Origin of the sequence: Denitrobacterium detoxificans, from assembly GCF_015062615.1 — a bacterium.
GTDB classification, from domain to species: domain Bacteria; phylum Actinomycetota; class Coriobacteriia; order Coriobacteriales; family Eggerthellaceae; genus Denitrobacterium; species Denitrobacterium detoxificans_A.
This window is the reverse complement of the sequence record NZ_SUUH01000001.1, coordinates 510,723-568,393: the sequence shown is the minus strand read 5'-3', so window position 1 is coordinate 568,393 and position 57,671 is coordinate 510,723. Positions and strand designations below refer to the sequence as shown.

The 57,671-nt window shown below is 59.8% G+C and carries 41 protein-coding genes and 1 tRNA gene (2 of these 42 cut by a window edge); 29 read left to right on the top strand and 13 right to left on the bottom strand.

Annotation, left to right across the window (positions count from 1 at the left end):
* Positions 1-790, top strand: the 3' portion of a protein-coding gene (locus E7002_RS02415) for an ammonia-forming cytochrome c nitrite reductase subunit c552 (protein WP_303727325.1). 386 nt of this gene lie to the left of the window's left edge; the window shows 790 of its 1,176 coding nt (coding positions 387-1,176); the start codon falls outside the window, past its left edge; the stop codon is at positions 788-790.
* 119 nt (positions 791-909) lie between these two features.
* Here E7002_RS02415 and E7002_RS02410 read toward each other — a convergent pair whose 3' ends face one another.
* Positions 910-2,589: an L-lactate permease gene (locus E7002_RS02410; RefSeq protein WP_303727324.1), complete on the bottom strand. Its 1,680-nt coding sequence runs from the start codon at positions 2,587-2,589 to the stop codon at positions 910-912.
* A 522-nt stretch (positions 2,590-3,111) separates the two neighbouring features.
* Between E7002_RS02410 and E7002_RS02400 the strand changes: the two genes are divergently transcribed.
* The 6 genes from E7002_RS02400 to fdhD all read left to right on the top strand — a co-directional run bounded on the left by E7002_RS02400 (position 3,112) and on the right by fdhD (position 10,908).
* Complete coding sequence (locus E7002_RS02400) at positions 3,112-6,273, top strand: molybdopterin-dependent oxidoreductase (protein ID WP_369692486.1); 3,162 nt, start codon at positions 3,112-3,114, stop codon at positions 6,271-6,273.
* Between the two features lie 14 nt (positions 6,274-6,287).
* On the top strand, positions 6,288-7,178 hold the full coding sequence (locus E7002_RS02395; protein WP_303727321.1) for a 4Fe-4S dicluster domain-containing protein: 891 nt from the start codon (positions 6,288-6,290) through the stop codon (positions 7,176-7,178).
* Positions 7,178-7,870, top strand: coding sequence for a formate dehydrogenase subunit gamma (locus tag E7002_RS02390; protein ID WP_303727320.1), 693 nt, complete (start codon positions 7,178-7,180; stop codon positions 7,868-7,870). Before E7002_RS02395 ends, E7002_RS02390 begins: the two co-directional genes overlap by 1 nt.
* 3 nt (positions 7,871-7,873) lie before the next feature.
* Positions 7,874-8,782 carry a formate dehydrogenase accessory protein FdhE gene (locus tag E7002_RS02385; RefSeq protein WP_303727319.1) on the top strand — a complete coding sequence of 303 codons (909 nt, stop codon included), beginning with the start codon at positions 7,874-7,876 and terminating at the stop codon, positions 8,780-8,782.
* 3 nt (positions 8,783-8,785) lie between these two features.
* The gene (locus E7002_RS02380; RefSeq protein WP_303727318.1) at positions 8,786-10,000 is read left to right on the top strand and encodes a glycosyltransferase family 4 protein; all 1,215 of its coding nucleotides are present in this window, start codon (positions 8,786-8,788) and stop codon (positions 9,998-10,000) included.
* A gap of 86 nt (positions 10,001-10,086) precedes the next feature.
* Entirely contained in the window at positions 10,087-10,908 is an 822-nt protein-coding gene (gene fdhD, locus E7002_RS02375; protein ID WP_303727317.1) for a formate dehydrogenase accessory sulfurtransferase FdhD, read from the top strand.
* A gap of 96 nt (positions 10,909-11,004) precedes the next feature.
* Here fdhD and E7002_RS02370 read toward each other — a convergent pair whose 3' ends face one another.
* Positions 11,005-12,510 (bottom strand): LuxR C-terminal-related transcriptional regulator, encoded by a 1,506-nt coding sequence (locus E7002_RS02370; RefSeq protein WP_303727316.1) that lies wholly within the window; start codon positions 12,508-12,510, stop codon positions 11,005-11,007.
* 224 nt (positions 12,511-12,734) lie between these two features.
* On the opposite strand from E7002_RS02370, the gene E7002_RS02365 reads away from it, so the two are divergent.
* Together E7002_RS02365 and E7002_RS02360 are read left to right on the top strand one after the other, a co-directional pair.
* The gene (locus E7002_RS02365) at positions 12,735-14,411 is read left to right on the top strand and encodes an FAD-binding protein (protein WP_303727315.1); all 1,677 of its coding nucleotides are present in this window, start codon (positions 12,735-12,737) and stop codon (positions 14,409-14,411) included.
* 206 nt (positions 14,412-14,617) lie between these two features.
* Positions 14,618-15,367, top strand: a complete 750-nt coding sequence (locus E7002_RS02360) for a phage tail tip lysozyme (protein ID WP_303727314.1) — start codon at positions 14,618-14,620, stop codon at positions 15,365-15,367.
* A gap of 99 nt (positions 15,368-15,466) precedes the next feature.
* Here E7002_RS02360 and E7002_RS02355 read toward each other — a convergent pair whose 3' ends face one another.
* Complete coding sequence (locus E7002_RS02355; protein ID WP_256210007.1) at positions 15,467-15,598, bottom strand: hypothetical protein; 132 nt, start codon at positions 15,596-15,598, stop codon at positions 15,467-15,469.
* Between the two features lie 135 nt (positions 15,599-15,733).
* Positions 15,734-15,961, bottom strand: coding sequence for a hypothetical protein (locus E7002_RS02350; protein ID WP_303727313.1), 228 nt, complete (start codon positions 15,959-15,961; stop codon positions 15,734-15,736).
* A 404-nt stretch (positions 15,962-16,365) separates the two neighbouring features.
* Here E7002_RS02350 and E7002_RS02345 point away from each other — a divergent pair, with 404 nt between their 5' ends.
* The 5 genes from E7002_RS02345 (at position 16,366) to E7002_RS02325 (ending at position 22,163) form a co-directional block, all read left to right on the top strand.
* Complete coding sequence (locus tag E7002_RS02345) at positions 16,366-17,442, top strand: site-2 protease family protein (RefSeq protein WP_303727312.1); 1,077 nt, start codon at positions 16,366-16,368, stop codon at positions 17,440-17,442.
* A gap of 3 nt (positions 17,443-17,445) precedes the next feature.
* On the top strand, positions 17,446-18,510 hold the full coding sequence (gene ispG / locus E7002_RS02340) for a flavodoxin-dependent (E)-4-hydroxy-3-methylbut-2-enyl-diphosphate synthase (protein WP_303727311.1): 1,065 nt from the start codon (positions 17,446-17,448) through the stop codon (positions 18,508-18,510).
* Between the two features lie 99 nt (positions 18,511-18,609).
* Positions 18,610-20,397 carry a proline--tRNA ligase gene (locus E7002_RS02335; RefSeq protein WP_303727310.1) on the top strand — a complete coding sequence of 596 codons (1,788 nt, stop codon included), beginning with the start codon at positions 18,610-18,612 and terminating at the stop codon, positions 20,395-20,397.
* Complete coding sequence (locus tag E7002_RS02330) at positions 20,398-21,732, top strand: peptidase U32 family protein (protein ID WP_303727309.1); 1,335 nt, start codon at positions 20,398-20,400, stop codon at positions 21,730-21,732.
* Between the two features lie 113 nt (positions 21,733-21,845).
* Entirely contained in the window at positions 21,846-22,163 is a 318-nt protein-coding gene (locus tag E7002_RS02325; protein ID WP_303727308.1) for a CDP-alcohol phosphatidyltransferase, read from the top strand.
* A gap of 164 nt (positions 22,164-22,327) precedes the next feature.
* Here E7002_RS02325 and E7002_RS02320 read toward each other — a convergent pair whose 3' ends face one another.
* The gene (locus E7002_RS02320; RefSeq protein ID WP_303727307.1) at positions 22,328-22,723 is read right to left on the bottom strand and encodes a hypothetical protein; all 396 of its coding nucleotides are present in this window, start codon (positions 22,721-22,723) and stop codon (positions 22,328-22,330) included.
* Positions 22,724-22,840: 117 nt separating this feature from the next.
* On the opposite strand from E7002_RS02320, the gene E7002_RS02315 reads away from it, so the two are divergent.
* Positions 22,841-25,744: an insulinase family protein gene (locus E7002_RS02315; protein WP_303727306.1), complete on the top strand. Its 2,904-nt coding sequence runs from the start codon at positions 22,841-22,843 to the stop codon at positions 25,742-25,744.
* An 83-nt stretch (positions 25,745-25,827) separates the two neighbouring features.
* Here E7002_RS02315 and mazG read toward each other — a convergent pair whose 3' ends face one another.
* The gene (gene mazG / locus E7002_RS02310) at positions 25,828-26,757 is read right to left on the bottom strand and encodes a nucleoside triphosphate pyrophosphohydrolase (RefSeq protein ID WP_303727305.1); all 930 of its coding nucleotides are present in this window, start codon (positions 26,755-26,757) and stop codon (positions 25,828-25,830) included.
* 149 nt (positions 26,758-26,906) lie between these two features.
* Between mazG and E7002_RS02305 the strand changes: the two genes are divergently transcribed.
* Positions 26,907-26,982, top strand: a tRNA-Ala gene (locus E7002_RS02305).
* A 206-nt stretch (positions 26,983-27,188) separates the two neighbouring features.
* Here the strand turns inward: E7002_RS02305 and E7002_RS02300 are convergent.
* The 4 genes from E7002_RS02300 to E7002_RS02285 all read right to left on the bottom strand — a co-directional run bounded on the left by E7002_RS02300 (position 27,189) and on the right by E7002_RS02285 (position 32,568).
* Entirely contained in the window at positions 27,189-27,620 is a 432-nt protein-coding gene (locus E7002_RS02300; protein WP_303727304.1) for a DUF3574 domain-containing protein, read from the bottom strand.
* Between the two features lie 102 nt (positions 27,621-27,722).
* Positions 27,723-29,249 (bottom strand): PP2C family protein-serine/threonine phosphatase, encoded by a 1,527-nt coding sequence (locus tag E7002_RS02295; RefSeq protein ID WP_303727303.1) that lies wholly within the window; start codon positions 29,247-29,249, stop codon positions 27,723-27,725.
* Positions 29,250-29,315: 66 nt separating this feature from the next.
* Positions 29,316-30,380, bottom strand: a complete 1,065-nt coding sequence (locus E7002_RS02290; protein ID WP_303727302.1) for a D-alanyl-D-alanine carboxypeptidase family protein — start codon at positions 30,378-30,380, stop codon at positions 29,316-29,318.
* 88 nt (positions 30,381-30,468) lie between these two features.
* Positions 30,469-32,568: a M13-type metalloendopeptidase gene (locus tag E7002_RS02285; RefSeq protein ID WP_303727301.1), complete on the bottom strand. Its 2,100-nt coding sequence runs from the start codon at positions 32,566-32,568 to the stop codon at positions 30,469-30,471.
* 185 nt (positions 32,569-32,753) lie between these two features.
* Here E7002_RS02285 and E7002_RS02280 point away from each other — a divergent pair, with 185 nt between their 5' ends.
* On the top strand, positions 32,754-32,948 hold the full coding sequence (locus E7002_RS02280) for a hypothetical protein (protein ID WP_303727300.1): 195 nt from the start codon (positions 32,754-32,756) through the stop codon (positions 32,946-32,948).
* 258 nt (positions 32,949-33,206) lie between these two features.
* On the opposite strand, the gene E7002_RS02275 is transcribed toward E7002_RS02280, so the two are convergent.
* Complete coding sequence (locus E7002_RS02275; RefSeq protein WP_303727299.1) at positions 33,207-37,907, bottom strand: InlB B-repeat-containing protein; 4,701 nt, start codon at positions 37,905-37,907, stop codon at positions 33,207-33,209.
* 460 nt (positions 37,908-38,367) lie between these two features.
* Here E7002_RS02275 and E7002_RS02270 point away from each other — a divergent pair, with 460 nt between their 5' ends.
* From E7002_RS02270 to E7002_RS02260, 3 genes are all read left to right on the top strand, one after another.
* Positions 38,368-38,973 carry a cytochrome c3 family protein gene (locus tag E7002_RS02270; protein WP_303727298.1) on the top strand — a complete coding sequence of 202 codons (606 nt, stop codon included), beginning with the start codon at positions 38,368-38,370 and terminating at the stop codon, positions 38,971-38,973.
* A gap of 42 nt (positions 38,974-39,015) precedes the next feature.
* Entirely contained in the window at positions 39,016-40,716 is a 1,701-nt protein-coding gene (locus E7002_RS02265; protein ID WP_303727297.1) for an FAD-binding protein, read from the top strand.
* A 206-nt stretch (positions 40,717-40,922) separates the two neighbouring features.
* Positions 40,923-42,260: a LuxR C-terminal-related transcriptional regulator gene (locus tag E7002_RS02260; protein ID WP_303727296.1), complete on the top strand. Its 1,338-nt coding sequence runs from the start codon at positions 40,923-40,925 to the stop codon at positions 42,258-42,260.
* Between the two features lie 264 nt (positions 42,261-42,524).
* Here E7002_RS02260 and E7002_RS02255 read toward each other — a convergent pair whose 3' ends face one another.
* Positions 42,525-43,517: a hypothetical protein gene (locus tag E7002_RS02255; protein ID WP_303727295.1), complete on the bottom strand. Its 993-nt coding sequence runs from the start codon at positions 43,515-43,517 to the stop codon at positions 42,525-42,527.
* 556 nt (positions 43,518-44,073) lie between these two features.
* Between E7002_RS02255 and E7002_RS02250 the strand changes: the two genes are divergently transcribed.
* The 8 genes from E7002_RS02250 to E7002_RS02215 all read left to right on the top strand — a co-directional run bounded on the left by E7002_RS02250 (position 44,074) and on the right by E7002_RS02215 (position 55,633).
* The gene (locus E7002_RS02250) at positions 44,074-44,385 is read left to right on the top strand and encodes a hypothetical protein (RefSeq protein ID WP_303727294.1); all 312 of its coding nucleotides are present in this window, start codon (positions 44,074-44,076) and stop codon (positions 44,383-44,385) included.
* A 75-nt stretch (positions 44,386-44,460) separates the two neighbouring features.
* Positions 44,461-49,080: a YhgE/Pip family protein gene (locus E7002_RS02245; protein ID WP_303727293.1), complete on the top strand. Its 4,620-nt coding sequence runs from the start codon at positions 44,461-44,463 to the stop codon at positions 49,078-49,080.
* A gap of 135 nt (positions 49,081-49,215) precedes the next feature.
* Entirely contained in the window at positions 49,216-50,175 is a 960-nt protein-coding gene (locus tag E7002_RS02240; protein WP_066661059.1) for a DNA polymerase III subunit epsilon, read from the top strand.
* Positions 50,176-50,421: 246 nt separating this feature from the next.
* The gene (locus E7002_RS02235) at positions 50,422-51,936 is read left to right on the top strand and encodes a hypothetical protein (RefSeq protein WP_303727292.1); all 1,515 of its coding nucleotides are present in this window, start codon (positions 50,422-50,424) and stop codon (positions 51,934-51,936) included.
* Complete coding sequence (locus E7002_RS02230; RefSeq protein WP_303727291.1) at positions 51,923-52,741, top strand: DUF4430 domain-containing protein; 819 nt, start codon at positions 51,923-51,925, stop codon at positions 52,739-52,741. Before E7002_RS02235 ends, E7002_RS02230 begins: the two co-directional genes overlap by 14 nt.
* Positions 52,741-53,592, top strand: coding sequence for an energy-coupling factor transporter transmembrane protein EcfT (locus tag E7002_RS02225; protein WP_303727290.1), 852 nt, complete (start codon positions 52,741-52,743; stop codon positions 53,590-53,592). Before E7002_RS02230 ends, E7002_RS02225 begins: the two co-directional genes overlap by 1 nt.
* On the top strand, positions 53,577-54,956 hold the full coding sequence (locus E7002_RS02220) for an ABC transporter ATP-binding protein (RefSeq protein WP_303727289.1): 1,380 nt from the start codon (positions 53,577-53,579) through the stop codon (positions 54,954-54,956). Before E7002_RS02225 ends, E7002_RS02220 begins: the two co-directional genes overlap by 16 nt.
* The gene (locus E7002_RS02215) at positions 54,956-55,633 is read left to right on the top strand and encodes an ECF transporter S component (protein ID WP_303727288.1); all 678 of its coding nucleotides are present in this window, start codon (positions 54,956-54,958) and stop codon (positions 55,631-55,633) included. The genes E7002_RS02220 and E7002_RS02215 overlap by 1 nt, the downstream gene beginning before the upstream one ends.
* Positions 55,634-55,665: 32 nt before the next feature.
* Here E7002_RS02215 and E7002_RS02210 read toward each other — a convergent pair whose 3' ends face one another.
* Entirely contained in the window at positions 55,666-57,096 is a 1,431-nt protein-coding gene (locus tag E7002_RS02210; RefSeq protein ID WP_303727287.1) for a LuxR C-terminal-related transcriptional regulator, read from the bottom strand.
* Between the two features lie 204 nt (positions 57,097-57,300).
* Here E7002_RS02210 and E7002_RS02205 point away from each other — a divergent pair, with 204 nt between their 5' ends.
* Positions 57,301-57,671, top strand: partial view of an FAD-binding protein gene (locus E7002_RS02205; protein ID WP_303727286.1) — the 5' end (the start) only. It continues 1,468 nt past the right edge of the window; only the first 371 of its 1,839 coding nucleotides appear in the window; its start codon is at positions 57,301-57,303; its stop codon lies beyond the right edge, outside the window.

The window sequence follows — 57,671 nt, the reverse complement described above, 5'->3', positions numbered from 1 at the left end:
TTGCGCTATGTGTCACAATGGCACGCCTTCTGCCGCCACGGTATCGCCTCAGCTTGTGTATTTTCAGGCGCTGGGCGAGGGGCTTGCCGACAAGCTCGACCCTAAGATGGCGGTATGCGCGCAATGCCATAACAGCTACGATTACCGAAGCAGCATCAAGACCGAAGAAGATTTGGAAACGTTCAAGCCGTATCGCTACGGCAATGATGTGGACGCCGTTTTCAAGAGCGCCTATGAGGATGGCGTTAACTTTGCCGAGAACGATCTTGGCCTTCCGGAGAGCTATGTGGTGCATGCCAATATCGAAGGGTACATGGGCACGACGCATTACCAGATGGGCGTAACGTGCGTAGACTGCCATATGCCCAAGACGACGGATGAGGAAACAGGCAAGTCGTATCGTAGCCATTTCAGCGCAAACAGTCCGCTTGAGAGCGAGGACTCTCTTAATTACTGCCTAACGTGCCACAAGAGCCAGGGCATCGAGAGCACGGAGGCTATGGTCGATTTTGTGCGCGCCAAGGAAAGCGCCTTCGCGTCTGATTTGGATACGCTTAAGGCGGATATCGATAGCTATGGAACCGACCTTTCGAATGCCATCGCCTCGGGGTCTATGAGCGAGGATGCCATTGCCCAGGCGAAGGAGGATTACGCACGAGCAACGTGGTATTACCAGGTAATGATCACGGGGCCGTATGAAAGTGCTGGCAGCCAGATTGCCATGGTCGATTCCAGTGGGCTGCTTGCAAAGGCTCATGCTTCTATCGATGAAGGTAGGGGTTTAATCTAGAACGTTGGCGGCTTTCCCGCAAAGCCGTAGAGGCGTCTGCCTTTGTTGCATACCCCAAACGAAAGGACCCCCGATGCTATCGCGTCGGGGGTCCTTCTGCGTTAGTGATTATCGTTACGCTACGGCAGGATGAAGCTCAGAATGCCGGACTGCAGGAACACCAGGCAGCAGAGCACTACCAGGAAGCCCACGCTCCAGGGCAGAACGCTCTTCATGATGTCGGCTTCGTGCTCGTTGGTGGCAACGGCGGCGATGGCCAGCGACTGCGGGCTGATCATCTTGCCCACGACGCCGCCCATGGTGTTGGCAGCTAGGAACAGGTCGGGCGTAACGTTCGCCAGAGCCGGGTTCGCCTGGGCTGCAGAGTACTGCAGGCTCGAGAACAGGGCGTTTGCGCTCGTATCGCTGCCCGTAACGGCGGTGCCAACCCAGCCGAGCAGGGGAGAGATGAACGCGAACGCGGGGCCTGCGCCTGCCAGGAACTCGCCGATGCTGATGGTCTGGCCGCTGAAGTTCATCACGTAAGCCAGGGACAGAACCAGCACGATGGTAAGGGCGGAGAAGCGCATGCGATAGCACGTCTTGCCCAGTTCCTGCACGGCTGCGCCCATCGACATCTGGTAGCGGCCCTTTTCGTTGAAGATCGTGTAGATGAGAGCCGAAATCATGCCAGCAACGAGCAGCATGGTGCCGGGCGTGGAGAGCAGGTTGAGAGTGAACGTGGTGCCCGGGTCCTTGCCGGCAGCGGAAAGGATGGTGCCACCCGAAATGACGGGCCAGGCGATCTTGATGTCGGTGGAGGAGAGCAGCGAGGGAATGCCCAGCTTGCAGATGCCGAACACCAGCACGACTACGATGTAGGGAACGAGCGCCATAAAGATGCGCGTGCCGTTCAGCTCGTTGGCGGTGTCTGCCGTTACGGGCGGCAGGCCGAAGTCCTTGCGCACCTCTTCGACGCCACGGGGCTTCCAGAAGCGCATGAACGCCACGAGCGCGGCCATGGACACGAGTGCGGCCACGACGTCGGTGAGCTCGTAGGCGAAGTGGTTGGAGCACCACCACTGCGTGATGGCGAAGGAGCCACCCACGACCATGGCGGGAACCCAGCATTCGCGAGCGCCGCGCTTGCCGTCGAGGATGATGACGAGCAGCAGCGGTACGAACAGTGCGAACAGGGGAGCCTGGTAGCCTACGATGGCGGCAACGTGTTGGGCGGTAGCGCTTGCAACGGAAGCATCGCCGCCGGCGACCATGTTGCCAGCCGTGGTGATGGGCGTTGCCACGGCGCCGTACGCAACGGGAGCCGTGTTGGCTAGCATGACGGCCAGGGCGGCACGCTTGGGCTTTACGCCCAGGGCCAGAATCATGGTTGCCGTAATGGCGATGGGGGCGCCGAAGCCAGCCAGGGCTTCCAGCAGGCCGCCAAAGCTGAAGGCAATGAGCATGGCCTGGATGCGGATGTCGCCGCCGCCAACCTTGTCGAAGAACCTGCGCAGGTCCTCGCTGCGGCCCGAGCGGACCGTAACCTCGTAGAACCAAACGGCAAGAAGAATGATGTATACGATGGGGAATGCGCCGAACGCAGCACCTTGCGTTGCGGAGATGAGAGCGTATCCAACGGGCATCTGGAATGCCACGACGGCTACGATGAGCGCGGCGACCAATGCCACGGCGGCCGAGATGTGCGCCTTTGCCTTCACGCCAATGAGCATGACGAAGAACGTGAGCAGGGGCACGCAGGCTACGAGGGCGGAAAGCCCCAGATTGCCTGCAACCGGATCGGTTAACGCTTGAAACATAAACTAACTTTCTCGAAAACTGCACTGCCACGCGCAGCAGAGGGGGCGTTGCGCGTGGGGTAATACTATCGTTAGCCCTTTTTTGCAACCCACTCTTTGCGGCCAGCGGTGGAAATCGTCCGATGTGCGTTACCACACATTTCCAGTTCTGTGTAAAGAATCTGGAGAGTGGAGGAATTATGTCGCTATTCGGAGAGTAAGGAAGTCGCATTACCTGCATAGGAAATGGGCGCCTGTGGGCTTGTGAAAAGCATGGATTACGCCCTCCGCGACCTATTCAATTTGTCCGCATATCATGCTCTATCAGAAGTGAAAATAATATCTATCTGGGTAATCGATAGTAGCACCCTTCGTGCTACCCCCGTTCGGGGGCGCGCGTGCGAAAAATAATACCGTTGATGCGATTCCCCTTCCCGTAACCATGCCGTATAAATCCTTTCGACACTTTTGGGCGCACTGTGCCGTGGTGCGCTTTGAGTGGAAAGAGAAGGTAAGACGAGAAGAAGCAAAGGAAGGGAAAGCATGGATCTAACGAGACGTAGCTTTTTCAAGGCCTCTGCGCTGGCGCTAGCCGGCTCCATGGCCTATGAGCTCTCGTCAGCTTCCGAAGCATTCGCCATGGATGCCGACGATAGCTGGAAACTCGTGAACACCGAGGAATACACCAACATCTGCTGCTATTGCTCTGGCGGCTGCGGTGTCATCTGCTCGGTTCGCGACGGCGAGCTCATCAACATCGAGGGTGACCCCGATCACGTCATCAACGAAGGTGGCCTGTGCCCGAAGGGCGCGACCATGTTCCAGCTCATCAAGGTCGTTGACGACAAGACCGGCGAGATCATCCCGAACCCCAACCGCGTGTACAAGCCGATGGTGCGCCGCCCGTACTCCACGGAGTGGGAAGAGATCACCTGGGAGCAGGCAATCGACGAGATTTGCCGCCACGTGAAGGATACGCGTGACCAGTACTTCATCGAGAAGGATGAAGACGGCAAGACGGTCAACCGTCTGGAGGCCATTGGCCACCTGGGCGGCTCTCAGCAGAATTCCGAGGAAGAATACCTCATCCTGAAGTTCATGCGTTCGCTTGGCCTGGTGGCGGTTGATAACCAGGCTCGAGTTTGACACAGCTCTACGGTTGCCGGTCTGGCACCTTCATTCGGCCGTGGCTCCATGACGAGTCACTGGGAAGACTTTGCTAACGCTGATGTCATCCTCACCTGCGGTTCCAACAACGCAGAGAATCATCCCGTTTCCATGAAATGGGTCAATCGCGCCCTCGATGCTGGCGCGAAGTGGATCGTCGTCGACCCGCGCTACACGCGTTCGGCCGCCCTTTCCGACTTGTACTGCCCCATCCGCTCCGGTACGGACATCGCCTTCTACGGCGGCATGATCAACTACATCCTGGAGCATGACAAGTGGCAGCACGAGTACTGCCTCAACTACACCAACATCTCTTACCTGATCAATCCCGACTTTAGCTTTGACCCCACCACGGGCGAGTTCACGGGCTGGGATGAGTCCTCGAAATCCTACGTCACCACCACGTGGGGCTATCAGACGGATTCCGAGACCGAATGGGACACCTCCGAGACCGGCACCTACAGCTGGGTTTCGAAGGACGGCGTGCCCCACTTCGACACTCCCACGCTGAAGACCCCCAAGAAGGACCCCACGCTGCAGGATCCCAACTGCGTGTACCAGGTGATGAAGGAGCATTACTCCCGCTACACCATCGACACCGTTGCCAGCATCTGCGGCATGGATGCCGAAACGCTCGAGCAGGTCTACGAGCTGTACACCAGCACGGGCGAGCCCGGCAAGGCCGGCACCATCCTGTACGCCATCGGCCAGACGCAGCATCATTACGGCGCCAACAACGCCCGCGCGATGTGCATCGTCCAGCTGCTGCTGGGCAACGTCGGCGTTCCTGGCGGTGGCCTGAACGCCCTGCGTGGCGAGCCGAACGTACAGGGCTGCACGGACATGTGCATCATGCCCGCCGACTTGCCCGGCTACCTGCATTGGCCGGACGCGGACAGCACGCCCACGCTGGCTGACTGGTGCGCTCACGAGACCTACTCCGATGGCTACTACACCAACAAGCCCAAGTTCATGGTGAGCTTCCTGAAGAGCTGGTTCGGCGAGAACGCCACGTTCGACAACGATTACGGCTACGGCTGGCTGCCCAAGGTTCACAAGCCCGGCAACTGGACGAGCATTCGCACCTTCGAGCACATGGCCGAGGGCACGATGAAGGGCTACTTCGCCCTGGGTCAGAACCCGGCTCACTCCGGTGGTAATACCAAGTCCATCCGCCAGAGCCTGGCGAACCTGGACTGGCTGGTGAATGCCGACATCGTCATGACGGAAACCGGCAGCTTCTGGGATGCGCCCGACATGGACGCCACCAAGATTGGCACGGAATGCTACTTCCTGCCCGTTGCCTCCATCGTGGAGAAGCCCGGCACCATCCTGAACTCTGGTCGTCTGCTGCAGTGGCGTCAGAAGGCCATCGAGCCGCAGGGAGATACCAAGACCGACCTGCAGATCATGAACCTGCTGCACAAGAAGATGGTCGAGCTCTACAACGAGGAAGGCGGCGTCTGCCCCGAGCCCATCACGAAAGTCAAGTGGGACTACGAGACCGACGGCGAAGCGGACTTCCGCAAGGTCGCTTGGGAGCTCAACGGCTACAACGTGGCCACCAGCGACTTCGACAAGAACCAGCCCGACCTGCTGTCCGGCTTCGCGAAGCTGGCAGCTGACGGCTCCACCGCCTGCGGCATCTGGATCTACAGCGGCTTCTACAACAACAACGATGCTCCGCTCGACCCGGCTCAGCAGCCTGTGGCACGTCGTGGCCAGGACGACCCCGGCAACATTTACCTGCATCCGAAGTGGGCATTCAGCTGGCCCGCAAACCGCCGCATCATCTACAACCGCGCGTCTGCCGACATGAACGGCCAGCCGTGGAACCCCGATAAGGTGGCCGTGAAGTGGGATAGCGCCAACAACTCCTGGATCACGAACGACGTGCCTGACTTCGCCGCCACCAAGACCGACGCCAGCGGCGCAACGGTTCAGGTCGAGCCGAACAACAAGGCGTTCTTCATGCGCTGGGAGCAGAACGCGTGTCTGTTCAGCAGCGGCATGAAGGACATGCCCTTGCCCGAGTTCTACGAGCCCTACGAGAGCCCCACGGACAACATCCTGAATGGCCGCAACGAGTCCCCGATGATTCAGTTCGCGGAGGACCCGAGCGTCAAGCGCGGCGACCGCAGCGAGTACCCGATCGTTGCCACCACGTACTCCATCACGGAGCACTGGCAGACCGGTGGCCAGACGCATTGCTGCCCCGCGCTGAACGAAGCTCAGCCGAAGCAGTTCTGCGAGATCAGCGAAGAGCTGGCAGCCGAAAAGGGCATCAAGAATGGCGACATGGTCCGCATCTGGAACAACCGTGGCGACATCAAGATGTACGCGATGGTTACCCGTCGTCTGGTTCCACTGCAGGTTAACGGCGAGACCGTGCACGAGATCGGCATGATCCACCACTGGGGCTGGGCCAACACCTTCACGGGTAGCGATTTGACCAACGACCTGACGCCCAACGTCGGTGACCCGAACAGCTTCATTCCGGAATACAAGGCGTTCCTCGTGAACATCGAGAAGGCATAAGGAGGGATACGATAATGAGCGATAAAGCTATTCTGTTCGACTCGTCCAAGTGCACTGGCTGCAAAGGCTGCCAGGTAGCTTGCAAGACGTGGAACAATCTCCCTTCCAGCCTGGAATACAACGCCGGCGAGTTCACCGGTTCGCTGCAGAACCCCATCGACCTGAACGGCACCACGCGCCGCATCGTCACCTACAACGAGGCCGACAACGGCAAGAAGTATGGCGTGAACTGGGCATTTGGTCAGCGCTCCTGCATGCATTGCAGCAACCCCAGCTGCGTTTCCGTATGCCCCAGCGGCTGCCTTTCGGTGGACGAGTCCACCGGCTTCGTCACCGTTGACGAAGACAAGTGCATCGGCTGCCAGTACTGCCGCAGCGCCTGCCCGTTCGACGTACCGCGCCACACGGGCGTGAACGTCGCGGGTGGCGGCATCGTGGTGAACAAGTGCACCGGTTGCGTGGACCGCATCAAGCAGGGCCGTCAGCCCGCTTGCGTGTCCACCTGCCAGCCTGGCGCGCTGCAGTTCGGCGACCGCGACGAGATGCTTGCGATCGCGCACGAGCGCGTCGAGGTGCTCAAGGCCAAGGGCTTCGCGGATGCCCGCGTGTATGGCGAGACCGAAGTGGGTGGCACGCACCAGATCATGGTGCTGAAGTACCCCATCTCGCAGTACGAGCTGCCCGAGAACCCCGAGCGCAACGGCCTGGTCGACGCCCTTGGCTTCATGAAGCCGCTCACGGGCGTGGGCGCCGCCGCTCTCGTTGCCGGCCTGGGCCTGTCGTTCCTCACGGGCGTTGGCTACAAGCGTCACGAGATGCGCTATGACGAGAAGGCTCACGACGTCATCGACGTCGAGACCGGCGAGGTTATCAAGCACATCGACAAGGAAGCTGGTGAGCGATAATGGCAACCAAACGTTACATCAAGCGCCATTCGCTGCAGACGCGCGTCACCCATGGCATCGTCGTGTTCAGCTGCATCTGGCTCATGATCAGTGGCCTGTTCGTGTTCGTTCCCGCGCTTGCCGCGTGGAACCCCGGCCTGGCTCAGGGCATGCGCATCAGCCACCGCGTGGTGGGCTGCATCTTCATCCTGGCTCCCATCGTGAGCGCCATTGCCGCTCCCGGCGGGTTCAAGGAGTTCCTGGCCAAGTACTTCGCCAAGTGGACCAAGGAAGACGTCGAGTTCGTCGTGAAGTTCGTGCCCTACATGCTTGGGCCGAAACGCGTTCACATGCCCGACCAGGACGAAGTAAAGAGCGGCCAGCGCATTGCCGACGGCATGCTCATCCTGGGTGGCATCCTCATGGCCATCTCCGGCGTGGTGCTGTGGCTGGGCACGAGCGTGTTCAACGCCGATGCGGGCACGCTGCAGGTCATGCGCTTCATCCACGACCTGTTCTTCCTGCTGCTCGTGATCTTCGTCGTTGCCCATATCTACCTGGGCGCTGGCGTATTCCAGCCCTATCGCGGTACCATTAAGCTGATGTTCGGCAAGGGCGAAGTCGCCGAGTCCGACGCTCTGTACCACTGGGGCTTCTGGGCCCGCAAGGAAATCGAAGACGGTAAGAACATCGTCGTTCGGGAAGAGAAGTAGTTTATGGATCTGAAGCTTGTTCACGAAGCCGCCATGGCATATGCCAACGATGCCAATGCGGCAGACCGGGCACGGCTTGAGTTCTTCGAAGGGCTCTTCGCGATTCAGCAGGAGCAGGCGGACCTCGTAGCTGCGGAATGCGGCTACGAGGCGCCCGCCGCCGAAGACGCCGGCGCCTGGTACTGGGGAGGCGAGGCCGCTCTGGTCCATGCCCCCATCTCCATCGACGCCGCGTCGTTTTCGGGTTTTGCCGCGAAGGTTGCCGCCTACATGGCCGAGCACGCGGGTTTTGCCGAGCAGGCAGCCGCGGCGCTCGCCGCGTACGACTGGGAAGCGTTCTGCCAGAAGGCCGACCTTTCCCTGGCGGGGCGTGACCCCATGGCGTTCCTGGAGGACTTCCTGGTGCGCATCGACGAGTTCGACGTTCCCGCCGAACTGCCCGCCAATGTTGCGGCGCTCGTCGTTCGCGCTGCGCTGCGTCCCTATCTGCAGGTTGCCCAGGAAGCCGTCATGGCTGCTCTGGGCGACGAGGTGAACCGTCGTGCGGGCGATGCCCCCGTGGCTTGCCCCGTGTGCGGAACGCCCGCCGGTGCCTCCATCGTTCACGATGGTGGCGCGCAGGGCGCCAGCGCCCGCGAGCAGTTCTGCTCGTCGTGCGGCTGCCAGTGGCCCTACGAGCGCATTCGCTGCGGCGTGTGCGGCCAGAAGAACCAGGGTCACCTGCACTACTTCCACATCGAGGGCGATTCGGCCCATCGTCTGCAGAAGTGCGACGATTGCGGCCAGTACGAGCGCGTGGTGTTCCAAAGCGACATCAAGACCGCTCCCTGCATGGATGTGGAAGACGTGGTCATGGCGCGCCTCGATCACGTGGCGCTCGACCCGCGCTTTCGCGTAGAGAAAGAGGCATAGCGTATGCGCATTCTGCATATCACTGCTCAAAAGCCCGATAGCACGGGCAGTGGCGTGTATCTTGCAGAACTCGTTCGCGGGTTCGCTCGCATGGGAGCGGAGCAGGCCGTTGTGGCCGGCATCGCTCCCGGCGAGCGCCCCTCTTTTCCGCAGGGCGTGCTCTTCCGCCCCGTGGTGTTCCAAACCGAAGAGCTTCCGTTCCCCGTGGTGGGTATGAGCGACGTGATGCCGTACGAGGCCACGCGCTACCGCGACCTCACGCCGCTTATGGTCACCCAGTTCAAGGACGCCTTCAACCGGGCGTTCGATGACGTGTTGGAAACCTTCCAGCCCGATTTGGTTATTTGCCATCACCTGTACCTGGCGTGCGCCGTCATGGCGCATCGCGATTGGTCGTGCCCCATTGCGGCCGTGAGCCACAGCACCGACATTCGCCAGATGCGTCAGATTCCGCTCGAGCGCGACTACATCCGCGCGGGCGTGGCGCGCCTCGATCACGTGCTTTCCCTGCACGACGCCCAGGTCAATGAAATCGTCGAGGTCTATGGCATTCCGCGCGAGCGCATCACCGTGGTGGGTACGGGCTACAATGCCCAGGTGTTTTCGCCCGGTAGCGTCGAGCGTCGCTCCGACGGCACGCTGCGCATTGCCTACGTGGGGAAGATCTGGAGGAAGAAGGGCGTATCGCAGCTGCTTAACGCCCTCAACTGCCTCGATAGGAACTGGCTTTCGGAATCCGGCGAATACGACCACGTGGAGGCTCGCTTGGTTGGCGGGTATAGCGATAAGGCGGAATACGATCACATCGTCGCGCAGTCGCATTCCTGCTCGGCCGAGGTCATCTTCGAGGGGAAGGTGTCGCAGGAACGGCTCGTCTCGCTGTACCGTTCGTCCGACGTGTTCGTGCTTCCCTCGTTCTACGAAGGCCTGCCCCTGGTGGTCATCGAGGCGCTCGCCTGCGGTTGCACGGTTGTGGTAACCGATCTTCCGGGCATTCGTCCGTGGCTCCAGGCCTCGCTCCCCGGCGCGCCCGTGCTGTACGTGAAGCCCCCACGCATGGTGGATGTTGACACGCCGTACGAGGGTGACCTTCCCGAATTCGAATACGATCTGGCGGCCGCTCTGGCCCAGGCGGCAGCAATGCCGCATGCCGCATTCGACACCACTGCCGTGTCATGGGATGGGCTGTGCGCTCGCATCCGTGACGTGTTCGCGTAAATTGACTTTCCCCTGGTCCGCTCTGCTGCAATGCGCTATTATGTGCGCAGTTTCTGCCCAGCAGTGCCTTTACTTTAGGAGCGGACATGCAGGCCATAGATGCGTCTCATGATATCAACCAGCAGGAAGACCGTGCGTGCACGAACGTGTATGCCGACGGCTCCCGCACCTCCACATCCACGCTTCTTCAGACCGAAAACGCCGTGCGCGTCTTCGTGAATGGCGAACTCACCATGCGTCTCATGTGTTCGGCCGACCATCTGATCGAACTCGTTCTGGGTCGCATGCGCACGGAGGATATGATCTCCTCGGTCGACGAGGTGGACCAGATCATGGTGTGCGAACACGCAACGCGCGTGCTTGTGTATCTGAAGGACCGCGAGGCCAACGTCAATCACGAGCACGTGGATACCGTTGCCACGTGCTGCACGTTCAACAGCAATCTGAACAGCATGTTCGTGAAGGACGAAGAGCTTGTTCCGCTCGAGCCCATTCCCTGGACGGTCGAGCAGGTGTTTGTTCTTTCGCGCAAGTTCGAGGAAGATACGCCCGCGCATCGCGCCACGTATGGCGCCCATAGCTGCTATCTGGCCCAGGGCGAAGAGATTCTTTATTGCTGCGAAGACCTAGGGCGTCATAACGCGTTCGACAAGGTGGTTGGCTGCGCTATGCGCGACGGGGTAGACCTTACGCAGTGCGTGGTGTTCACCAGCGGCCGCGTACCCACCGACATGGTGGCGAAGGCCATTCGAGCGCATATTCCCATGCTCATTTCGAAAGCCGTTCCCACCGATCTTACGGTTGAGATGGCGTGCGCCTACGACCTTACGCTCATCTGCAGCGCCCATTCCGATTCGTTCCGCGTGTTCAACGACCCCTTGGGCATTGTCTCTGCCGATCGCTCGTAACGAGCGGTTTTTTGAACAAGGGACGGAGGATTGTTCACGTTGCTGTCATGGGGTTCGCCCTTGGCCTGCGTGAACATACCTCCCTTGTTCACGCGTCTAGCGCGTTTCCTCGAGCATGTCCATGAGCTCCTGCTTCGAGCTCACTCCGAGCTTGCGGTAGATGTGCGTGGTGTGCGTCTTCACCGTGCCGGTGGTTACGAACAGGGCGTCGGCAATGTAGGGCAAGCTGCGTCCGCGCGCCAGATAGCGGTATACCTCTGCTTCGCGCTTCGTGAGCCCGTTCGCTTCACAAATGCGCGTCATGCGCTCTTCTAGGGCGTCCTTTGCGTTCGCTTCCTCTTGTGCTGGTTCCGCTGCTGGCACAGCGGGGGTGTTTTCGGGGGCCTCATGTGCGGTCGACGCGAGCGTTTCCGTTTGGGCGATAAGCATGAAGAACAGCAGGAGCATGCTTGCCCCGCAGATGACGGAGAGCGTGGGGATGTCGCCGGGTAGCATTGCGGGCAGCTGCTTTCCCATGAGGTGCCCGCAGAGCACGACGCCCGAAATGAGCGCCTGGCCCACGACGAATGCCAGCAGAGGGGAAAGGCCCTCTTCCTGGACGCTCTGGGTGATGACGACGTATACGATGACCTGCAGGAAGAATGCCGCTCCATTCGTGAACATGCCGCCTACGCCAAAGGCGCTTTCCCCGAACACCAGTATTCCCACAAGGCCCACCGCGGTAAACGACAGCGTAAGGCGGTAGAGACTGGGCACGGAAAGGGTGTCATCGGAGTAGGCAAGCGGCACGAGCGACATGGTGGCGATGAGCGCGCAAATGATGGTGGCCATGCTGAAGAGCGTGGTGGCAAGCTCGTACGATGTTCCCATGAGGAACGAGCTCACCAGGTTGCCTACGAATGAGGCAGCTATCAGGATGGCGATCTGGCGCCAGGGCAGAAGGCGGGTCTCCCACGCGCCTGCACTTACTTCGCCCGGCATTTTCCCTGCCTGCGTTGTGGTGGGGAAGACGTCGAACGTTTGGGCGTGACGGGCACCCGCATCGATCCTCCAGAGCAGCCAGGACCCTATGGGCAGCAGCACGATGATGATGTCGTCGATGGGCGAGGGGATAAGGGGCACGACCAGGTATTCCAAGTATGCGAGCAGGAATGATATAACCACCAGCGGCCGCGTGCGCTTCGTTCCCAGGCTGAATCGAGCGCCCCATGCGCAGCTGAGCAGGGTAACGCTTATACCGTCGATTGCTCCGCAAACGATCATGAGCCCCTGCAGGTTGGCGTTGAGCGCAAGCGATACGCCCACGGAAGAGGCGCAGGTGGCAAGGGCCGCTGCAAGCAGCACGCCCCGGTGCACGCGAATCGTGCGCAAGCGCGAGGCGATGAGGAGCGTTATGGCGAAGAGGACGACTACGCCTTGCGACGCGAAGAAACCATTCTCGAGGCCCACGTTCGTGGACGAATCGAATTGCGAGGGAAACATGGCGGGGCTGAGGTAGCACAGAAAGCCCCAAGCCCACAGGAAAGAGGACCCTACGCCTACGCGTAGCGTCTCTAGCGCGCCTTCCCACTGGGTTGGCGCATGCGTCCCTTTCGATTGCATGTGTTCGAATCCTCCCGCAATGCGATGGGCGCGGCTATGCGTCCGTCGCTTTGTCTTTCGCCCATAGTAGCGCATCGCCATTGCCGACGTTGGGCGAATGCGCTGAATTCACCTGCGAGTTTATGGTTTTCTACCCTTTCGGTAGATGCTTTCGCCCATTCCCTGGGGGCATGATGCGACCAGTGGGCACGGGGAGGTGCCCAACAAAGAACAAGGAGGGAAGAATGAACCAAGAGAACAGCAACGAGCAGGCGGGCGTGAGCCGTCGCGGATTCCTTACGGGCGCTCTGGCAGCGGCTGGCGTAGCCGCCATGGGTATCACGGGATGCTCCAGCCCGAAGGGCGCCAGCGAGAAGGCTGCCGAGACGACGGCCACCGCTGCGTCGGGGGCCATGCAGACCACCGATCCCAGCAAGGCCGTTTGGCCCGTCGTGGAGGAGATCGAGGTAGGTGCTGCGGGCGAAGGTCAGATTGCCTTCGTTTCCGAGACCATCACCGACTTCGTTGCGGAACATGACGTTGACGTTGTGGTGTGCGGCCTGGGCCCCGCTGGCGATGCCGCTGCGCTGGCTTGCGCGGAAGCTGGCCTGAATACGGTTGCCGTGGAAAAGCAGTCCACGGGTAATTACAATTCCGCTACCATCGGCGGCCTGAACACCAAGGTGCATCAGCATTGGGGCATGACGTACGACACCGATGCCTTCCTGGCCGACGCTATGCTCGACTGCGCATTCCAGGGCAACATGACGCTGTACAAGCATTGGATCGAGAAGTGCAGCGAGGCGGTGGATTGGTATATCGGGCATTTCGACAACCAGAATCTCGATGACTACAAGCTCACGTTCGCCGCGGGCGATTTCCCCGACTTCCGCGAGCAGTACGATAAGACCTCGCTGTCTCGTTCGTGGAACACGTCCATCAACCTGCCGTATCCTGCTGGCGAGCTGGCGAGCATCCTTGCCGGTATCTTGGAGAAGGCGGGCGTCCAGATCCGCTACAACACTCCTGCGTGCCAGCTCGTTCAGGATTCTTCGGGCAAGGTTACGGGCGTTATCGTGAAGAGCAGCGATGGGTACGAGAAGTACAACTGCGCCAAGGGCGTGGTGCTCGCAACGGGCGGTTACGAGTTCAATAAGCAGATGCTCAAGGAGCGCTGCCGTCCGCGTAGCGTGCCTGGATCCTGGCTCACCGGCGCGTTCGGCAACACGGGCGACGGCCATCAGATGGGCCTGGCCGTGGGTGCGGCGGAAGATGAGTTCCCGCAGGCCATCATGCTCGACCCCGAGCAGCTCATGCCCTACATGCGCGTGAACAAGCTGGGCAAGCGCTTCACGCCCGAGTACGAGCCCTATGGCCATTTGGCCCTGGCCATTCAGGCGCAGCCCGAGGCATACGACTACTACATCGTGGATAGCGCCTTGGCTACGAAGATCGACAAAATCTGGACGCCCAGCTCTTCTTGCTATGGCCCCAAGGAAGTGTGGGTTGCCGCCGCAACGAGCCCCAACGCCGTGCAGGCTGACACCATCGAGGAGCTGGCGAAGAAGCTCGACGTGCCGGCGGATGCCCTCGTTGCCACGGTGAAGCGTTGGAACGAGATGGCCGCTGCGGGCAAGGACGAGGACTTCAACTTCCCGGGTGACATGATGATGACGCTCGACACGCCTCCGTACTACGCCACCAAGGAATTCGCCGACGGCCTGTGCACGGCGGGTGGCCTGCTGGTGGATACCGAGTGCCGCGTGCTCGACCACGACCGCAACCCCATCGAGGGTCTGTTCGCTGCGGGCCTCACGTCGGGTGGCATGTTCTACAACACCTATCCGCATAATCTGAACTGCTTCTCGCATACGCGCAACTGCCTGATGGGCTACACCATCGGTCAGGTGCTCGGCGCCTAGCGCTTCGCCTTCCATATGCGGCCCGCCCCCTCCCAGGGCTGCATGTCGGGCCCGCTGCTCTGAACTGCACCCCAGTTCACTCTTGCAGCGGGCCCTTTTGCGTGCGTGAATAAGGGGCGCGCGTGCGTGAACAGACCTCCGTCCCTTGTTCACGTCTTTAGCGTGCCGTATCATCGTGCCAACGCCATTCGGGGGTAGGGGAGCATATGGGTTCACAGGGCAGTAAGATGCGTCGTCCGAGCGTTCGTCACGCTGCGTCGGGCGTGAATGCCGGGCGTTCCCTGACCTTGGGGCTTGTGGTGATCGCGGCTTTTCTGGTGCTTGCCGTTGCCGGCATTGCCGTTACGTGCACCCAGCAGCCCAATGACCAGCCCGCAAGCGAGACTGTCACCGATGTTCGCGATGAAAGCGAACCGCTCGAAGGCGACGATGATGATGACGCCGCCGATGAGGACGTCGTCTCCCAGTACCTCTTCGCGCAAGGCCTCGATGCTGCGCATGTTGCGGCCATCATGGGCAACATTCGCCAGGAAAGCGGCTTCGAACCCAACGCCTGCGATGGGAAATACTATGGCTTGTTCATGCTCAGCGGCGATCGCTTCAAGTCCCTGTACGCGTATGCGCAGGCCAAGGGCACAGCATGGAGTGACACGCGTACGCAGATCGAATTTGCCTACGGCGAGTTGTCGGGGAGCGGGGAGGCGGCCGATTACGCTGCCGCCTTGGATATGTACCTTGCGGGATACGACACGGCGTTCGATGCCTTTAAAGCGTACGAGAGCGTAGACGACGCGACCGAGTACTTCGCCCTTGCCTACGAACGGTGCGTAGGGGGCAGCGACTCTAGCTCCATTGCCAGCCAGCTGACCAGCGGCAAGTACACGTCGCTGCAGCAGCTTTCCAAGCGTCAGTCGTTCGCGGAAGACTACTACGAGGGCTTCAACCAAGCCGAATAATGCCCCAGCCTGGGGGTAGGCGTGCGAAGGCACGCTAAAAAGAAGGCGCCCAGCCGAGGAACGCCGGGCGCCTAGGGGGTTATTCGGTTGTTCGCGCTGCTAGAGCAGGTGCTGCATCATGGCCGCTTGCACGTTTACGCTGCGCATGCGCGCGAAGGGGCGCATGGGACCCGTGCCCTGGATACGCGGAATGGGACCCGTTTGGGCCATGTCTGGCTGTTTTGCATTCATGCTGCGATACCCACCCTCGCTTGAGAGATATGGGCACAACGGCTCTTGCTTTAGATTTCCCTTACCCGCAAATACTCGTTTGGACGATAGGAACATGGGAGCCCCTCTCCACGCTGCCAACCCCAACTACCGTACCTACGCCAGCTTGGATTGCTGCTGTTCCTGTTCTATGGCATTGAGCTGATCGATGTAGTCGATCACTTGGGTTCCCAGCGGGGTTACGACGTAGCCGCTGCGCGCGCGGTACTTCTGAATGCACCCAACCGCAACCAATGCCTGCATGAGCGGGTTCAGCTTGCCTTTGCTGACGTGGAAGAGTTCGGCGATCTCTTCCTGGCTCTCGCGGACTCGCTCACCATCCACCGTACCTACCTGTAGTTTGCTTAAGAGCTGAAGCAGGCGATAGGTGTCTGACGTGAGCAAGCCCACGAGGGTGTGTGTTGCGTTTAAGTGCTGCATTTGATTCAGATTATAGTCATTGGTACAAAAAAGTAAACTCATAAAGTACAGAAAAATAGACCAAAGCGAATAGAAGATGTTGCCAACCCGAGAAAATCAGGTGGGTTTGCTGGCCACTTGGCCTTGGCTGGCTAGGTTTATGGGAACGGAAGCGAAACGATGCGCCGGGCGCTCCGCGGCGGCAACTGCATCATCTGGATTACGGTATCGTGGGCTTTTGCGGCTGCTTGTTCGCGTGGTGGTGCGGAATTCTATAATGGCAGGGCATAGCGATTCGCCCCGTATGCGGGCTTGAAAGGATTACATGCATGGATGTCTTGCTGATGATTCTGTATTGCGCGATTGTGCTTGGCATTCTCGTCGTCATACATGAGGGTGGCCATTTCCTGGCTGCGCGCGCATTTGGGGTGCGCGTCACCGAGTTCATGGTTGGCCTGCCTGGCCCACGCGTGGGATTCATGTTCAAGGGCACGCGCTTTGGCGTGACGGCCGTTCCCCTGGGCGGCTACGCCCGCGTTTGCGGCATGGAAGCGGGCGAGGAGAGCCCCCATTTGGCGGGCACGCTTGCCTTCGTGCGCGAGCGTGGCGTCGTGAACATGGAAGACGTAGCCCAAGAGCTGGGCATTTCCGACGACGAGGCGTATCACGCGCTCGACGAGCTTTCGGAATGGGGAACCATTGCGGGCCCTCATGGGCGTGACAAGTACAACACGTATCGTACGTTGTCGTCGAAGGCGGCGTGCGATGGCGGCTCGTACAAGGAAGGCGATCCGCGTCCGGCGCTCGACGACGTGGAGGCATTCCTGAGCGAGGAGCGCAGCAAGCAGTACCGCTCCCTGCCGTTTTGGAAGCGCTGCGTCATTCTGTTGGCGGGCCCGGGTGTGAACTTGCTGTTTGCCCTGCTCGTATTCGTGATCATCTATTCGTTCGTGGGTGTTGACGCCACGAATTCCGCGGGCGAGACCGTGCATATCCAGGTAGATCCACTGCGCGCCATCATGGCGGGGCTTAGCTACATCGGCATGGTTATCATGGCCGTGGGGCAGTTGTTCAACCCCGTAACGGCCGCTCAGACGGTTTCCGATTCCACGAGCGTCGTGGGCATCGCGGTGCTCTCGAAGAGCGCGGCCGATGCGGGCCTGCTTTCGTTCTCCATGTTCACGGCGATGATTTCCGTGTCGCTGGGGATCATGAACATGCTGCCCATTCCGCCTTTGGACGGCGGGCGCTTCGTGGTGGAAATCTACCAGCGCATTCGACGTCGCAACGTGGGGCAAACTGCCATCAATCGACTGAGCATGGTGGGCATGGCCCTGTTCATGCTGCTGTTCGTGGTCATGCTCAATCAGGATATTCAACGGTTCGTATTGGGAAATTGGGGGTAATCGGTGAAACCTTGTCAGCAAACACGCCAAGTGATGGTCGGGTTGGTGCCCGTGGGCGGTGGTGCTCCGTGCGCCGTGCAGTCTATGGCATGCATGCCCGCTGACGACGTGCAGGCCAACCTCGACCAGATCCAGCGTCTGGCCGATGCGGGTTGCGAAATCGTGCGCGTTGCCATTCCGCGTCGCAATTGCCTCGACGCGTTCCAGCGAATCTGCGAGGAGTCCCCGTTGCCCGTGGTGGCCGACGTTCACTTCGATGCGCAGATTGCCATCGAGGCGGCTCGCAGGGGAGCGGCGAAGCTGCGCATCAACCCCGGCAACATTGGCGGCTTGGCGAAGACCGATGCCGTCATCGATGCCGCAGGCGAGGCGGGCATTCCCATTCGCGTGGGCGTGAACGCTGGCTCGCTCGACGACGCCCTTGCCGCGCGAGACGACCTTACGCTGCCCGAAAAGCTCGTGGAGAGCGCCGCGGGGTACGTGGAGTACTTCGAGGGCAGGGGCTTTACCGATTTGGTGGTCTCGGCGAAGGCCAGCGACGTGCCCACCACGGTGGCCGCGTATCGCCTGCTTTCCAAGCGTCTGCCCCAGGTGCCGCTGCACATTGGCGTCACCGAAGCGGGCACGCTCTTCCAGGGTTTGGTGAAATCCGCTTCTGGCCTGGGCATCCTTCTGGAAGAGGGCATTGGCGACACCATGCGCATCTCGCTTACCGACGATCCGGTGCAGGAAATTCATGCCTGCTGGTCGCTGCTCTCGGCTCTGGGCTTGCGTCGTCGCAGCCCCGAATTGGTGAGCTGCCCCACGTGCGGTCGCTGCCAGGTAGACCTCATTGGCCTGGCCAGGGAAGTCGACGAGCGTCTGCGCAATGTGGCGAATCCCATCAAGGTGGCTGTTATGGGCTGCGTCGTGAACGGTCCCGGCGAGGCGGCTGACGCCGATATCGGCGTGGCATGCGGGGCGGGGCAGGGCATCATCTTCAAAGGTGGAAGCACCTTGCGCAAGGTTCCCGAAGACCAGATCGTCGAGGCGCTCATGGCCGAAATTGCCAAGCTTCCGCAGAAGTAGACGCTTGTCGGGCTCTCACGTTCGCTCATTCGTTGAAAATACTAGGAGCGCCGTGTGTTTGCGCTAATATAGGCGCGTTGTAGACAGATAGGATTCCAGATGACTCAGATTATGCGCATGAGCGCGCTGTATGCGCCCACGCTTAAAGAAGTTCCCAACGATGCCGACATCGTCAGCCACCAGCTGCTGCTTCGTGCTGGCATGATGCGCAAGAGCGCAACGGGCCTCTATAGCTTCCTGCCGCTGGGCTGGCGCGTCATCAAGAAGATCGAGAACATCGTGCGCCAGGAAATGGACGCTATTGATGCTCAGGAAATCATGATGCCCGAACTGCAGCCTTCTGAGCTGTGGCATGAGAGCGGCCGCTGGGACGACTACGGCCCCGAACTCATGCGCATGGAAGACCGCCACGGCCATGGCCTGTGCCTGGGCCCCACGCACGAGGAGCTCATTACCGACCTGGTGCGCAACGAGCTGAAGTCCTATAAGCAGCTTCCCCTTACGCTGTACCAGATCCAGTCGAAGTTCCGCGACGAGATTCGCCCGCGCTTCGGCCTCATGCGTAGCCGCGAGTTCATCATGAAGGATGCGTACAGCTTCCATGCAAGCCAGGAATCGCTGCAGCAGACGTACGACGACATGAGCGATGCCTACGCCCGTATCTGCGAGCGCCTGGGCCTGGACTTCCGCCCCGTGCAGGCCGACTCGGGCCAGATTGGCGGTAGCGTGACGTGCGAATACCATGCTCTGGCCGACGCTGGCGAAGCCGAGCTTGCCAGCTGCACGTGCGGTTGGGCTGCGAATAGCGAAGTGGCTGCGTGCCTGCCGCATCCTACGGAATATGCGGAAACCGAACTGAAGAAGATCGAAACGCCGGGTGTGCATACCATTGCCGAGCTCGCTGCGTTCCTGAACTGCCCTGAAAGCTCTACCGTGAAGGCCATGGTGGGCAAGGACGCCGAGGGCAACCCCATTGCCCTGTTCGTGCCGGGCGACCACGAGCTGAACGAGCTCAAGGCCGAGCGTACCATCGATGGCTTTGCGCTTATGTCCGACGAGGAACTCGAGGCAACTGGCCTGCCCAAGGGTTCCATCGGCTGCGTGGGTCTGCCCCAGGGCGTGCGCATCGTTGCCGATAGCAGCCTGCAGGGTATTGCCCATTGGGTGGTTGGCGCCAACGAAGACGGCTTCCACTATGTGGGTGCCGAGCAAGGTCGCGATTTCACCGTGGACGTATGGGCCGACCTGTGCACGGTGCGCGAGGGCGATACCTGCCCCGAGTGCGGCAAGCCGGTGAGCATGTGCCGCGGCATCGAAGTGGGCCAGGTGTTCCAGCTGGGCACGAAGTACAGCCAGAACATGGGTGCCACCTACCTCGACGAAAACGGCAAGGAACAGCCGTTCATCATGGGCTGCTATGGCGTAGGCGTCTCTCGCTGCATGGCTGCCATCGTGGAACAGCATAGCGACGAATACGGCATTGCCTGGCCCGCAAGCGTTGCTCCGGCGCACGTATGCGTGCTGCCCTTGGTAGTGGGTGACGACGTGGTGCAGCCGGTGGCCGAGCGCGTTGCGCGCGAGCTGGCCGAGCTGGGCGTGGAAGTGGTCCTGGACGACCGCAAGGAACGCCCCGGTGTGAAGTTCGCCGAAGCCGACCTCATGGGTTGGCCGCTGCAGATCGTGGTGGGCAAGCGTGGCGTTGCCAACCAGGAGCTGGAGCTGAAGGTTCGCTCCACGGGCGAGAAGTCCACCATCTCCTTCGACGAGTACGCCGAGGCCCTGGCATTCGCCAAGCGCGCTAGCAAGCCCATCGCGTCGTTTTTGGAGCAGGCTGCCAACGTAAGGATGGAAGCGGCCGTTACCGCGGTTCGCTCCCATACGAAGTAGATGACGTTTTCCAGCTTGGGCGCTGCCTACGGCGCATATAAGGATTCGCAGGAGCATCCCACCCCCGAGCTTCTGGCTCCGGCGGGCGGATGGGAACAGCTTGCCTATGCCATTCGCTTCGGCGCCGATGCCGTGTACCTGGCTACCGACAAGTTCGGCCTGCGCAAGCGTGCGACCAATTTCAGTCTGGAGGATTTGCCGCAGGTCGTGGGGTATGCCCACGACCATGGCGTGCATGTGCACGTTACGGTGAACGCCCAGATGCATCGCGCCGACTTCGACGATTTGCCTCGCTATCTGCGGGCCATCGACGAAGCGGGCGCCGATGCGGTGCTGGTAAGCGATTTGGGTGCGCTTCGCATGGCGCGCCAGTATGCCCCGCATGTGCAGATTCACGTGAGCACCCAGGCAAGCGTCTCGAACGCCCAGTCGGCTCTGGTGTGGCACGAGCTGGGCGCGTCGCGCATCGTGTGCGCCCGCGAGATGAGCATGGAAGACATTGCCGCCATGCGCGAGGAGCTTCCGCGCGAGCTGGAACTGGAAGTGTTCGTGCATGGCGCCATGTGCATGGCCATTTCCGGCCGCTGCCTCATTAGCGACTACCTTACCGGTCGCAGTGCCACCGATGGCAATTGCACGCAGCCGTGCCGCTGGAAGTATTCCCTGGTGGAAGAGAAGCGCCCGGGCGAGTTCTTTCCCGTGGAGGAAGACGAGCGCGGTAGCTACATGCTGAATGCCAAGGACATGAACATGCTTGCCCATCTGGACGAGCTGCGTCGCATTGGGGTCGACTCGGTGAAGATCGAGGGTCGCAACAAGCGCGCGTTCTACGTTGCCACGGTGGTGAACGCCTATCGTCAGGTGCTCGACGGCGCCGACCCTGCGGCGTTTGCAGGCGAGCTGGAAACCGTGTCGCATCGTCCGTATGGCACGGGCTTCTACTTTGGCCCTGCGCATCAGACGCCCGAGAGCGATGCGTACATCCGCCCGTATGATTGGGCGTTTGACGTGCTTGAATGCGAACCAAAGGGTGACGTGTGGCGCGTGGTGGGCCTGTGCCGCAATCGCTTCTGGGAGGGCAGCGAGCTCGAGGTGCTTGCCCCGCACGAGCCGGTGCGCACGTGCCTGGCGTTGAACGTGTGCCATATGCCCTACGAAGAAGTCGTCATCGACGAGCGCGAGCGTCCGCAGTGGCAGCCGAGCTCCCCGCAGCCACTCGAGATGCCCGTGAACTGCGCGAATCGCACTATGGAGCTTTATGCGTTCGATATTCCGTTCCCCGTGGAGCGTCATACCATCTTCCGCATTCAGCGGGCAAGTCGTACCACCAAGTAGCTTTTGCGCAACTATTCGTTTCATTTGCTGCCCGCCTTGCTGCATGTCGCAAATGAATGCGCTCAATTGCGGTATCATTTCCCTATATTCGTCCAGGGAGAAAGGGCTGTTGTATGGGAAAGCGTGCCGAGGAAGCGTTGGATATTGCCACGATTGATGACCTGAAGACGTACCTTCGTGTGAGTCACGCGGCGTATATGCAGGTAGGGGTGTATACGTACTACCTTACCGATGTCAATTCGCATGCATGGCGCGTGCAAGACACCAACGAGCTGAACGAGAAGGCGCATTACGTCGATTGTTCCGATTTGGTTCCCACGATCGACGAGTTCCTGCACGTTCCCTTTACCGATGAGGGTGAAAGCATCGAAGACCTGTTTGCCGATGCTACGTTCTTCGCGAGCGAAGGCTCGGTCAAGGATTTCGACTAGCGGCCACCTGCCAGGCCGGAGCGCGCGGGCGCCCCAGGCGAAGCTGACGCAAATCATGAAGATGAGCAGGCGCGTGGGGCCTTTCCGCTGCCGTATGCGCATACAAGATGGGCCGGACGGTTTCGACCGCCCGGCCCATCGCCTTTTCCAGGTGGGGAAGAATGCTATTCCTCAGATGCAGGCTGCATGTTCTTCTTGAATTCGTCCCAGGTGGCCACCTTGGTCTTCTTGATATCCTTCAGCGCGGCGTCCCAGCGCTTGGCGTTTTCCGCGGCGGGGAGCGTTGCCTTGAACGCGTGCGTCATGAGCGGCTTTTCGGGTTTGCGCAGGCCCGGGATGACTACGAGCAAGGGAATCATGGGATATTCCTTGCGGCTGCAGTACGCGCATAGGATGTAGAGGTCCTCGTTGTTGGCGCGCTTCCAGCTTGCGTCGCCCAACAGCTTAGCGAGCTCGCTTTCCTCGATGATCATATCGTGTGCGGCTTCGCCCTTGTGCTCGCGCGCCCAATCGATGAGTGTGTTTGCAATCAGTTTCTGGCGGTCTGTCAGTGTTTCCATGAAAGCCCCTTTCGATTGATGCTTTCATGATAGCGCAACCATTGTGCAACGACGCGTAGGTTGTTGTGGGCATAGTGCTATAGTTGCCCTCGAATTTCGATTTAGCTAGGAGGCATAATGCTTCAAACCAACGATGAGTTGCATGGTTTTCGCGTTGAACGCGTTGAACCGCTTGCCGAAATCGATGGCGATGCCATTGTCATGCGACATGCGAAAAGCGGCGCTCGGCTGCTGTATTTGAAGAACGACGATACGAACAAGGCGTTTTCAATAGCGTTTGGCACGTCACCTGTCGACGATACCGGCGTGTTCCACATTCTGGAGCATTCAGTGCTCTGTGGTTCCGATCGCTTTCCCGTGAAGGAGCCGTTCGTAAACTTGCTGCGCACGAGCATGCAGACGTTTCTGAACGCCCTTACATTCCCCGATAAGACGATGTATCCCGTGGCTAGCACGAACGAGCAGGACCTGCTCAACCTCATGGACGTGTACCTCGATGCGGTGCTGCATCCGGCCATCTACTCCGACGGGGCTATCTTCGAGCAAGAGGGCTGGCATTACGAGCTGGAGCCGCAAGAGGATGGCACCGAGCGGCTGGCGTATAACGGCGTGGTGTTCAACGAGATGAAGGGTGCCCTTTCCGACCCGGAAAGCGTGCTGTATCACGCTGTCAACCGGGCGCTCTTCCCGGGCACGTGCTACGAGTTCGAAAGCGGTGGTACGCCACGCGCCATTCCCCAGCTTACGTACGAGCAGTTCCTGGATACGCATGCGCGCCACTATCGCCTGGACAATTCGTACATCGTGCTCTATGGCGATGTCGATATCGACCGCATGTTGGGCTTCTTGGACGAGCGCTATCTGGACTGCTGCGAGCCGCGCACGCAGCAGTCACCCAACCCGCGTGGGCATGCCAACCCGCGCGTTTCGCTCGACAACGTGGTGAAGATGACGACGTCGCCCGATAACGCCTGCGTGGGCCTTGCCTACGTGGTGGGGGAGTCGCATGATTTCGAGCGCGTGCTGGCCTGCGACATCCTGCTAGATGCTTTGATGGGTGGCAACGAATCGCCCATTAAGCGTGCGGTGCTCGACGCTGGCCTGGGCGGCGACGCCACGGGCTATCTGCTGGACGCCCAGGCGCAACCAGGTGCCATGTTCGTCCTGCGCAATGCGAAGCCGCAGGTGGCGCGGAAGTTCATGGAGGTCATCGAGACCGAGGCAAAGCGTCTGGTGGAAGAGGGCATCCCGCGCGATGTGCTGCAAGCTTCCCTTGCCCAGATGGCGTTTTCGCTGCGCGAGCGCGACCGTGGCATGGCCGATGGCGTGGCGCTTGCCATGAGTGCCCTTTCCGGTTGGCTGTACAGCGACGATGACGTTACGACGTACTTGCATTATGAAGAGCCGCTGGCGCACATGCGCGAGGGTTTGGCGGGCCGCTACTTCGAGGATCTGCTGGAAAGCCTGGTGCTACGTAACGATCACAAGGCGCTTGTGGATCTGCAGGCCACGTCCGAAGAGGGCGCTGCTTCCGAGGAGGCCAAGGAGCTTGCCGAGCGCGAGCGGGCTATGGGCGAGGAAGACCGAGCACAGGTGCATGCCGATGTCGAGGCGCTGCGTGCCCGTCAGGAAGCTCCCGATTCCCCCGAGGCGCTCTCCACGCTGCCGCAGCTGCATGTGAGCGACATTGGGCCCGCGGTTCCCGATCCGGAAACGGTACGGTGCGATGATTTGCCGCTGCCGTATCTGTATCACGACATTCCCACGCGCGGCATCAATTATCTGTACGCCTACTTCGGCATGAATGGCCTTACCTGGGAAGACATTCCTTACGCTGAGGTCATGGCGCAGCTGCTGGGCGTGTTGGGCACTGATACACGCTCTGCCGCCCAGGTGGATGTGTGGACGCGCGAGCATTTGGGCTCGCTTCGCTTCTTCGCTGAAGTGCACGTGAACAGCAAGGACCCCGAGGATATCACCCCGCGGTTCGTCGTTTCCACGAGCGCCCTTTCCGAGGAGCTCGATTCTCTTGCGTCCATTCCGCGCGAAGTGTGGGAGCGCACCGATTTCAACGACAAGGCACGCGTGCGCGATGCGCTCGTGCAGAAGCGCATCGACATGGAACAGTCGTTCATGGGCATGGGCCATACCAAGGCCGCCTCGCGCATTTCCTCGTACCTGTTCACGTCGGGTGTGCTCGATGAGCAGCTTCATGGCGTCGACTTCTATCTGTTCCTGAAAGATCTGCTCGACCACTTCGACGAGCGTTTTGATGAGCTGGTAGCTCGCCTGAATGACGTACGCGAGCGCGTCTTCACGCAGGCAAATTGCACGATTAGCTTCACGGGCACGCCGCAAGAGCTTGAGGCGTTTGCTAACGCCGCGGGTACGCTTGGCCTGCCGGTAGGCTCTCAGGAATCCATGCTGCAGATTCCTGCGCCCCAGGTGCGCCGCGAGGCATTTATCACGCCAGGCGATGTGGTGTACGTGGCCAAGGGCGCCAATTTGCGCGAGGCCGCTCCGTATGGCGGCGCCTGGTCGGTGCTCTCGAATGCGCTTTCGTTTGACTACCTGTGGAACGAGGTGCGCGTGAAGGGCGGCGCGTATGGTTGTGGGTTCCGTCGCATGCCCATTGGCTATGCACGATTCCATTCGTTCCGCGACCCACGTATCGACGAGACGCTCGAGCGCTACGATGCGGCTGCCGATTGGCTTGCCGAGTTCGACCCGTCTCCCGACGAGATGGAAGGCTACATCGTGAGCACCGTTGCGGCGCACGACGCTCCCACGAAGCCCCGCATGGTGGCGCGTCGTGGCGATGCGAGCGTATTTGCCCATCGTGCCCCCGATTTTCGCGAGCAAATGCGTGCGGAAAAGCTTGCCGTTACGCCCGAAGTGCTTCGCGGCTATGCTAATGCGCTGCGTGTGTTGGCGGATTCCTCTGCCATCTGCGTTTTTGGCAGTGCCGATATTATCGACAAGGCGAAGACGAAGTTCGATCGGTGCATCGAGCTCATGTAGGGGAGTGGGCTATAGCCCGTTAGATGGTCTCGTATGCAAGGGCCCAACCGGACGGTTCCGGTTGGGCCCTTGGCGTTGGCGGTTTACTGGGCGGATTCTGCCTTCTTTGCGGCGTTCCACAGGTCGTTGAGCGCTTGCGTGTCGTAGTCGTCGATGCGCTTGCCGCTGGCATGGGCCGCGGCTTCCATGTGCTCCCAGCGGCGCTGGAACTTGTCGCAGGTGCGTCGCAGGCACGTTTCGGCGTCGAGGTGCTCGCGACGTGCCACGTTTACCAGCGCGAATAGGATGTCTCCGAATTCGAGTTCCGCTTCGGCCGAACGTGGTTCGGCTGCCTTGAACTCGGCGATTTCCTCTTCGACCTTCGCCCAGACGTCTTCGGTGGATTCCCATTCGAAGCCCACGCTCACCGTCTTGCGCGATACTTCCTGGGCGCGCATGAGGGCGGGTTGCTCGCGCGAGGCGTCTTCCAAGAGTCCGCGGGGCGCGTTCGGGTCCAGGCCTGCTGCGCGGAGCTTCTCGGCGCGCGCGGCGTCCTTCAGCTTGCGTTCGTGACCCTTGATGACATCCCAGAGGTCCAGGACCTCGTCTGCCGTTTGGGCGGATGCGACTTCCTCCTCGCTGAGGCCGGCGGCTTCCATGGCTGCCTGCGCGCCGAAGACGTGGGGATGACGGCGGACAATCTTCTCGTTTACGTCGTGCGCTACATCATCGATGGTGAATTCACCTGCGTCTGCGGCGATTTGCGCCTGCAGCACGACTTCGAGCAGCACGTCGCCCAGCTCTTCGCGCATGTGGTCGGCGTCGTCCTCTTCGATGGCCGAGACGGCCTCGTAGGCTTCCTCGATCATGTTCTTGGCGATGCTCTGGTGCGTTTGTTTCAAATCCCAGGGGCAGCCGCCGTCGGGGTCGCGTAGCGTGGCGATGGTTTCCACGAATGCATTGAACTCGGGGTGGTTTGCTGCGGTAGCGGGGTTGGGGACGGGTTGGGGCGTGCGAGTTGCTTCTTCGGACATGGAGCCTCCTTAGGCGTTTTTAATGCTCCATATGATACGCGAGTTTGGAGTTGTGGAGGCCGGTTAGTGTGCGACACGATGACTTGTGAAGAAATTACAAACGGCGCTTGACCGATTTTTTGGGTCTGTTAATATAAGCAACGCTTCACGGGGCATTAGCTCAGCTGGGAGAGCGCATGGCTGGCAGCCATGAGGTCAGGGGTTCGATTCCCCTATGCTCCACCAAATTGCCAACAGGTCCAGAAATGGGCCTGTTTTGTTTTTCCCTCAGGTCCGTGTCGGACGGGCATAGGGGGATCGAACCCCGAGAGGGGTGCACAGCCCAGTGGGCTGTGCACAAAGGAGCGCGTAAGCGCGAAGCCGGAATGCTGCGCCGCAGGCGCAGCATGCGCATCCTCCCGTGTCACCCGCCCCCGTTGCCTTCCAGACGGCTATTTGCCGTCGTAGAACTCGGTTTCAACGCGTTGGGTGTTGATGAGCACCGAGCTCTGGTGGAACTCGTCGACGAGCTCCTTGGCCGTTGCGTGCACCGTGTCGATGTCGGTGTCGCTCAGGTAGATGATCAGCGTGTACTCCTGGTACTCCGTGCCGTCATCGCCCTTCCAGCCGCCTTCTGCCTCTTGAATCGTGTAGCCGCCGAAGTTCTTCATGAGAATGGCCTTCACGCGTTCCTTCGATTCCTCGCGGGAATACACGGGCTGGTTCGTGTCCTTATCGTTCGTGCCCAAGTAGAGCACGTATTCCGTGTCGCCTGCTGCAGCCTCAGCGCTTGCGCTTGCACCCTGCGATGCGCATCCCACAAGCGGCGCGGCTGCGATGGCGGCGGCCAACGCGCACGCGAGAACCGTTTCCCTGATCTTCATGGTGACCCCTTTCTTTTCGTTCAAGTTGCATCACGGTCTACAGCAAGCGAGCACCGATACGGGGTGACAAGGTGACATAAGAACCGTCCCCGTGTCACCTGGTTAGCTCCGTTCCTCTTGCCGTCCCTTTATGGTCAGGACGACCATGGTGATGTCGTCAAATTGGGGTGCTCCCCGGGAAAAGGTCTTGATGTCCTCGAGAATGCTGTCGAGTACCTGATCACCGGGGAACTGCCTGGTTTTCTCTAGCACTTCATTCATCCTGTTCTCACCGTATTGGGCGTTCGCCGGGTCATGGGCCTCGGTGACGCCGTCGGTGTAGAGGAAGAGGCGGTCTCCCGGCTCGAGCTCGAGTTCGCTTTGGCCGTATTCCGTGAAGTCGAACCCGGCGAGGAACAGCCCATGCGTTTCCTCTATAGGTTCGCATGGCTGGCCCTTGCGCAATAGGACCGGGTAGTTGTGTCCAGCGTTGGTGTACTGTAGCGTCATCGTGCGCGTGTCAAGGATGCCAATCCAGGCGGTTATGAACATCTCCTCGTCGTTGTTCTCGCAGAGGCGGGCGTTGGCGGCGGTCAGGATTTCCGATGTGCTGTCACGGATAAGGGCATGGTCCTTGATCACGGTGGTTCCCCGCATCATGAAAAGCGCTGCGGGCATGCCCTTGCCACTGACATCGGCGATGACGATGCAGAGGTGGTCCGAATCGATCATGAAGCAGTCGTAGAAGTCGCCGCCCACCTCCTTCGCCGTTTTCATGCTCGCTTGCAGCTCGAAGGTTTCCCCTGCAGGTGGAATCGAAGGCACCATGCTCGTCTGAATAGCCGCTGCCGTGTCGAGTTCCGTTTGCGTGGATACCAGCTTTTCGCTCGTCTCGTTAAAGATGATGCAGTACATGATGGTCAGCGACAACAGGATCATCCCGTAATTCGATGCGTTGCCGAACTCCCCGGGAGTCGAGAAATAGTTGAAGAGGGGCAAGAAGATGAAGGTCAGAGCAGCGGCTTTCTGGTTGTGGGGGCTTTTGCTTCGGATGATTAGGATGGTCGTGACAAGAGATGTCGCGAGCAGGCACACATCCTCTGCTAAGGAGATGTCCGTGGCATGGTATGTCGCATTCGTGTCGACCCAGAACGTGAGCGGGTAGACGATGTTGGACAGAATAACCAGCGTTTGGGCCGCCATCAGGATGGGGATACCCTTGTCTGCCCAGCTGGCTAGTTTGCCCTTGAGATCGAGCGTTGTTCTCACGTAGCGATAAAAAAAGTAGATCATCACGAGGTCGAGCAGTTTGCTCGTCATGGCTAATGCGAAGTATAGTGTTGCCTGCCCTAATGCGAGTCCCGTGAAGAACATGAGACCGTTGGCTAGGAAACCTGCGCTCACCAGGGCGGTCAGGACCCCGAACTCCCTCGCTCCGCCGCCCTCCTGCCTCATGCTGCCAAAGTACAGGGCCGCGCAGACGAACGCCCCAAAGATGTCGATGCCGCAGTCGTACAGGCGCTCGCCTACCATCAAGAGAGTTTCCTGGTCGAAGAAGAGCGCCCAGCTGAGCACGAAGGAAACCGCTGCCGAGGCAAGGGTGAAGAGCAATCCCGGTAATGCGCGACCGTTTTTGACCTTATTAAGCATAGCGACCTTTCCGCTTCGGGAGTCCGTTCATGTATGATGAGCGGACTGGCGCATTAAAATCCGATCCTAGTATCCATACGATACGAGTTGCCACCCGTTCTCATTGTTGCGGGCAAGCCACCACTGGTAGTCGGTGTACTCCGTGTCTGGGTTCCAGGCGGTTGGTTCGGTGCCTGTCGTAGGGGAGTGGAAGTCGGTAACGAGCTCGCAGACCTGCGTGTAGTTCTTGCCCTCGTCCAGGCTGTTCAGCCAGGCAAGATTCTCGGGCGTGTTGCATGCGTCGCCGGCGTAGCGCAGGGAATGCAGCTCGCAGCCCGCGAACGTGGCGAATTCGCATTTGGCCTGAACGGCAGCCTCTTCAAGCTCCTCGCGAGTGTAGAGGGTGGAATTTGCAAAGCTGTAGGATACTTCGGGAGCAATCTTGCCAGACTTGTATTCCTCGAAGGTGATGCCCTGCTCTGTAATTTCCCTTGCGATGTCCGCATCGTCTATGTAGCGGATGTGCCAAGGTTCATAGCCATAGCCTGTGATGTGCTCGTCGCCTTCCAGGTAGCGCAGGATGAAGCCGTGCTCAGCGAGCTTGGCGTGAATCTTCTGCCAGATTTCGGGATACTGCATCATGTCCTCGTTCTCGGTGATGTCCTGGCCGTCGACGATCAGGTACAGGTCGAGCGCGAGGCCGGTGTGGTGTTCGGAGTATCCCGGCGTGGCTACGGTCTTCTTTGCATAGTCAGCACCGTATTTTTCGGTGAAATCGGCCATGATGCGTTCCTGCTCGGCCACGCTACGTCGTGCTGAGTCAAGGTCAACGTGCACGTCTTCCTTCTCAAGGTCTGCTTTCAGCTCCAGGTAGGCGTCGTAGGCCTTCTTCTCGACTTCGACGTCGTCGCCTACCGTGTTGGTGAAATGCACGGTCTCGAGCGCGTCCTCCCAGCCGTCGGGTAGGGCATTCATCTTGTTCACGAGGGCTAGGTAGTCGATCCCCTGGGATTGTTGGGTGGTGCTCGATGCAGTTGACGAGGGTTGTGTCGACTGAGGGGAGCTCGACGTCGAGGTGGCATTGCCTCCGCATCCGGCGAGCATCGCGCACGCCGCAACGCAGAGTATTGCAAACGCTAGCTTTTGCTTCATGGCTGACCCTCCTGTTTCGCTTGTTCGGAAAGCTGGCAGGGGCTTGCTGGTTCCGCCTGCCTTGCCCCCGCAGCCCTCGCGTGTTCCCTTATGCCTTTTCGCCCCAGATGACAATGCGTTCCTCTGGCGCTAGGTACATGCCATCGCCCTCGGTAACGCCAAGCTGCTCATACGTTGCGTCGAGCATTTGGAGGCTCACGTTGACACGCAGGGCGCAAAGCGGATGAGTATCGAGAGCGGCCTGCTGCATTGCGTTCGGGGAGAGGACGCTTGCCCACATGTTCGAAATGGTTGCGAAGTATTCGTCGTAGTTGAACCCCTCGGTTTTCGAGGCGAGCTCAAGACATGCCTGCACGCCGCATAGATCGGCGGTTGCCTCCGCGGCAATCATGTCTCCGGACACCATCTGGCCTGGCGCGATTTCGATTTGCGAGTAGCGCAGGGCGAGCGTAGATGATTTCAGCACGAATTTGTCGATGTCGCCTTCCGCGTAGACGGGGCTGGGCGTTCCGTATGCGTCAAGCTGCGAGCCCATGTAGTCGAAGCCGTGGCTGATTTCGTGCGCGATGGTCCAGCCGGCGGTGCCTATCAGCTCGGATTCAGTCATGTCATCGGAATAGATGAGGCTCGTTATGAAGCCGGGGAAGATGTTGATGGAGTTGCTTGTGGAATCGTAGAATGCGTTATTTGTGGTGGGGCTGATCGCGAACCATGGCGATGCCGCCACGGCGGGCTGCCCAATGAGCTTGTTGTCGCATTCTTCGCGGTATTGCTTGCATGCCAGGTAGTTGGAGAAAAGCGTTCCTCCCTGGTCGGTGGGGGTGAGGCTAAGCCCGCTGTAATCGTAGTATCCGCCCGTGGGCTCCAGCACGTTCAGGGTCATGTTGTCGAGTTTCTCAATGACGCGCTGCTTGGATTCCTCGCTCATCCACGAGGTGTTATTGGCGAGGTCCTTGTATTCGTTCACGAGTTTTTGCGCAAGGTCATTGAGGCGCGTTTTCGCCTGGGCGCCCAACGTATTCTCGACGTATGCCGAGGCAGCGACGTTGGCAAGCGTGTCGATGCTCGTGCATGCGTTGTAGGCGAAGGCGTCGGCATCGGGTACGGCTGCTCCGTACTGCGCGAGTACTTCGTTCATGGTGCTTGGATCGCGGTAGGGGCGTGTTTCCTTGAGAATCGCTCCCTTGGCCACTGTCTTGATGGCGTCGAGGTTATCGGCGGTCCACATGTCATCGAAGGCCGTAAGCCATTTTTTCGTGACGACGTACGTTTCGGATCCGCTTTTGCCCATCTTGTCGACTACGGCGCGCATCGGGAAGTTTTGCGAAAGGGCGCACATCTCGTCGAGCGTGCAATAGCTATCGCGTGCCGCGTCCGCCATTGCGCCATAATCGGCCATGACGTACGTGCTGGGGCTGTCGACGTACTTGCCATGGGCCTTTTCGAAGGCGACGATCGTCGAAGCTGCCGCTCCCGCGTCCTGCCGTTCCATTCCCGCGCTCATGAAGTCGATTGTGGGGTATATGGCGAGCGTTTGCATGGCGCTATCCAGGCTCTGCTGCGTTTGCTGGTCGTCGGATTCCTGGTAGTACATGCCGCCATTGGTGAGAACGTCGCATAGAACGAGGTTCGGGTTAATGGCGACGATGTTCGTGGTGCGCGTGTCGTTGGTGGAAATGTTTGCCTGGATGAACGGGTCGAAGGGGAAGTCGCTGCTCGTGATGAGCGCGTTCATTTCCTCGATTGAGGTAACTGCATCAATGCGGTCGAGGTAGGGTTGGATTTCCGAGATTCCCGCAGCCTGCAGCGCTTCCGTGTCGGCGGCCTGGTTGTAGAGGATGCGCAGTTGCTCGATGTCGTGGCTGGTCTTGGTTTCGTCCTTGACCAGGGAAGTGATTGCGGACTGCAGCTCGCTCGCGTGGTCCGTTATTGCCGAGCCGGGGGTTTCCTGGTGGCTTGAAAGGTATTCGTAGGCGTAGTGTGTGTACACGTCGTCCTTCGCGCTGGGCCGCTCGCTTGGCAGGTTGCCCTGCAGGTTCGTGGTGACCCAGGGCTTTCCAGCAAGGTTACTATCGGTTGATGCGCTGGTGTCCGTGCTTGTTGAGCTGGTGGTGCCGTTGCATGCCGCGAGCGTCGTGGCCATTGCCAGAACGAGGACAAGCGCAGTTGCCTTTTCGAGTAGTTTCATGGTCCCCTCCTTGCCGTTGTCTGACGGCGTGCTGCCTGTTCGGTGAGCAGCGATTCCGCTCCCTGTTGCGGATGCGTAAATGGTAGCATCGCGGGCCTATTTCATGGTTGCTGGCGCGGCAAGCGTTGCGTATGCGTTGATGGGCTTATAATGCGAGCATGAACGACGGAAGCAACAGAGCCCGTATGAGCGGTATTCCCGAAGGCGCCATGTACGATCTTCTGCGAGGCAGGGGAGGCTCTGGTGCTGGCGGCGGTGGCGGTTGCGGCGGCTGCTTGATGCGAGCCATGTTGATTATTTTGACCCTGTCCGGATTTGTTTTCGTCGTTGCTATGGTCGTGCTCTTCGTGATCATGGTTGGCGGGGTGCTTTTTCGTTAGCAATATTCGAATCGCTGCGTTTGCAAGCGGACGTCGGGGTCGTAGGGGCATGCCGGCGTCCGCCTGTCGTTTCTGTGCGCATGTCAGCGCTCGCTTTTATTGGCAAGCCCGTATTGCCTTCCGGAAACGAGAATGGACGCGGGAGCTTACGTCTCCGCGTCCATTCTTCGTTTGAGCTATTCCCTCATGGGGCGTGTGCTTCTATGTCCTTTCCGCGATCACGCTCCGTGGATTCTCATGCCCTCTTCAAGGGGCTACTTACAGGCCGTACCAGGCAGTGCCCTCGTCGTGCCAGCCCAGCTTCACGAGGTTCTTGTGCTCCTCGAGGCTGGTGGTGTAGTTGTGCGAGCCCGACTGGGCGTTGGGGTTGTACTCGCGGTAGAGCTTGACGGTCTTGGCGTCGTCGGAGTACCAGCCGATGCCCTCGTACTTCCAGCCGAGCGAGACCAGCCAGTCGCGCTCCTCGGCGCTCATGGTGTAGTGGTGGTCGCCGCCGTTGGGGTTGTACAGCCGGTGCACGGGCGTGTTGCTCGTGACGGGTGCCGTCCAGCCGGTGCCCTCGTACTGCCAGCCAAGCTTCACCAGGCCATCGCGCTCCTCGTCGCTGGCCGTGTAGAAGTGCTCGCCGCCGTTGGGGTTGTACAAGCGGTGCATGGCGACGGAAGTGGGATTCGTTTCGGTCCACTTCGCGTAGAGCGTCACGCCTTCCGTTACGGGGTCGTCGAAGTTGTAGGGGGTCGTGCAGGCCGCATCGGTGTACCAGCCGCCAAATTCGTAGCCCTCAGCTGTTGGGTCGCTCGGCTTCGTAGCCTTATCTCCGTACTTTACGACTTGGGTCTCGGGCGCTGTGCCGTGGCCGTTGGCGTTGAACGTCACCTCGTAGTCCCAATTGGCGTACAGGGCCAGGTTGCTGGTAACGCTATCTTCCCCGAAGGCCCACAGGGCTCCGTTCGTGGTCCAGCCGGCAAGCGCCTGACCGTCCTTGTGGGGAGCCTTTGCGTCGGCATCAGATTGACTGATGAGTCCGCCGTATTCGACTTCCTGCGTTCCCAGCTGCGTATCGCCGTCGTAGTACGTCACGGTGTAGGTGCGAGGCACTACCTGCGCGTACAGGTAGGTGTTCTCGCTGACTGCCGTGTCGAAGTCGAAGGATTCGGCTTTCGAGAAGTCGGGGGTAGTGGTTCCGTCACCCTTGAACCAGCAGGACTTATCGCCTTCGAGGAGTGCGTACTGCGCTTGCGTGCTGTCGTCGGCAAGGGCGTATACGTCCTCCGTCGGGTTATACGCCGTGGTTCCGTCTTCGATGTCGTAGCTGGCCACATCGGGGTCGATATCGACCGTGGGACTATATACCAGCGTGTAGGTTATGGTGCGCAGCGTGGGAGGGTTGGTCTTGTCTACCCACTTGGCGTAGAGTGTCGTGTCTGCGGTGAGCGCCGTGTTGGACAGACAGGGCTTCGTCAATTCCGCGTCGGTGAACCAACCGGCGAATTCAGTGGTATTCGCAAGATCCCCTGAAAGCGTTGGCGTCTTTCCATCGAGTCCGTCAATCGCGTGTCCGTATTGTATTTCCTCGTTAGACGGAAGGCCGACGTTTGGATTGCCCGAAAGCGTGCCAGCATCGTACGTTATGCTTACGCGTTCCTGAGCGAAGCTGCCCATGACGGCAAGGTCGGAAGCGGGCATCGTGACCTTGTAGACGTTGGTATCGCCTTGACGTTCCGGAATAAAGGCTTCGCCGACGGACGCATCCGTATCGGAAACGGCCAGAACCGGAATTGCCCAGATCTCGCTCATGCCGAACTTATCTGCCGGAGCTACCGTCATTTCGACGGTCTCTCCATAGGCTGCCTCCGTGTAGAAGTACAGGTAGTTTTCGTCATCGAGATATCGTTCGTCGGTAGCGGGATCCCCAAAGTAGATGCAGCTGCCGGTTGCGGGCGTGATCATCTGCTGCGTTCCGCCATCTGCGTCGGGTGCCGTCTTGTTCACGACGGCCACGGTGGCAATCGTGTACTTGACGGGGGTCCACTTGGCGTACAGCGTCATGCTCGCGCTAACGGGCTCGCTGAAGTCGTAGGGATTATTGCCCTCTTCGTCCGTGCACCAACCCTCGAACGTGTAACCCGTGAGCGTGGGTGCCGTCGGGACCTTTACCGATGCGGTCGCGTCGGACGTGAAGGTCTGTGCGTCCGGCTGCCCCTGGGCTGCCGCGGGTGCGTTATCCGGTTCGTTCATGTCGAACGTCACCGTGTACACGTTGCGATACTCGACGTGGTTCGAGTTATTCTTGCACACGCGTTTTTCTATGCCGGGGTCATTGGAGGGAGTCCACTCGCCCCAGTTGTGGCCGGCCGGCTGAATGATGACATCGTCCTCAGCGGCTTCGGTGGTGCCTTCCGCGTCCAGGAAGTACTTGCCGCAGTCTGCGCACCTATAGTGCTCGATCCATCCGTACGCGTCTCCGCCCGTGCAATCCGTCGGGGCCTTCGCGTCGTAGTGCGTCAGATTGTGCTCGGTGGCAATGACGGTAAGCCATTCGTAGTCGCCGTCGCTCGTTAGCGGAACTACCTGGTCACCGTCGTTGTTCACGACAAACGGGCGCACATGGTATTCGCCCGGCTGCGTGAACTGGACGTCGCCGGTGCCCTCATTGACGCTGATTCCCTCGGATTCCAGTTCGTAGCTTTCCCAGCGTACCTGCGTATCGATCTTCTTGCCGGTCTTGTTGGTTACCACGTAGTTCATCGTGTCATTCAGATTGATGGGCGTGCGGTAGAAGCCAGTATAGCTTCCCGATGCCGAAATCTGCGGATTGTCGAGTCCGGTATTTACGATGTCTATTCTCACGACGGGGGTGAGAGCCGGGTTGCTGTTGGTGGGTACGTTGTTCAGCTCCGTCAGGTCCTGGCCTGGGTCGGCGCTTTCGCCTGTCACCTGGCGTATGCCATCGTTGATTACCCACCTAATATAGACGCTTTGGCTTTCTGCATTCGCCTTGGGCGCGAGCGTACGCGTTTCGCTGTCATAGACAAACTTTCCTGCTTCACTCTCGCTTACCAGGGTCTTGTCATCGTAGACGACGCCTTTCTCATCGCAGAGTTTCCATCCGCCCCAGTCCGACGTGAATCCGTAGAAGGGCACGTTGAACCTGTTGTAGCCTTCTACGGTTATGGAATCGAGGTCAAGCGTGTTCTTGTCGTACAGAATGTAGTTCGCTTTCGGCGTCTTGACCGAGGCGAGGTCATACAGCGGGTACGTTGAGGATACGTGCGAACTTGTTTTGTCGTCTTTAACCTCGATTTTACCTGGGGATTCGTAGAGGTAGTTTTGCCTGGAAAGCTCGGGAACGTTGATGCCGTAGTAGGCGCTAGCCGCTTCGGTCACGCTGCTCCAGTTGATTTCCTGGTTCTTCCTCCAGTCCGTTGCGGTGCTATGGGTGGTATACGTGCGGTCATCTGCGGTGTCGTAGCTATCAACCTGGTTGTTGTTGACGATGCGATGATACAGATCATCCGTTGCCGCGCATCCGTAGGACGGCTTTCCCGTTTCGTTCGTGTCGAACTTGATGACCAAGGACTGCTTATCGTAGTCACTGGCGTTGATTCCGCCGATGCCGCCAAAGGCAGAGGAGGAATAGTAATCGCCGCTCATGGCGAAAATCGCAACCTTGTAGCTCAGAGCGGCTGGCTGCTGGTAAGTTTGGGTGTATGTGGTGGTTGACGCTTCCTGTTCGATTGTCGTTCCTGTATGCGGGGGAAGTGCAATTGTGGTCTCAACGGCCTTGCTTACTTCCTTTGATTCGCTATGTCCCTGTTCGGCACCGATTGCTCCGCCCATTTTCCAAGCGGTGCCCCAGTTGAGTCCCATCGAGGCGGACTCCGATGAAGTGCTGGTTGACGCGCCTGCGCCAAAGGTGTCGTCTGCCCAAAAACTCGTATCCGAGCTGGACTCGGTTGCGGCTAGGCCGATGTTGGCGCCGATGTTTTCCGATAACTCGAAGGATGTAAGGCCAGATAGGGTAGTGGTGGTTGTTTGCGTGACGGCATCTCCCAGCACTGCGGAGTGCATGATGTCTTGTGACGAGCCATTGGTGACCGTGGACTTGTTTGCAGATCCAGGGGTGATGACGCCCGTGGGGGTCGGTCCGCTGACATATTGAAGTCCGGTTGCGGCTACGGGTACCGGCTCGAAGTCATAGAACACGATTCCGAAAGATACATAGTCGAAATTTGCCGAGGAGCCTTTGCAATTGACGGCAGTTACGACGTTTGCGAAGCCAGACGTTGAGTCGGTCGAATCGAGCCCCTCCAATCTTGTCTCGCCGGCTTCGTCTGCGTCGAGAAATTCTTGAGCCGAGAGCGCGCCTGTGGTGCTTTGGCATTCGTAAAGCGCCTGGCCCATCAAATTGCGCGCGTCGTTTAGGCTCGAGATTCTCTTAATGCCTGAAACGGTGAATTGGTCGTAGCCGGTTTTGCCTGAATGGGATGGGTTCGTTTGCTCAAGCTTGCTCTTGAGGCTATAGCAGCTCCAGGTTTCCTCGGCGTATTTGGTTTCGCCTTGACTCATGTTGAAGTAGGAGTCGAAGCCAGCCTGGGACATATTCCCTCCGATGGGCTGTTCCCCGTAGAGGTCGACAAGTTGGCTTGCCTGGTCGCGGAAAACGCTGGCCGCAATCCCGCTCCACTGGGGTAGCAGGTTCGTCTTTACGATGTTTTGCAGATTGTTTGCGTTGAGGCTGAGCGTTGTCTTTTCGGGGTCGGCGCCCAGGCTCGTGTAGTTGAAGGTGTCGTTGAGCGTAAACGACTTGATTTGCGTCTTGGTGTCGTCGGTGAACTTCTGAGCTGTGGCTCTCATTTCGCCGTACGATATGTCATCGCCCCATGCGGCAAATGTTGGCGTCACCGTTAGGGCGAGGACGCACAACACGCAGATGAATGCCCTCAATCGCTTCTTCATGGCTGCCCCTCTCTTTTGACCCGTTACCCCAGCGCTCTGGCCAAGTGCGGCCATGCTTGGATGCTGCCGCCGCGATGCGCCGGAGAGCGCAAATGCCCCCATTGTCTCTGAATGATACTCGCGGGGTTTTAAATGCGGAGAGGGGAGAGGTGGAATGTTACTTTACCGATGACATTGTTGGAGCAACCTCGCGAAAGTGCCTGGAGCGCCCCATTTTGGTTGCTGGTTCGGGTTTGTGATGGGCTGCGTCGTGTGACGGGGTGTGCTGTGGGGCGTTCGCTTTCTGTGCCGCACGGCTTCGCGCATTACCTGCTTCCTTTCACGTTTACCCTCTAGGGTAATTACCACGCCAGCTACCTGCGCAAACGCAAGAATTACCCCACGGGGGTACTATGCGGGTGAGCGGGGGAGTAGCAACATCTGTCGCACCGTTAAGTCAGCAAGAGTGGAAGGAGAGCTGATGGCGGAAAAGGACACGTCTGCGCAACAGGAGCAGACGACCGACGGTGCGCTGGAGGGTCAGCCGTCGATGGCTTCGAAACGCAACAAGTGGGTTATCCCCGGCGTGATCGTTGCCGTAATCATCGTGTTGGGAATCGGGTTCGGCGTGTGGCATGAGTCGCCCACGTTCTGCAACGCGATTTGCCACGATCCCATGGATCCCTACGTCGAAAGCGTGACGTCGGGTCATACGGGCATGGCTGCCTACGATCATGTGCAGGCGGGCAAGAATTGCCTGAGCTGTCACCAGCCGAAGCTTACCGAACAGGTGAGCGAGGTCATGATCTGGACGAGCGATGCGTTCACCACCGACGAAGAGGGCTGGCTTGCTCCTTCGAAGGATTTTGCGAGCGAAGAGTTCTGCGCGCGCAGCGGTTGCCACGACATGAGCGAAGTGGTCAACAGCACCTGGGGCTTCGAGGGCAATGCCGAGCAGTACAATCCTCATTCGAGCCATCAGGACCAGGCTCTGGAGTGCGGCGACTGCCACAAGGCGCACAGCACGAGTGTTCTGGTTTGCAACGATTGCCATGCGCTGAACGCGCCTGAAGGCTGGGAGGGTTAAATGAGCTCGCTATCTCGACGTAGTTTTTTCAAGGGTGCGGGTGTGGCTGCTCTTGGTGTGGCCGCTTCCAGCGCACTTACCGGCTGTGGTAACAGCCAGACGGTTTCCGAGAACGCCGCTAACCTGAGCGCGGGCGAGTCGGGCACGCCTTCGTGGCTGGGCCAGGCTCCCGTTATCAACGAAGCCGATATCACCGAGACCATCGACACCGAGGTTCTGGTCATCGGTTGCCGCACGGGCGGTCTGCCGGCCGTTATCTCCGCCGCGGAAAACGGTGCGAAGGTTCTTGGCATCGACCGCGTTGCCAAGGTTTCGAACCCGCGTGAGGACATCGGCTCCATCGATTCCAAGCTGCAGCTCGCGTCTTTCGATGAGTTTCCGCAGTTCCGCATCGACAAGATGGAAGCCATGGAAGACATCGTGCGCTATGCCAACGGCTTTGCGCGCTACGACCTCATCAAACTCTGGGCCGATGAATCCGGTGCCTGCGTAGACTGGCTGACCGATATCGTCGAGCGCGACGGCCGTATGGTCATGAGGTTCGAAGGCGGCCTTCCGCCCGAGTCTGAGGCGCGCGACAAGGCGTATGCCACGGGCCACAGCCCCGAAAAGACCGAACTTGTGGCCGACGACAAGGACTTCTCGTTCGGCGTGTCCCTGAAGGAATACGCGGAAGAGCAGGGTGCCGAGTTCCGCTGGAGCACCGAGTTCATCAAGCTCGAGCAGGACGAGAACGACCGCGTGGTGGGCGCCATCGCTCGCGACGTGAACGATCGCCATTACATCCGCATCAACGCTCCCAAGGGCGTCATTATCGCCACGGGCGGTTATGGCAACAACCTGGAAATGATGCAGGCGCGTCAGCCTTGGAACCAGGACCTGCGCATTCCCGTGCCCGCTCGTGGTGGCAACCCCACGGGCGACGGCATCAAGGCCGCGCTGTGGGTTGGCGGCAAGATGGACCCGATGGGCGCCGCCGTCACGTTCAACCGCGCATGCTGCCGCCCCACCGAGACGGCTGGCATGGGCAATCAGGACACGGCTTCCAATGCCAATGGCGCGAACTGGTTCTGGTTCGGTGAGCAGCCGTTCCTGAAGATCAACCTGAACGGCAAGCGTTTCTGCAACGAGTCCGGTCCGTACGACTACATGCTGCACTCTGCATGGATGCAGCCGCATCACACCTACGTTGACATCTGGGATTCCGATTATGTCGAGAAGGTTCGCCAGATCAACGAGGTCGGTTGCTGCCGCCTGTATCCCTTCGACAACGGCGCTCCTTCCAACATGCCGATTCAGGCCATGGAGGGCATGTTCGAGAAGTCCATCGAGGCTGGCTTCATTCAGCGCGCCGACACGATGGAAGAGCTCGCCGAGATGCTGAACCTGCCCGTCGAGGAGACGGTTGCCACGTGGAAGCATTACAACGAGATGGCGTACGCGGGCAAGGACACCGACTACAACAAGGAGTCCTACCGTATGCTTCCGCTCGACCAGCCGCCGTATTACGGCGTGCGCACGGGTGCGTGGTTCCTGGCGACGATCGACGGCGTCATCATCGACACGAACATGCATCCCGTTCGCGAGGACGATTCGCCGATTGAGGGTCTGTACATGACCGGCGACGCTTCGGGCGGCATGTTCGCCGTGAGCTACCCGAACCTGTTCACGGGCTTGGCATGTGGACGCACGATGACGTTTGGCCGTCGCGCAGGCATGCTTGCCGCCACGGGTCAGGCGTAAGCTGATTCTATTCGGGTCGGTTCCCATGTGGGGGCCGACCCGATTTTGTGTGCTATGGTCACATGCATACGTATGAGGGTGTGGAGTTCAGTATGTCGTCTGAAAGCAAAGAGAGAGTGGGGGCGGCTCTGTTTGATGCCGCCTTTTGGCGCATTACGGCTGCTTTGACGTGCCTCGTTTTTTCCGTTGGGCTTATGAACCAGGTCGTGTTTCCTCTTTTCGACCCGACCTTCATGTTCGCACGCGATATTTCCGTTACGGCGAATGCGCTGTTCATGGTTGTTGTTGCCCTGCTTGCGGTATTCAAGCCGCGCGTGTTGAGGCTCGAGCGCGTGGCGGAAGTGGCGGTTGCCGCCTGCCTGATCATCGGCGCGATTGCTCTGCTGCCAGCGCTTGCGATGTCCAATGCCCCGTTGCTCGTTGTTTCGTCGTGCTTGTTTGCGATGGGGCGCGCAGGGGTAACGATTATGGTGGGGCTTGCGGCGACGGGCTTTAGCGCCCGAAAGGCGTCGGCGTGCATCGGGATTGCCTTTACGATTCGCCTTGCCCTCGAGCTGCTGGTTTGGCAGGCTCCGGTTGTTGCGGGCGTGACGCTCTTCCTGGTTCTGCCTCTTGTGGCGTTTGTCTTGACGATGGGCGTCGCCCGCCCTCTGCTTTTGGAGATTGCCCAGTCCGAGGCACCTGCAGACGTCGCAATTACCCAGCCGACAACCTTCCTGCCGCTTGCGAGCCAGTTCTTCATCTGCCTGATGCTCTTTTCGATGGCCTTTGGGTTCGCCTTGCGCTTTGGCGAGGTTGGCGGCGTTCCCATTGCCAACATGATTGGGGTTTTCCCCGTTGCCCTGCTGACCGTTTACTCGCTGGTCTGCAAGAGGAGCTTTAGTGCCGATCTTGTCGTGCAGATCTCGGTCTTGCTTGTTGCTGCGGGCTTCTTCCTGGCCACCGCTTCTCCCACGACTTCGTACGTGACCGCCAATGCGTTGCTTTCTACGGGTAATACGCTGTTCGAGATGGTTGCTTGGCTTGTTCTGATTATGCTTGCGGGCCGCAACCGCAAGAACGCCCTTGCGGTGTTTGCCTGGGGACGTGGTCTGGGTGGTTTCGGCACGCTTGTCGGCGCCGCCATCGGAATGCTGAGTAACATGTTCGTCGACGTCAACCCTGGGCTGTTCGTTTTCGTCCCATGCGCTCTTATGCTCGTGGTCGTAGGGTATGCGCTTATTGGCATGCGTTCGTTTAGTTTTTCGAGTGCCATCGAGGGCGTTACCGAGACCCCGAGTCGCTCCGAAATGGCTGTCGTGAGCGACGCTTCCGCCTCCGAGATTCCGCTTTCCCAGAAGTGCCGCGGGGTGGCGGAGGAGTATGGGTTGTCTCCCCGCGAGCTTGAGGTGCTCGAGCTGCTGGCCGAGGGCCGCGACCGCGCCTACATCGAGGAGGAGCTCGTGATTTCGCGCAACACCGTAAAGGCGCACGTCAAGCATATCTACGCCAAGCTCGATATTCACTCCCACCAGGATCTTATTGCGCTCGTTCATGGCGACTAGCGCTCCCTTTGCGCGAGAGCCTCGTTGTATCGCGATAGCTCGCGCGGGTCGGTTTGCCGAACTGGCGGGTGTTTCCGGGGTCCGTTGTCGCGCTGCCGTTAGTGCGTGCGGCGTCGTTGGCCTTTGTCTGCGCGAAGTTGCCAAGCCGGGCGCGATGCGTTTCTTGCTCATCTTGCGGCCGCCGCGCTGGCTAGTGCGTTCGTGCTGTGGCTAGGTTGTGCGCTGTGTCGTTTGCAAACGCATTTGCATGGCTTCAACCTCGACTTATTCGCCCTGTTCCTCGTTGTTGACCCTTGGGAAGATGTCCCAGTTGAAAAGCGTGTCCCTGAGCGATCGGCGTTGGGCGATGTGCTCGCGTTTCGGGGTTGGCATGCGCTTGCCGAGCGCTCGTGCGACTTGATACGCGAGCTCGTCGAACGCGCCCTCTTGGTTTACTTGCAAGCGCGTTGCCGTGATCATGCGGATGTTCTTGTGCTGCAGCATGTTGCGGCGCACGGCGTCTTGCTCTTGCTTTTCCATCTCTGTGTGAAAGCGTGCGCTGTCGTATTCCATCCCGACGCGTTTGCCTTGCCAATACAGGTCGCAGTCGAAGTAGCGTTTCCCAACGGCGAGCTGCTCCTTCAGCGAGAGTTCGATGCGCTTGTTGAGCTGGGGGAGCGGTATGCCGTAGCCGCCAAATCGCGGAGGCATGCACAAGAGCATGCAGAGCGCCGTTTCCCGCGGTGACGCCGCATTGTCCACGGTCCACTTGAGGAATTGAACCGTCTTCGCTCTTGTGTTTGGCTTGAATAAACGTTCGGCATATGCCTCTATTTTGTCCACGCTCGTAATGGGTGGCCTTTTGCAAAAACCCAATTCGTCAATGCTGTCTATAGCGTAATTGCCGCACATTTCCATTGCGAGCTTTACCGCTTTTGCGGTTTTCGTTTTCGATGCTAGCTGGATGAGGCATAGCTCGGGGGAGGCGATGAAGAAGTTCTCTTCTAGCTGGTAGAACGATCGCTCGGGAAGTTGCCTGTCGCAAACATGTTCTATTGCGTTGGCTAGATGCTTTCTTTGCTTGAATGTGACCATGATATCGAGTTTGTTCAAGGCTAGGTCAGGATGTTCTTTCTCGAATTGCATTAATAGTTTTTGACTTGGGCTACTGTATGCAAGCGAATGGACGCGTGCGGGAACGAGAACGATAGGGGCGAGGTGTCCAAGTTTTCTCCAGATCCAAAAGGCGGAATTGTGGCTAATGAAAAGACGTTCCATGGGCTTGTCTCCTTGCTTCATGCAAACTGAGCAGAATTCGGCGTTTCGATGTAAGAAATGCTGTCGTTTACACGTGAATACGGTGCCATTTGAGGACCTGGTGCCTTTACGCAGGCATCTGGAGGTGCGATAAATGCCATTTGCCCAGGTAGACACTTGGCAAGACTGCGAGGGCGGCGGGCATGACGTGTAAACGGCGACATTTTTTCATTTTCATCTTCGATATTTGCTCATTTTGCTTTTGGCGTCTTGTTTTTGCTTTGGCGCGGCTTCGTTATTCGGTGCCTTGGCATTGTTCTTTTTGCTGTGCGTGCCGAACGCTTTGCATTTTGGTTGGGGTGCGAGCTGGTTTCGCATTTTGGAGGTTCGCGGTTCCAGTACGATAGGTATTTGGTCGCGCCAATCGTGCGGAATCGTCGCCTGAATGATGCGCAATCGGTGCGTGATGGAGGCGTTACTGCCGTGGAAGCTGCTTTGCATGTTGACGTTTTGAAATGCTACCAGAAGTGTGGTATTTGCTACAATTGAGGCAGCTAGCCTAGCGAAGGGGGTTCCGATGGGTTGTTCATTGTTTGAGCATCAGTTGGAAAGTGCCATGAGGGATGCTATTGGCGAAACGGGGATTCGCGTCATCAAAGGCGTCGACAAGATTGCCTCCAGGCAAGGGGGCGAAAATGTCATCCACAACTACCAGCTCTTGGGTAAGCGCGCCCTCATCGTGCTTGGTGCGGTGTTCGTGGGCGTGCAGGTTGTTACTTCCGTTGCCGGGCTCGTGATCTCTCGTCGAAGCGAAGAGCGTCGCATCGAGCGTGTGGTGCGTCGCGTGCTTGAAGAAGAGCGCCAGCAAGCCGAATCTGAGGCTGAATAAACGCACTCTTCTCGCGTGCCTGGTTTGGGGCGCTGGTAGGGGCGCTGACTTGGTTGTGGGGATCGATGTGTCGTTGTGAGAACCTCGTTTGAAATACTGAAGCGAGACGTACGTGCGCTTGTAAAGAACCCTATCGCCTTGCTGGTGGTAGGCGCCCTCCTTGTGCTGCCCGGCCTGTATGCGTGGTATTGCATCGTGGCAAATTGGGACCCGTATTCGCACACGGGCAATATCCCCATTGCCATCGTGAACGAAGACGAGGGCGCGACTCATGACCTGGCGGGCGACATCAACATTGGCCAGCAGGTCGTGGGCGAGCTCGAGGATAACGACAGCATTGATTGGCGGTTCTACGACAGTAAGGAAGAAGCGCTCGAAGACACCGAATATGGCTTGGTGTACGCCACGATAGTGCTCCCGAGTGATTTAAGCGAAAACCTCGTCGGAATCTTCGACGGCTCGGATGAAAAGCCCACGATTTACTATTACCCCAATGAAAAGTACAGCGCCGTCGCTACTAAGGTAAGCGACTCCGCTGCGCAGAAGCTGGTGCTCAAAATCAACCAGGGGTTTTCCTCTACGGTGAATAAGAAGATCTTGTCGTCAGCGCAGGACCTGTCGAGCAAGGTCAGCGCCCGGGTTGATGAGACGCACCAATCGGTCGTGCAGGAAATACAGTCCATCGAGGCTGACTTGAATGCGGCAATCGCCTCGCTCGACGATGCGTCGTCCACCATTGCGGGTTGGCGCAAGGCGGCGCAGGAAGCGCGGGACTCTCTCGAGACAACGTCCGAGCTGCTGCCGGATGTAGCCTCTTCGCTCGACGATACGGGCGCCCGGTTGAACGACCTGCGCTCGGGTTTGGGCAATTACGAGACCCGTCTTTCCACTAACGTCCTGTCGTCCGCCGCGAGCGTGTCTTCCATGTCGAGCCAGGCGGTTACGTCGCTTGACAACGCGAAGGAAGACCTGTCTCGCGTGAGCGAGGACCTGCAGCGCATCATCGACGTTGCATCGGGCACGGGCGACGAGGAGCTCAAGAACGCGGCCGAGGGCCTTTCGATTGCCGTCGACCTCATAGGCGGCGCCGTGGATGGGGCGGACGCGCGCGTTACGGAAATCGACGGCACCGTCCAGCAGACGATGGATGGCGTGACGGACGCCACCAACCGCATACACGGTGATGCCATGCCCAAGCTCGACCAGGGTGCCACCGATCTCTACTTGTCGCTGACGAACCTATCCATTGCCCTACGGCAATTCGAGCCGCAGATAATTGGCCTCTCCAACGTGATGTCCGAAACGGATGCCGCGCTGAGCACGGCCGAGACGTCGATCTCCGACGCAAAAATGCTGCTGGGGACCATTCGGGGCAACCTGGATGGCACCATGCAGGACATAGGCGCCATTGGCACGGCGCTCGAGTTGGAAGAGCTCACAGAGCTTCTTGGCGTCGACGCCGAAAACGCGGGTACGTTCATCTCGACACCCGTGCAGATGTCCACCGTCAAGCTTTATCCCGTTTCGAACTACGGCACGGCGGTTGCCCCGTTTTACACCAACCTGGCCTTGTGGATAGGGTGCTTCATTTTGGTGTCGCTTATGAAGGTCGAAGTCATGGGCTTCTCGGAGGCAACGGCACGGCAGCGCTACTTCGGGCGTTGGATGCTGTTTGTCATTCTGTCGCTTCTGCAGTCGCAGGCGATTTGCGGCGTCGACATCCTGCTGGGCATCGATTGCGGCAACCCGGTGCTGTTCATGCTGTCTGGCGCGGTGTGCTCGTTCGCGTACATGAACCTCATTTATGCGTTGGTAAAGACGTTTCGCAACATCGGCAAAACGCTGTGCATCTTCTTGCTGGTCATGCAGGTACCGGGTTCGTCGGGCATGTATCCCATCCAGATGATGCCCGTCTTCTTCCAGTTCATTCACCCGGCGCTTCCGTTCACGTACGGCATCGACGCCATGCGCGAGGCACTTTCGGGGCTGTACGGATCGGCATACGTCCTCGACTTGCTTGCCCTGCTCCTCATCGTACCGGGCTCTCTCTTTATTGGACTGGGCCTCCGTTCCCTCATGGCCAACCTGCTCGTCATGTTCGACGACGAGATGCGCAAGACGGGCTTCTTCGCGAGCGAGGATTACGAAGGTCGCATGAAGCGCCACGGCATGCGCGGACTTATGCGCGCGCTCATGGCCCACGACGAATACGCGGAGGACGTGGAGAATCGCGCCCGCCGATTCTATCGCCGGTACCCGCGCATTCGCAGGCTGGGCGTTACGGCGCTCTGGGCGATTCCTCTTGTCGTGCTTTTGGCCATGCTGCCGCTGAACGTTGTATTTGGCCTGAGCGCCGATACGAAACTTGCGGTGCTTGTGGGCATGCTCGTGTTCCTGTTCGTCGTGCAAATGGGCCTTATCGTGCAGGAGTATACGCACTCCATGGTGAAGGAGGAGATGCATCTGCTTGGCCAGGACGCCCAGTTCGATCGCGAGCTCGAGCTGCCTGCAGCGGGCGAGCGCACGGGCGTCGTTTCCGCGGCCGAGAAGGTACGGGCGAAGTCCTCACGGCGTGGCCCCACGCGCGACATTTTCATCACGGACCTGCGCCTTGGATCCAAGAGCGTCATTGGCATCGTGGTAACCGTCTTGCTGGTGCTCACTCCCTCCATCTACGCGTGGTTCAACATTGCCAGCAGCTGGGACCCGTATGGGGCAACGGGCGGGCTGAAGGTTGCCGTGGCCAACGAAGACGAAGGTTACAAGGGCGATTTGCTACCCATAACCATCAACGTGGGCGATACCGTGGTTTCGCAGTTGCGCGGCAATGCGAGCTTCGACTGGGTCTTCGTGGACGACGAGGAAGCGGCGAAGGCGGGCGTCGAGAGCAGCGAGTACTATGCCGCCATCGTGATACCCTCCGACTTCAGTGCCAACTTGCTTACGTACCTTACGGAGGACAGCGCGTATCCCAGCGTGCTCTACTACACCAACGAGAAGGAGAACCCCATTGCGCCCATCATCACGCAGAAGGGCGCCGACTCCATACAGGAAAGCATCCGCGTCAGCTTCACTGAGCGCGTCGACCAGGTTTCGCTCGGTGTGGCTTACGACATCCTGAGCTACGTGAAGAACCCCAGGATGAGCGATTACGTCTCCAAGATGAGCCGCCACCTGGATGACGCGACCGCCGACGCGAAGAGCGCGGCAAAGCAATTGGTGACCCTATCTGGCATTATGCGTACGACGTCGAGCATTGTCGACCTGTTGGGCACCACGCTCGACGGCCTGCAAGAATCCGCCGGCACGGCGAAGGGCGCGCTTGCCGATGCGGAATCGGGCGCGAAGAATGCGTCGGAGTCGCTCGAGGAGCAGATTGGCATCGTTCGCGATACGCTTAACGGGAATACGGTGAACGTAGACAAGGTGACCGCCGCCGTGGATGTTGCGTTTGACCCGCTAACGGTTGCCGCTGACGCGGTGCCGGGCCTTATTCAGGAGCGCATCGACCAATTCCAGGAGCTCATGAACAAGAGCGGCGTAAGCGAGGCGGAAAAGCAGCAAACCCAGATGCTCATCGAGAGCCTGAAGGTCGCGAAGGAGCATGCCGAGTCAACTGCCCGCTCCGTGGCCGAGGCGCAGCAGAAGACCAACGTTATCATCGACAACGCCCAGGTGGATGTCGAGGAGGCGAAGCGACTCTTCAACGAGGAAATTGCCCCGGCGGATGATGGCTTGCGCTCGTCCGTTTCCGATGCTGCAACGTCTGCGAAGAGCATCGTTTCCGACCTCGATGGGGCGGTTTCCGGCCTAAGCGAAAGCACGGGAGGCTTGTCGAACCAGCTTGGAACGCTGGCAGATGGCCTTGATGGCGCGTCGGCCAAGCTGGATTCCGCGGCAACGCGCGTGGGCGATGCCAAGCAGCGCGTGGCCGATGCGCTTGCCTCGGGCGATGTGAAACAGGTCGAGGAGATCATCCTGGGCAACGATGCCGAGACGCTCGCGGCGAGCCTTGCCCGCCCCGTCCAGCTCGAGCGCGAGGCGATATACCCCGTTTTCAACTACGGCTCGGCCATGGCGTCGTTCTACACGGTTCTGTCGCTGTGGGTGGGCGCTCTCGTCATGATTTCCACCATGCGCGTGCACATCGTGGAGGAGCGCCTGGAGGAGCTGCGGAAACGCTATGGGAAGGTGCGCCCGCGGCATGAGTTCTTCGGGCGCTATGGCATCTTCTGCGTCATTGGCCTGCTGCAGAGCTCGCTCGTGTTGCTGGGCGATCTAACGCTGCTGCATATTCAGTGCGCCAACCCGGTTGAGTTCTTCCTTCTGGGGCTGTTCGTGGGGCAGATGTTCTGCCTGATCGTCTACACCATCACCGAGCTCTTCGGCGACGTGGGCAAAGCCGTGTGCGTCATTCTGCTCATTATGCAGGTGGCGGCTTCGGGCGGCACGTTCCCCGTGGAGATGTTCGATCCCATTCTCATCGACGTCGCGTCGTACCTGCCCTTTACCTACGCCATGACGCTGCTGCAGGAATGCGTTGCAGGCCCGTTGCTGGTGAATGTGGTCATTGGCGTTGCCGCCCTGTTATTCATGGCGGGCGCCATGCTCGTGCTGGGGCTTCCGTTGCGCCGTCCGTTCAGGAAGACGAACGCGTTCTTCGAGGAGCAGCTCGAGAAGACGGGATTCATGTAACGCCGCGTTTGCGGTGCCTTCCCTGGTCGCGGGCGCTTTGCTCTGCGTGGAGGTTTCCTTGGCCCTGCGATGGGTCCGCGTCCGGATGTTACAATGCGGAATCGAAACACGTAATGCCATAGGCAAGGAGTCCGCATGAACGTAAACGAGGCGCTCGAGCACGCCAATTCATTCTTTATCGCCGATTTCATCTATGCCGCAGGCGATGGCGCCATGCGGTCCGAGCGCATGAAGAACGAAGAGGCCATCCAGCAGCTTGTTGCCGCGTACTTCGAGCAGGAGAACCCTCCGTTCTCGTTCGACATCGTGCTCGAACTTGCCGACCGCAATCGCGATCTGTGCGACAACCTGGGCGTTGCCTACAATGGCGACCGCGGCCTGAACCTTCCGCGCGGCCTTTCCGACGAGACCACCATTGCCGGCATTGCCGCCATGCAGGGCAACACCGTGAAGCGCGTTGCCAAGAAGCTGCAGGGCATCGACGCGGTGGGGCAGGGCTATCGCCTGGCGCCCATGGGTGGCACCGTCATTGGCATCGACATCGAAACGACCTCGCGCAACCCCGACCGCGGCTACATCATCGACGTGGGCTGGGAAACGATGGAAATCGCCGAGGGTCAGACGCCCGTCGACCCGCATACGGCGCGCTGCGGTCTTCCCGCCCTGTACGAGCAGGTTGGCGTGCCCCTGTCGGAAGTGCATGGCATCACCTGGCCCGACGTGGCCGATAAGAAGCCGTTTCGCGAGGACAAGGAGCTGCAGGCGCAGGTGCTCGCCGCGCTTGAGTCGCATCCGTACATGGCGCACAATGCCGCGTTCGAAGACGCATGGTTCCTGCTGAACCTGCCCGGCTATGCCGAGGGCCGCAAGGCGGGCCGCATCATTCCCGTTGACACGCGCGAAATCTGCCGTGCTATCGACACCGACGCCGCCTCCATCTCGTTCAAGCAGCGCCCGTACGCGCTGGAAAGCTGGGCACGTCGTCGTGGCACCCTTGCCGCCGACGAGAACGAGCGCCATTTGGGCCTGGACGACACCGAGCTCATGATGCGCACCGTGGTTGCTGAGCTCAGCCGCGCAGCCTTGTTGAAATAAGCGTGGGGTATCTGCCTGCATTGCGGGCGGATGCTACAATGGCCAAGCAAATATTGGCAAGGTGGAATGCGCCGGGCGCGGCGCGGGCGGCAGTGCGATGCCGCTTGGGGAAATGCGGGTGCGAATCCTGCGCTATGCCAGTAACCGTAAATGCCGTCGAAGGACCAACTCGCAGGCATGCGAGCCTTCTAAATGGGCGAAGTCGGAACACCCATCTACCATATAGAGCCCTGGAAGGAAGGTCCCATGGAAGGGAAGCTCTCTCGTCATGCTCTGTTTGGAGCATTCTTCGCGGTAGCACTTGCGTGCTCCGCCCTCTTTGGATTCTCGGCGGTGCCGCAGGCGTACGCCGATGATTCCACTCAGCTTGTTGCGCAAGGTTCGGTTGCCTCCAATCTGCCCGATGCGGAAAAGCAGGAAACGCTGCTCAACAACCTGACCGAGCGCTTTGCCGCCACCGGTGGCGATGAGGCCATCACGAATGATACCTATTACGCTGCGCTCGCCCAAAACGTTCTTGGGCTGCATATCAACATCGACGTCGAAAGCATTGAGAAGAGCGTCGTCAAGTATCTGGAAGAAACGCCGGAGGAGAAGATTTCTGCGGGCAGGCTTGCTAAATACATCACGGCGCTGCATGCGGGCGGCGTAGACTGCACCTCGGTGGAGTATGGCGGCAAGACGTATAACCTCATCGACCGTATGAATGCGGCTATGAATGACGGCAGCCTGGGTTCGTGGAATGCCGTTTGCATCCTTCCCGTATATACCTTTGGGTATGACATGTCTGGCGCGAAGTACACCAAGGCCCAGTTCATTCAGGCTATTCTGGATGCATCGCAGGACGATGCCCTGTTTGGATCTATGTTCGAGGATCAGGAAACGGGAAGCAGGACCTATTACCCCGACATGGTTACGCCCTCTCAGGCGCTCATGGCCCTGAGCCTGGTTCGTGACGACGATTCGAATGTCGATGCCGCTGCGGCCAACCTCATTTCCCTCATGAAGGGCTCTCTGCAAGCGGATGGTAGCTTCTTGTATACGGCATATGCGGGGCAGTGCGACGTTGACGTCACGCAGTATGTGGACAACACCGCCTTGCCCGTTGTTGCTCTTTCTGCATGGGGAATCGACGTCTCCAAGGACAGCGGCTACGTTACCGAGAACGGTTCTACGCCCGCTGGCTTCCTGATCGCTTGCGCGAATAAGGGCCTTGACGGTGTGTACACCGGTACTGACACCGAAATGGGCTATGCCTACAACGAGTCCATGTCCGCATCGGCCACGTTCCTTGCCCTGGCCACGCTCGATGCCAACGAGACCGTGGGTGATCCGGTGAACCCGCTGGATGTGAAGTACACCATGTTCCGCCTGTACAACCCGAATTCGGGCGAGCACTTCTATACGAAGAGCCCTTCTGAGCGCGAAAACGTCGTCAAGGCGGGTTGGACGTATGAGGGCTGTGGTTGGGTCTCTCCCGATGCGAGCAGTGCCCCCGTGTATCGCCTGTATAACCCCAATGGTGGCGATCACCATTACACCGTGAGCGCCGAAGAGCGCGACTGGCTGGTGGGGCTTGGCTGGCGCTACGAGGGTATTGGCTGGTATAGCGATACCGACGAGACGGTCGCCGTCTATCGTCAGTACAACCCCAATGCCGACACGGGTTCGCACAACTTCACCACGAGTGCCGAAGAGCGCGACATTCTGGTCGCCCTGGGTTGGCATGACGAAAGCATAGCCTGGTATGCCGTCCAGTAACGATACCCAGGCGTTGGAAGAAACCGACGAGCGCATCGCTCCCGGTGCGCCTGCCTGCGAGGAGCATGCTCCTGCGCGGGTGGGCGCGCCCGTTATTGCGGGCATCGCATTGGCCGTCGTGCTGGTGCTTGCCTGCGTTGGCGGTGCCGTGTTCGCGTCAGGTTCGGCGTCTCAGGCGTCGCAGGGGCAAGAAGCTACCTCTACGCAGCAGCAGTCATCTGGCTCTGCGGAGGCGAACCAGGAGCAATCCTCGTCCCAGGCGACAACGTCTGATCAGGGCGAAAACGCCCAGCAAGAAGCCACCCAGGAGGCATCTGCCGAAGGGGAGGCCGCTGGCGATCAGCCCCAGGAGCAGGGCGCTGCCTCCGATGCTTCGGGTGCGTCGTCGCAGGCGGCTGGCTCATCGGAATCGAGCGGCGCGTCTTCGGGCGAGGCGGCCCCTGCAAGCCAGGAGCCCGCTTCGCAGCAGCAAGAGGCTGCCACCGTCACGGTAACCCTCACTATCGATTCCTCGAACGCGCATGCGTACAACAGCGATTACCCGTCTTCCATGGGAAGCAAGACGCTTACGCTGGAAGAGGGTGCCACGGTGTGGGACGCCCTGAACGCCATGGGCGTGAGCGTGCGTGGCAGCGCAACCTACGTGCGCGCCATCAATGGGCTTTCCGAATTCGATTGCGGCAACTCGAGTGGGTGGATGTACAAGGTGAATGGCTCGTTCCCCACGAAGACCTGCGGCAACTACGTGCTGTCCGACGGCGATAGCGTGCTGTGGGCCTATACCTGCACGATGGGCGACGTATAATGCGGAACCCCTTTGCCGTATGCCATCCTGGCGTAACGCTTGGCTACCTTGCCTTGGCCATCGTGCTTTCCATGGCAATGGTGCATCCCGCCTATACTGCCTTGGCCGTTGTTGGGGCGCTTTCCGTGGCAATCTACACCCGCGGATGGCGCCCCAGCGCGCGCATGGTGGCCTACCTTGCGCCATTCTCGCTGGTCATTGCCATTCTGAATGCCTGCTTTGTGGGCTCGGGCTCCACGGTTCTCTGCCAGGTGCTGGGCATTACCTTTTATGCCGAATCATTCGCGTACGGTCTGTGCATGGGCGGCATGTTCACCGCCATGTGCCTGTGGTTTTCCGTGTTCGGCACGGTGCTCGACAGCGAGGCCATCTTGGGGCTGCTTTCGAATCGCGTGCCCGCCATTGCGCTCATCATCAGCCAGATCATGCGCCTGGTGCCCCAGTTCGTTTCCCGCGGCAGGGCCATTGCCAGTGTGCAACGCGCGGTTTCCGCTGCTCATGGGCAAACGCCGCGTGACGCCATGAGGGTCGTTTCCGTGCTCATGGGGTGGGGCATGGAAGATTCGCTCGTGCGCAGTGCCAGCATGCGCGCTCGCGGCTATATACGCGGGGGAGGGCGCACGGCGTATCGTCGCTTCCGCTTCCGCGCCTTCGACGGCGTTCTGCTTGGCATCATCGTTTTGCTTGCCGCCGTGGTGGGGCTCTCGATGGTCCAGACGGCCGCGACGTTTCACTTCTATCCGATTATTTCGGGCCCTGCTCCCTGGTGGGGCGTGCTGGCCTACTGCTTGTTGATGCTCGTTCCGTTCGCGTGCGCGGGCAGGGAGGGGTTGCTATGGCATACGCGGTAGAAGCGCGTAACCTCACGTTTGCCTACCCGCTTGCCGGGGGCGATTCCTACGGCGAGCCGGTGTTCCGCAATCTGGATTTCCAGGTTGAGGAAGGCTCGTTTTGCCTGCTCTGCGGTGCTACGGGTAGCGGAAAGACCACGTTGCTTTCGCTCATGAAGCCCGAAATCGCCCCCGTTGGCCGCATGCAGGGCAACCTGGAGGTGCACGCAGAGGGAACGGGGTTCGTATTCCAGCATCCCGAAGACCAGATTGTCTGCGACTCCGTATGGCATGAGCTGGCGTTCGGGTTGGAAAATGCGGGCATGGAGCCCAACGAGATGCGCCGTCGCGTGGCGGAAGTGGCCCATTACTTTGGCATCGAGGCGTGGATGCATCGGCGCACCGCCGAGCTTTCGGGCGGGCAGATGCAGCTGCTGAACCTGGCATCGATCATGGCGCTTCGACCGCGCCTGTTGCTGCTCGACGAGCCCACGGCCCAGCTGGACCCCCATGCCCAGCGCCTGTTCGTCGATTTGCTTGCGCGCATTCATCGCGACTTGGGCATTACCGTCATCGTGTCCACGCACGTTCCCGAACTCTACGAGACGTGCGCCACCGATCGACTGCTGCTTTCCGATCTTGCCCCGTTGGCGCAGGCTCCGGCGTTGGGCGTGCGCGACGGCGCCGCGCAGTCGTGCGTATGCGTCTCGGATGTTCACATTCGCTATGGCAAGCAGGACCCTTGGGTGCTCCGCGGGGCTGACCTAAACGTGTATTCTGGTCAGGTGCATGCCATCGTGGGAGGTAACGGGTGCGGAAAGAGCACGCTGCTGCGAGCGATTGCCGGCGTCCTTAGGCCCACGCGCGGCAAGGTGGCAAACCGCATGATTCGCGAGCAAGCCTTGCTGCCTCAAAATCCCAAGATGCTCTTCGTGTGCGACACGGTCGCCGATGAGCTGGACGAATGGCATGAACGTTGCGGCTATAGCGGGGAAGAGGAGCGCGACATGGCGCAGCGGTTCGGCCTGGATGGCGTGCTCGACCAGCATCCCTACGACTTGTCGGGCGGGCAGCTGCAGCATCTTGCCCTGGCCAAGCTCCTGCTGTGCAAGCCGCGCTTGCTCCTTGCCGACGAGCCCGCGAAGGGCTTGGATGCCCATGCCCAGGCGCATGTCGTGCGCACGTTGCGTGGCCTGGCGGCCGAAGGCGCCTGCGTAGTGCTGGTGACGCATGACGTGGATTTCGCTCGCGTGGTGGCCGATAGGGTGAGCATGCTCTTCGATGGGCAAGTGGTTTGCACGCAGCCTGCCGATCGCTTCTTCGCGGATAACCTCATATACACGCCTCATGACCAGGCGCGCCTGTTTGGGGCCATGCAATCGTAATGCGCGTGGGTGTGGAAATAGCCTGCCTGGTAGCGGTGCCCCTGTGCTTGGGCGCCTGTGCCGTTGCGGGCATCGAGCAGGTCGCCTTGCTGTCGGGTCTGGTGGTCTTGGCGTCGTTGGCGTTGTTCTTTGCCCAGTTCGAGCGCAGCCGCCCCCGCCTGCGCGACACCATGCCCATTGCGGTGCTTTCGGCGCTTGCCGTGGCGGGGCGCATCCTGTTCGCCCCCTTGCCCGACGTGAAGCCCGTTTCCGCCATCGCCATCATCGCGGGTGCGTCTTTCGGACGCACGAGCGGATTCATGGTGGGTGCGCTTACGGCGCTCGTGTCCAATTTCTTCTTTGGCCAGGGCCCCTGGACGCCCTGGCAGATGTACGCATGGGGGCTTGTGGGCTACCTGGCCGGTGTGCTTGCGCAGATGGGGTGGTTCAAGCGCATGCCCGTCGTGCTGGGGTATGGGTTCGTTGCGGCGCTGCTGTATGGCGCCATTTTGAACCTCTGGTCGCTCATTGGGTTCTTTCATCCGCAGACCTTCGCCGAGGGTCTCGCCATCTACGCCGTCGCCGTTCCCCTTGACGTTCTGCATGGCGTGGCGACCGACGCCTTCCTGCTGGCGTTGTATGCGCCCTGGAAGGGCAAGCTCGAGCGCATCAAGCGCAAGTACGCGCTTGCCGAATAGGCGGCACTGCGGGCCCTTTGGGCGCTGTGCCGTTACTGCTGGTCGATGAGGTCGAAGAGTTCCTCGCGCGATTCTATCTTCAGCTTGCGGTAGATGTTGCGCACGTGCGTTTTCACGGTGTTGTCGGATACGTAGAGCGTTTGGGCAATCTTCGCATACGAATGTCCGCGGGCGAGCAGGGCGAGCACTTCGGTTTCTCGGGGCGAGAGGGCGCCCGCCTTTGCCAGGCGCTCGGCGTTTTGTGCGATCGAGGCCGAGATGTTGGGCGTTGCTTCTCGCTCGGCCTCTTTGTTGTGCTCCTTTGCGTCGTCGGTGGCTCCTTGTGACTTCACGGGGCTGTTAAGGAATGCCAGCGCAGCAAGGTACACGATGAGCACGATGCTGTTCAGAATGCGCCCTGCAGTGCCGATTTGCGGAATGATGAGCGCTCCCAGCAACATGGCCGCGGTGGCACACAGAAGGAAGGTGCCCGCAACGCGCAGCGTGGACTTGGGCGTGCTTGCGGCCTTGCAACATGATGTCCAGGTCATGATGAGGAACAATGCAAACGCCGCTTCCTTGAGCGATGACGAGATAAACAGCGCGCTGCCTCCCAGCTGTTCCAGGTAGGGGCAGAGCAGCACGATGGCGGCTGCGATGGGCAGGCCCGTGCGGTCCATGACGCGCGCAGCGCGTACGCCTGCCTTCGCGAATGCCACCGCGCAGACGATGCTGATGGCGGCGCTGCCGCAGAGCGATGCCGCGAAGAGCATACCGGTATCGAGTTCGATTCCCGCATAGAGCGGGTTCCAGATAAGCCCCAACACGAGCGCCGAAAGGGTGGTTCCCGCCAGAGGTCTCCACGTGCGCGAGATGACGTATGCCACGCGGTCGTCGGGAGCGGCAAGTGCTTCGTCGTCTTCGCTTTCGTTGGGTTTCAGCGGCAGCAGGGCGGCAGCCGAGGCAAAGATGCAGCTGGCGGAAAAGAGTGCATACGATGCCTGGTTGGGCAGGAATGCACTGGTGCCGTAGAGCGCCACGCCCACAAGGACGCTCGTGGCCGAGGCTTGGAACGCCGTGCGCGAATCCTCCTGCGAAAGCGTGAGCGCCCATGTGCCTGCGAGCACGGTGCATCCGATGCCCATGACGAGCCCGCTTACGGAGGCGAAGCGCCCGTCGATTTCGATGGCGGGGATGGCCAGCAGGAACAGTAGCCCGATAACCGAGCAGGCGAGCGCGGAGAGTATGACGATGTATCCTTGGGGAGTCTTCCAAATGACGTGCGATATGCTGCGCGCTTGCGCCACGAGGGCCACGGCGGCGATGATGACGCCCGCGAGGGCACATGCCAGGAAGCCGGTATGCGCGATGCGGCCGAAGAGTTCGACGATGGGGCTTGCATTGTGAACGGTAAGAAGCCCGACGGCAAAGAGCGGTCCGGCGCCCATGAGCGTGCAGGCTCGTTTAAGCAAAGCGTTGTTCAATTGAATGGTCTCTCCTTTGTTTCCCCTGCGTTCTATTATGCCATGTAATTCGAGCCTCAAATTATTTTCACCCTTTTCGGTGATGGCCTCTGACGTGGCATTACTTATTTTCGGCGATATTTCTTTCCCTCGATGCGGCCTATGGTGTGCCCATGTTTGTAAGCGCGGGATTGCTCCCGCAGTCTTTGCAAGGAGAGGGATACTATGGCAAACGAACAACTTACTCGTCGCGATGCGTTGAAGCTTGGTGGCCTCACGGTTCTGGCGGGCGCGGGCATGGCTGCAATGGCCGGCTGCTCTTCGCCGAAGAGCAAGACCGCCGAGGCAACTGAGTCTTCCACGGGCGAAACCACCATTCTGGAAGCCGACGGCTCCGTAAGCGCCCGCAGCCATTATCAGTGGCTGGGCAGCGAGCCCGAGGTCGACGAGTCGCAGGTTACCGAAGTCGTTGACGCCGACGTCGTCATTCTGGGCTCTGGCCATTCGGGAACGCAGTGCGCCCGCACCGCGGCCATGGCCGGCGCCAAGGTCGTGGTTCTGGAAAGCCAGACCGAAGCGAATCAGTTCTACTATGG

Excerpts from the sequence above, each read along its gene's own strand:
- E7002_RS02410 (WP_303727324.1), bottom strand. The coding sequence starts at position 2,589 with ATGTTTCAAGCGTTAACCGATCCGGTTGCAGGCAATCTGGGGCTTTCC.
- E7002_RS02395 (WP_303727321.1), top strand. The coding sequence starts at position 6,288 with ATGAGCGATAAAGCTATTCTGTTCGACTCGTCCAAGTGCACTGGCTGC.
- E7002_RS02390 (WP_303727320.1), top strand. The coding sequence starts at position 7,178 with ATGGCAACCAAACGTTACATCAAGCGCCATTCGCTGCAGACGCGCGTC.
- E7002_RS02385 (WP_303727319.1), top strand. The coding sequence starts at position 7,874 with ATGGATCTGAAGCTTGTTCACGAAGCCGCCATGGCATATGCCAACGAT.
- E7002_RS02380 (WP_303727318.1), top strand. The coding sequence starts at position 8,786 with ATGCGCATTCTGCATATCACTGCTCAAAAGCCCGATAGCACGGGCAGT.
- fdhD (WP_303727317.1), top strand. The coding sequence starts at position 10,087 with ATGCAGGCCATAGATGCGTCTCATGATATCAACCAGCAGGAAGACCGT.
- E7002_RS02370 (WP_303727316.1), bottom strand. The coding sequence starts at position 12,510 with ATGCAATCGAAAGGGACGCATGCGCCAACCCAGTGGGAAGGCGCGCTA.
- E7002_RS02365 (WP_303727315.1), top strand. The coding sequence starts at position 12,735 with ATGAACCAAGAGAACAGCAACGAGCAGGCGGGCGTGAGCCGTCGCGGA.
- E7002_RS02360 (WP_303727314.1), top strand. The coding sequence starts at position 14,618 with ATGGGTTCACAGGGCAGTAAGATGCGTCGTCCGAGCGTTCGTCACGCT.
- E7002_RS02355 (WP_256210007.1), bottom strand. The coding sequence starts at position 15,598 with ATGAATGCAAAACAGCCAGACATGGCCCAAACGGGTCCCATTCCGCGT.
- E7002_RS02345 (WP_303727312.1), top strand. The coding sequence starts at position 16,366 with ATGGATGTCTTGCTGATGATTCTGTATTGCGCGATTGTGCTTGGCATT.
- E7002_RS02335 (WP_303727310.1), top strand. The coding sequence starts at position 18,610 with ATGACTCAGATTATGCGCATGAGCGCGCTGTATGCGCCCACGCTTAAA.
- E7002_RS02330 (WP_303727309.1), top strand. The coding sequence starts at position 20,398 with ATGACGTTTTCCAGCTTGGGCGCTGCCTACGGCGCATATAAGGATTCG.
- E7002_RS02325 (WP_303727308.1), top strand. The coding sequence starts at position 21,846 with ATGGGAAAGCGTGCCGAGGAAGCGTTGGATATTGCCACGATTGATGAC.
- E7002_RS02320 (WP_303727307.1), bottom strand. The coding sequence starts at position 22,723 with ATGGAAACACTGACAGACCGCCAGAAACTGATTGCAAACACACTCATC.
- E7002_RS02315 (WP_303727306.1), top strand. The coding sequence starts at position 22,841 with ATGCTTCAAACCAACGATGAGTTGCATGGTTTTCGCGTTGAACGCGTT.
- mazG (WP_303727305.1), bottom strand. The coding sequence starts at position 26,757 with ATGTCCGAAGAAGCAACTCGCACGCCCCAACCCGTCCCCAACCCCGCT.
- E7002_RS02300 (WP_303727304.1), bottom strand. The coding sequence starts at position 27,620 with ATGAAGATCAGGGAAACGGTTCTCGCGTGCGCGTTGGCCGCCGCCATC.
- E7002_RS02295 (WP_303727303.1), bottom strand. The coding sequence starts at position 29,249 with ATGCTTAATAAGGTCAAAAACGGTCGCGCATTACCGGGATTGCTCTTC.
- E7002_RS02290 (WP_303727302.1), bottom strand. The coding sequence starts at position 30,380 with ATGAAGCAAAAGCTAGCGTTTGCAATACTCTGCGTTGCGGCGTGCGCG.
- E7002_RS02285 (WP_303727301.1), bottom strand. The coding sequence starts at position 32,568 with ATGAAACTACTCGAAAAGGCAACTGCGCTTGTCCTCGTTCTGGCAATG.
- E7002_RS02280 (WP_303727300.1), top strand. The coding sequence starts at position 32,754 with ATGAGCGGTATTCCCGAAGGCGCCATGTACGATCTTCTGCGAGGCAGG.
- E7002_RS02275 (WP_303727299.1), bottom strand. The coding sequence starts at position 37,907 with ATGAAGAAGCGATTGAGGGCATTCATCTGCGTGTTGTGCGTCCTCGCC.
- E7002_RS02270 (WP_303727298.1), top strand. The coding sequence starts at position 38,368 with ATGGCGGAAAAGGACACGTCTGCGCAACAGGAGCAGACGACCGACGGT.
- E7002_RS02255 (WP_303727295.1), bottom strand. The coding sequence starts at position 43,517 with ATGGAACGTCTTTTCATTAGCCACAATTCCGCCTTTTGGATCTGGAGA.
- E7002_RS02250 (WP_303727294.1), top strand. The coding sequence starts at position 44,074 with ATGGGTTGTTCATTGTTTGAGCATCAGTTGGAAAGTGCCATGAGGGAT.
- E7002_RS02240 (WP_066661059.1), top strand. The coding sequence starts at position 49,216 with ATGAACGTAAACGAGGCGCTCGAGCACGCCAATTCATTCTTTATCGCC.
- E7002_RS02235 (WP_303727292.1), top strand. The coding sequence starts at position 50,422 with ATGGAAGGGAAGCTCTCTCGTCATGCTCTGTTTGGAGCATTCTTCGCG.
- E7002_RS02230 (WP_303727291.1), top strand. The coding sequence starts at position 51,923 with ATGCCGTCCAGTAACGATACCCAGGCGTTGGAAGAAACCGACGAGCGC.
- E7002_RS02225 (WP_303727290.1), top strand. The coding sequence starts at position 52,741 with ATGCGGAACCCCTTTGCCGTATGCCATCCTGGCGTAACGCTTGGCTAC.
- E7002_RS02220 (WP_303727289.1), top strand. The coding sequence starts at position 53,577 with ATGGCATACGCGGTAGAAGCGCGTAACCTCACGTTTGCCTACCCGCTT.
- E7002_RS02215 (WP_303727288.1), top strand. The coding sequence starts at position 54,956 with ATGCGCGTGGGTGTGGAAATAGCCTGCCTGGTAGCGGTGCCCCTGTGC.